A 54,543-nucleotide genomic window follows, 5' to 3' on the forward strand; every position below is an offset into this window, starting at 1 on the left:
AGGCCGCTTGCGCTGGGATGGCGAGACTTGGTATTGGGGGCGTTTTTCCCTACCCATCAAGGCTGTGCGCATTCAGTACGACTTTCAACGCACCCTGTGGGTGCTTCTGCAGCCGAAGCATGGTCCGCAATTGGGCTTGTGGTTAGAGGCCGATGCTCTGCCTCCCGAGCGCTGGCGCTCTGTCCGGCGTGCCTTGGTCTGGTGTGAAGAAACAGCGTGGGGCGCGGAGGTGGCAGTTGCACCCGCCGCGAGGATGTATCCATGACGGATGTGGTGGAACCCGCTCCCGATGCTGATTGGCTCTTGGTCGAACGCACGATCGCTGGTGATCAACGTGCGTATGGCCTGCTGGTTCTGAAATACCAGCGGCGTATCCAGCGGCTTGTTGGGCGCATGGTCCGGGATGTGGATTTGGTGGAAGACATCACACAGGAAACCTTTATCCGTGCCTACCGGGCGCTCCATCAATTCCGCGGCGATGCGCAGTTCTACACCTGGCTGTACAGAATTGCGGTCAACACGGCCAAAAAGTCGTTGTTGGAGCTGAAGAGAGATCGCACTATTTCGGAGTCTTTCTTTGCCCGTGATGAAGAAGATGAAACTTCTTTCCGTCAAAACGAACCAAGTAGCGAAGAAACACCCGAAACCGTGCTGGCTGCCAAGGAAATTGCCGGTGTGGTGAACGCTGCGATGGAGGCTTTGCCGGATGAGCTCCGGCAGGCTGTCGTACTCCGGGAAATCGAAGGTTTGAGTTATGAAGAAATTTCACTCTCTATGGCATGCCCGATCGGAACCGTCCGATCCCGGATCTTCCGGGCTCGTGAGGCGATTTCTGCAAAGTTGAAACCTCTTTTGGATAAACAAACCGGCAAGCGTTGGTAAGCAATATGGATCGCCTTTCCCAAAATCAAATGTCTGTTCAGGAGCAACTGTCTGCGCTAGCAGACGGTGAACTCGACTCCACGGAGTTGGGGGCTTTGCTGGATGCCTTGGAGCGGGATCCAGCCCACTATGCCGCATGGACAGGCCTGCACGCTGGCGCAGCAGCCACGCGCGGTGAACCGGTATCCGGCGCCTCTGGCGATCTGGCGTTCTGGCAAGTTATCCAAGCAAAACTCGCCTCCGAATCAATCTTGCAAGTCCAGCCGATGCCACCTGTTGGCGTGCAGAGCGCAGCGATGCGCAGCGCGCCACCTGCTAACGCCTCTTTTTGGAAGGCCCGTCGTTTTGTGTCGATCGCTTTGGTGTTGGCCGTGGGAGGTGTCGCCTCTCTGCTTTGGCCCAGTGCCGGTACAGGCCCCTCCGACATGAGTGCGGCGCCCGCAGGGCCGGCACTGGCCGCTGCGACTACCGACGCGGGTGTCATGTTGCGCGATCCCCAGCTTGACGCCTTGATGGAAGCCCACCAGCAGATGGGCGGACATTCTGCTTGGCAGGGGCCTTCGGGCTTTCTGCGCAATGCCACCTACGAAAGGCCTTCTCGGTGAACTGGGTGCGTAGCTGCCGGATGTTGTCACGTGGGCTCGTGCTGGCCTGTGTTTTGGGCCTGCAGGCTTTGGTGCCTGCGATAGCCCAAGAGGATTCTGTGAGTGCCTGGCTGACCCGTCTTCACGAGGCTTCCAAACATCGCACCTATACCGGCACTTTTGTGGTGTCTGCCGGTACGCAAATGGCGAGTGCCAAAATCTGGCATGTGTGTGAAGGCGAGCAGCAGTTAGAGCGTATTGAGCCATTGAGTGGTACGCCTCGCACCACTTTCCGGCGTAACTCCGAGGTGTTGACGCTCTTCCCGACGGCAAAAGTCGGTATTGCCGAGACGCGTGAGGCAACCAGCTTGTTCCCTGGGCTGTTGAAGTCCAAGGGGGCAGATCTTGATGAGTTCTACTCTCTCAAGACAATGGCATCGGAGCGCTTAGCTGGAGTGGATGCAGACGTGGTTCACATTCAGGCCAAAGATGGCCTCCGTTACGGATACCGGGTGTGGAGTGAGAAGAAAACCGGTCTGGTGATTCAGCTGCAAACACTGGACGTCGACGGAAAAACGCTGGAGCAGTCCGCATTCTCAGAGCTCAACATGGATGCCCAAGTGAGCTCTGCCAAGCTCAACCAAATGATGGGGCAAACCGAGGGTTATCGCATCGAGCGTCGCACCACGGAGAAAACGAGTGCCGCTGCCCAAGGATGGGCCATGAATGGGGGCGTGCCCGGATTCAAGCCCGGTGGTTGTTACATACGCCCGGTGGCCTTATTGGCAGGGGCGTCCGGCAAAACAGACACCTCTATGCAATGGATGTTTTCCGACGGTTTGGCGACGGTGTCTCTGTTTGTTGAGCGATTTGATCCCAGCCGCCACGTACAAGTCGGGGCGGCAGATTTGGGCGGCGCTACCCGGACGCAAACACGCAAGCTCGGCAATTGGTGGATCACCGCGGTAGGCGAGGTGCCCGCTGGGACCTTGGCCGTGTTCACTCAAGCGCTTGAACGCAAAAAATAAGACCCTATCTCTGTCTCATCGGTTTTTTCAGGAAATATTCCACATGACACATCACATTCTCTCAATCCGGCGTTGGAGCCTAGCGGTCATGTTGGGTGCATGTGCCGCATCATTTTTACCTTTGTCGGCAGCCCACGCGCAAGTCCGCGGATTGCCGGATTTCACCGACCTCGTGGATCAGGTGGGTCCTTCGGTCGTGAATATCCGTACCTTGGAAAAGGTCAGCGCTCGCGCACAACAGGGCGGACCGAATGAAGAGGAAATGTTGGAGTTCTTCCGCCGTTTCGGCTTGCCGATTCCCAACATGCCGAAACAGAACCCTCGCCAAAATCGTCCACAGCAGCAAGAAGAGGAGCAGCCGCGTGGGGTCGGTTCAGGTTTCATCTTGACCAGCGACGGCGTCATCATGACCAATGCGCACGTGGTCGACGGGGCGGACGAAGTCATTGTGACGCTCACCGACAAGCGGGAATTCAAAGCCAAGATTCTGGGGGCGGATAAGCGCTCCGATGTAGCGGTAGTCAAAATTGATGCGACCGGTCTACCCGCAGTGAAGGTGGGTGACGTGAATCGCCTTCGGGTGGGTGAATGGGTCATGGCAATCGGATCTCCTTTCGGATTGGAAAATACCGTCACCGCCGGTATCGTGAGCGCCAAACAGCGTGACACCGGAGATTTCTTGCCCTTTATACAAACCGATGTGGCCATCAACCCGGGAAACTCTGGTGGTCCTTTGATCAATATGCGCGGCGAGGTGGTCGGGATCAACAGCCAGATCTATTCACGCTCCGGTGGCTTTATGGGAATTTCTTTCTCCATTCCGATGGACGAAGCGGTCCGGGTGAGTGACCAATTGCGTGCGTCGGGTCGCGTGTCTCGCGGGCGCATCGGTGTGCAGATCGATCAGGTGAGCAAAGAGGTTGCTGAATCTATTGGCTTGGGTAAACCCACCGGTGCGTTGGTTCGCGGTGTGGAGTCCGGGTCGCCGGCTGAAAAAGCTGGCGTGGAGGCGGGCGACATCATCACCCGCTTTGACGGAAAGGTCATCGAAAAATCCAGCGACTTGCCGCGCATTGTGGGTGGCACCAAGCCCGGAACCAAAAGCACTCTGACCGTATTCCGCCGCGGTGGCAGCAAAGAACTACAAGTGGTGATCGCTGAAATTGAAGCGGATAAACCCGTAGCAAAAGCCCCCGCGAAAGAGGAACGTCCGGCGGCATCGATTGCCACACAGGTGTATGGCTTGGCAGTGACCGCACTCACAGACGCCCAGAAAAAAGAAGCGGGCGTCCGAGGAGGCGTGCGCCTAGAGGCTGCCACGGAAGCGGCGGCTCGCGCGGGTTTGCGTGAGGGGGATGTGATTTTGCAAGTAGCCAACGTCGAAGTGTTAACCGTGAAGGAATTCGAGGCAGTGCTGGGCAAACACGACAAAACCAAGGCTTTGAATGTGTTGTTCCGGCGCGGTGATTGGACGCAGTTCGCCGTGATCCGGGCTGGCCGATAAGCCAAGCAACCCTAAAGCACAGCAGGCTATGGGGTTGTTTGGAGCATAAAAAAGCCATGACTCATGGCTTTTGGCGCCTAGCTTTGATGGGGGCGGGGGTCTAAATCCATAGGCTTTTTTAAAGCGGTGGTTAGAATACGGGAGGTCGATGGATCGAAGCAGGTATATGGAACTTGCGATAATCCATCATGTGGGAATCGATAGATTGCCCCACAGGCCTTCCACAGCTCTCCCACAAGTTGTTCAGTGGCGTCAAACACAATCTGTGGATAACTTGTGAACATTTGTGCTGTTGCCGTGTAGCAACGACCCCCGATCCGGATTTTTGGGCTGTGCTTTTTGGACTTTTTGCCTACAATGAACGTCCAACTATCGCAGTTGCCAAAAGATTGTTGGTTCGGGGCGCGTCTCACCATGACGCGCCCTTTTTTCATGGCTGATCCTTTTAATTCAATTACTTGAAGCGCGTCGTTGATGAATCACATCCGAAATTTTTCCATCATTGCCCACATTGACCACGGCAAATCCACGCTGGCCGATCGCTTGATTCAGCGTTGCGGCGGACTGGAAGCGCGCAAGATGGAGGCACAGGTTCTGGACTCGATGGACATTGAGAAAGAGCGTGGGATAACCATCAAGGCGCAGACCGCAGCGCTGCAGTACAAGGCCAAAGACGGTCAGGTCTACAACCTCAATTTGATTGACACACCCGGTCACGTGGACTTCTCTTATGAAGTGTCGCGATCGCTGTCAGCGTGCGAAGGCGCATTGCTGGTGGTTGATGCCTCCCAAGGCGTTGAGGCTCAGACAGTGGCCAATTGCTACACCGCGCTGGACCTCAATGTGGAAGTGTTGCCGGTACTCAACAAGATTGACCTGCCCAATGCCGACCCTGACAACGCGCGCAGCGAAATCGAAGACGTGATTGGTATCGACGCGACCGACGCGATTGTCTGCTCAGCCAAGACGGGATTGGGCATCGACGACATTCTGGAATCCATCGTCGCCAAGATCCCCTCGCCACGCGGCAATCCCGATGGCCCATTGCGCGCCATGATCATCGATAGCTGGTTTGACCCCTACGTGGGTGTCGTCATGCTGGTGCGCGTGGTCGATGGTCGGCTGGCCAAGGGCGAGCGTATCAAGATGATGGCATCGGGTGCCACCTACAACGCGGATAACCTGGGTGTGTTCACTCCAGCGAATCAGCCGCGCCAGTCGCTCGAGGCAGGCGAGGTGGGCTACATCATTGCCGGTATCAAAGAATTGCAGGCCGCCAAAGTGGGCGACACCGTAACGCTGATCAAGCCCGGCACAGGTGGCGCGTCCGCCACCGCGACCGAGGCGCTGCCGGGCTTCAAGGAAATTCAGCCCCAAGTCTTTGCGGGCTTGTACCCGACCGAGGCCAGTGAGTACGATTCACTGCGCGACGCGCTCGAAAAGCTCAAGCTCAACGACGCATCCTTGCACTATGAACCAGAGGTTTCCCAGGCCCTGGGTTTCGGTTTCCGCTGCGGATTTTTGGGTCTGCTGCACATGGAAATTGTTCAGGAGCGCTTGGAGCGGGAGTTCGATCAGGACTTGATTACGACAGCCCCCAGTGTGATCTACCAGGTGGTCAAGAACGACGGCGAAGTGGTGATGGTGGAAAACCCGTCCAAGATGCCTGAGATTGGCAAGACCGCCGAAATTCGCGAGCCCATCGTCACCATGCATCTCTACATGCCGCAGGAATATGTGGGTGTGGTGATGACGCTGGCCAACCAAAAGCGCGGCGTGCAGATGAACATGGCTTACAAGGGTCGCCAAGTTGTGCTGACCTATGAGATGCCACTGGCCGAAATCGTGCTCGACTTCTTTGACAAGCTCAAGAGCGTGAGCCGGGGTTATGCGTCCATGGACTACGAGTTCAAGGAATACCGTGCGGCTGATGTCGTCAAGGTAGACATTTTGTTGAACTCTGAGAAGGTGGATGCGTTATCCATCATGCTGCACCGTGCCCAAAGCCAGTACAGGGGCCGCGCTGTGGTCGCCAAAATGCGCGAAATCATTTCCCGCCAAATGTACGACGTGGCGATCCAAGCGGCCATCGGCGCCAACATTATTGCGCGTGAGACAATCAAAGCGCTGCGCAAAAACGTGTTGGCCAAGTGCTATGGCGGCGACATTTCCCGTAAACGCAAGCTGCTGGAAAAGCAAAAAGCCGGTAAAAAGCGTATGAAACAAATCGGCTCTGTGGAGGTGCCGCAAGAAGCCTTCCTCGCCATTCTCCAAGTGGAAGATTAATGCAAGCATTCACAGCAGCGGTATTGGGCGCCTTTGTTGCCTACGGAGCCTCTTGGTATTTTGGTTTGGTCGATGGCAACTTTGCGCTGCTGCTGTTCCTGGCCAGCGTAGTAACCGGTGTGTATTGGTTGGCTGAGCGCTTTTACTTTCTGCCCCAGCGCCAGCGTGCAGTCGCTGCACTGGAAGCACAAGACGCCAAGCGCCGCGAGGGCTTAGCCCAGATGGGGATCACCCAGGTAGACGGCGATATTCAAGAGGCCAAAATCAAGTTGCTGATGCAACCTTGGTGGCTGGATTGGACCGCGGGTTTGTTTCCCGTCATCATCGTGGTGTTTTTATTGCGCTCATTTTTGTTTGAGCCTTTCAAAATACCTTCCGGTTCTATGATTCCGACGCTGTTGGTCGGTGATTTGATTTTGGTGAACAAATTCACCTACGGCGTCCGCTTGCCGGTCATCAACCTCAAGATCACGGAAGGCAACAAACCCCAGCGCGGTGACGTGATGGTGTTTCGCTACCCGCCCAAGCCGAGCCTTGATTACATCAAGCGTGTCGTGGGTGTGCCCGGGGATACCGTGGCCTACTTGAACAAGCGCCTCACGATCAATGGCAAGCCGGTGGAGACCAACGCATTGCCGGATTTCTTGGATGAAGATGTAAGCCAATACTTCAAGCAATTTGAAGAGACCTTGGGCGAGAAGCCGCATCGTTTGTTGAATGACGCTCGCCGCCCGGCCTTTATTGCCGGTATTGAGAAGTTTGATGGCATGGAGAATTGCAGCTACACCGTCGAAGGTGTCACCTGCAAGGTCCCCGAAGGTCAGTACTTCATGATGGGTGACAATCGCGATAACTCGCTGGACTCCCGTTACTGGGGTTTCGTGCCGGATAAAAATATCGTCGGCAAAGCGTTTTTTGTGTGGATGAACTTTACCAATCTGAAGCGGATTGGCGCATTCCACTGAGTGTTTCACCAACCAGCGTCCGGAAAATTCACTATGCCTAGCAAAGCTCAACAGCGCGGAATTTCTTTTATTGGCCTCTTGTTTGTGGGCGCCGTGCTCGCGATGACGGGCGTCGTCGCCGCGCAAGCTTTCCCAACCGTGATTGAGTATTTCGCGGTTGAAAAGGCGGTGCAGCGTGCATCCACAGGGCAGTCAGTCGTGGAAGTGCGTGCGCTGTTCGACAAGCAGGCCGAAGTGGACACCATCAAGTCGATCACCGGCAAGGACCTCGAAGTTACCAAGGTGGGCGACAAAGTGGTCGTTGGCTTCGCGTACGAGCGCGAAATCCACTTGGCCGGCCCGGCCTACCTCACCCTCAAATACGCAGGACGATCCAAATAAGTGACAGATGGTTTGACCGCGCTGCAGCAGCGACTGCAGCACCAGTTCTCGAATATTTCATTGCTGTCGAGGGCCCTTACCCATCGCAGCTTCTCTGCTGACCACTACGAGCGCTTGGAGTTTCTGGGCGACTCGGTACTGGGGTTAGCGATCTCCGATTTGCTCTACACCCGCTTGGGCAGTTTGCCTGAGGGCGATCTGTCGCGGGTACGTGCCAATCTTGTCCGCCAGGAAACTCTGCATGAGCTGGCCCTGAAACTCGGGCTCCCTGACGTGCTCAAGCTCGGTGAGGGCGAGATGCGCTCCGGCGGCCCCAAGCGGGCGTCTATCTTGGCGGATGCACTCGAAGCCATCATTGGCGCGGTGTATCTGGATGCTGGATTCAACACCGCGCAGGCACTGGTCCACCGCTTGTTTGAGGCAGTGGAAATCAATCCACACATGCAAGCTATCGGCAAAGATCCTAAGACCGAGTTGCAGGAGTGGCTCCAGGGTCGCAAAATGAAGGTGCCGATCTACACCGTGGTGGGCACCACCGGTGCCGCGCACAAACAAAGTTTTGACGTGGAGTGCGAAGTTCCTGAGCTGCGCCTGTCGGAACGCGGTATCGGCGGCTCCCGCCGTGCCGGAGAACAAGCAGCGGCCGCGGCCATGCTGCAAACCATTAAAGCAAAGGTTAAATCATGAATGCTCCTAAAAAAGTAGCTGCTCGCGCAGAATCCACGGGCGCTAAGGGGCAAAAAGACTCTCAAACTCCAGCAGACGCCGTCGAGGTGCAATCCGACTTGGACGCGATGCTCGAAGGCTTGCTCAAGAGCACGCCTAAATTGGCTACCCCCGGCACCGACGGCGCGGGCCAACGTTGTGGCTTGGTCGCGATCGTGGGCAAGCCCAATGTGGGTAAATCCACCTTGCTCAACGCCCTGGTGGGGCAAAAGATCAGCATCACCTCCCGCAAAGCGCAGACGACACGCCACCGCATTACCGGCATGCGCACCGAAGGGCAGACCCAGTTTGTGTTTGTGGACACCCCCGGCTTCCAGACCATTCACGGCAACGCACTGAACAAGTCTTTGAACAAAGCGGTGCAGGGCGCAGTGTCCGATGTGGACCTGGTGCTGTTTGTGGTGGAGGCTGGCAGCTTTACGTCGGCGGACGAAAAAGTGTTGAAGCTGCTGGGAACCGGCATTCCGGTCGTGTTGGTCGCCAACAAACTCGACAACGTGAAGGAGCGCGCTAGCCTGGCCCCCTGGTTGCAAGCGATGCAGGCCCGCGCCAAATTTACCGAAATGATTCCGCTGTCGGCCAAGAACGCCAAGGATATTGAGCGCTTGCTGGGTATTTGCGAGAAGTTCTTGCCCGAGCAAGCCTGGTGGTACTCAGAAGACGAGTTGACCGACCGCAGCGAGAAATTCCTGGCCAGTGAGCTGGTGCGCGAAAAGCTGTTCCGCCTGACCGGTGACGAGCTGCCCTACACCTCCACGGTGGTAATCGACAAGTTCGAAGAAGAGCCACCCCAGAAAAAGGGCCAAAAGCGCCTGTTGCGCATTGCCGCCACCATCGTGGTGGAACGCGATGGCCACAAGGCCATGGTGATCGGCGACAAGGGTGAGCGTATCAAGCGCATCGGCATGGAAACCCGTGTGGAACTCGAAAAGCTGGCGGATGCCAAGGTGTTTTTGGAGCTGTGGGTCAAAGTGCGCTCCGGCTGGGCCGATGACGAAGCGCGCGTGCGCAGCTTCGGGTATGAGTAAGTTCACCCCCAGGCTTCGCGCACTGCGTGTCGCTTCGCCACCCCCTTTGCAGGGGGCAACGCCTGCGGTCTGGCGAAGCCAGTCCCGTGGCGTTTGCTGGGCTTAAGGCCTCGCACTCCGACGAATCATGGCGACCAAGCGGATTGCGGATGAGCCGGCGTTTGTGCTGCATCGCTACGACTGGAGCGAGAGCAGCTTGATTCTGGAGGTGTTCACCCGCCACTACGGTCGGGTGGCACTGGTCGCCAAAGGGGCGAAAAAGCCCACTTCGAGTTTCCGCCCCATCCTGCTGCCGCTGCAGCCTTTGCACGTGGCCTTTGGAGGCGATGCCGAGATCCGCACTTTGCGCAGCGCAGAGTGGCAGGGCGGGCATGTGATGCCGACCGGGGATGCTCTTCTGTCTGGCTACTACCTCAACGAGTTACTGATTACCTTATTGGCGCGGGACGACCCGCATGCCGCGCTGTTTGACATCTATGCCCAAGTGGTCCGTGTCATTGCCAGCGAGCACGACGAGGTGCTGCAGGCGGCCCTGCGGACCTTCGAGTTGCTGTTGCTGCGTGAGGTGGGTTTTCTGCCTCAACTTGATGCACAAACCATGACGCTCGCGCCGTTGCACGCCGATGTGCGCTATGTGCTGGTGCCTGAGGGCGGACTGCGGCAGGCAGGGCCTGACGACCGTGCAGGCCTGCTCGGAGCCCAGTGGGTGGAACTGCAAGATGCCATCGCGGACGACGCCCCCTTCACCACCACGCTGCGGGCCTGCGCCGAGGTGATGTCAGAACTCAAACCCCAGCTGCGAGCACTGCTGCACTACCATTGCGGCGTTAAGACGCTGCGCACGCGGCAGATGATGATTGATATTCAAAACCTATGAAAACCCATCTCTCCGTCAACCTGAACAAAGTGGCGCTGGTGCGCAACACCCGCCACCTCGGCATTCCCAGTGTCACCCGCGCAGCGACTTTGTGCCTGGAGGCGGGCGCCGCCGGCATCACGGTGCACCCGCGCCCTGATGCCCGCCACATCCGCGCGCAGGACGTGCTGGACTTGGCGGAGCTGCTTAAAGCGTGGCCGGACCGCGAATTCAATGTAGAAGGCAACCCATTTCACAACCTCATGGACTGTGTGCGTGACCTGCGCGAGCGCGGTTTGCCGGTGCACCAGGTGACCTTTGTGCCCGACTCGGAAGGCCAGTTCACCAGCGACCACGGCTGGAGCCTTCCAGCCGATGCTGCGCGCCTGAAGCCTTTGATCGACGAGGCCCATGCCCTGAAGCTGCGGGTCAGCCTTTTCATGGACGCAGACCCGGAGGCTATGGCGGCTGCCAAAGCAGTGGGTGCCGACCGCATTGAGCTCTACACCGAGCCGTTTGCCGCCGCTTGGGGCACCGCGAATCAGCAAATGCAGCTGGACCGCTTTGCCGCAGCCGCCCAAGCGGCTCTGAACGCAGGCTTGGGCGTGAACGGTGGCCATGACTTGAACCGTGACAACCTTGCGGCGTTTGCACAGCAAGTGCCCGGCTTGCAAGAAGTGTCCATCGGCCACGCCCTGATTGCGGATGCACTGGAGCTCGGCTACACAGCCACCATCGAGTCCTATCTGGCTTGCCTCGGGCAATAAGGCTGCACCTTGATTTACGGCATCGGCACCGACATTTGCGATGTGCGCCGCATACGCGCCAGTGTGGAGCGCCATGGCGAGCGCTTTGCGGCCAAGGTGCTCTCTGAGGCGGAACTGAAGACGTGGAAGGCCCGCAGCGCCCGCTGGCCCGAGCGCGGCTTGCGCTACTTGGCCACTCGCTTCAGCGCCAAAGAATCTTTCAGCAAGGCAGTGGGGCTGGGCATGCGCATGCCCATGAGCTGGAAGCTGTGCGAGATTGCCAATGAGCGCAGCGGCAAGCCGGTCATCGTGCTGCATGGCGAGTTGAAAACCTGGTTTGAGGAGAAGGGGCTACAGGCCCACATCACCGTCACTGACGAAACCGACTACGCCGCCAGCTTCTGTGTAGTGGAAACCCACTGAAAATATGAATAAAAATGGCCGCTAGCGCCCGTAGAATGTACGCCAGCAGCTCCTGATTTGATAGCAAATAACACCATGACATTTCACGCCCCTCTGATCATCGATATCGCCGGTACCAGCCTCACCGCCGTGGACCGCAAGCGCCTGAAGCACCCGCTGGTGGGGGGCATGATTTTGTTTGCCCGCAACTGGCAAAACCGCGAGCAACTCACGGCGCTGTGCCGCGACATCAAAAAAGTGCGCGCTGATTTGCTGATCTGCGTGGACCATGAAGGCGGCCGTGTGCAGCGCTTCAAGACCGATGGTTTCACCCACCTGCCGCCCATGCGCGCCTTGGGTGAGATGTGGATGCGTGACATCGTGCCCACCACCTCCACCAAGAAGGCTGGCGCCTTGGACGCTACCAACGCGGCCACCGCCACGGGGTATGTGTTGGGCGCCGAGTTGCGCGCCTGTGGCGTGGACATGAGCTTCACGCCGGTGCTGGACCTCGACTACGGCGAAAGCAGTGTCATCGGCGACCGCGCTTTTGCCCGCGACCCGCGTGTGGTGAGCATGCTGGCCAAGAGCCTGATGCACGGCCTGCAAAAGAGCGGCATGGCCAATTGCGGCAAGCACTTCCCCGGCCATGGCTTTGTGAAAGCCGACTCCCACATCGACATTCCGGTGGACAAGCGCAGCCTCAAGGCCATCCTCGCCGATGACGCCGCGCCGTACCGCTGGCTCAACACCGTGACCAGCAGTGTCATGCCCGCCCACGTGATTTACCCCAAGGTTGACAGCCGCCCCGCCGGTTTCTCGAGCGTGTGGCTGAACGACATCTTGCGCGGCCAGCTGGGATTTACCGGCGCCATCTTCAGTGACGACCTGTCCATGGCCGGAGCCCGCCTGATCGACGGCAAAACGGTGAGCTACACCGAAGCGGCTGTGGTGGCTCTGAACGCAGGCTGCGACCTGGTGCTCCTGTGCAACCAGTCCATGGCCAATGCCGAGGGGGGTGGCAAAGCGGTGGACGAATTGATCGACGGCCTGACCGAAGCCCAGCTCAAGGGCCAGTGGCAGGCACTGGAAGCCAGCGAAGCCCGCCGCCGTGCATTGCTGCCCACCAGCCCTGCCATGGCGTGGGACGACCTCATGGTGCACCCGGACTATATGCAGGCGCTGGACTGGATCGCCTGAAGCCCTGAGCCGCGCAGGCCATGGACTTTGCCGCGCTGATTTATCACCGCCAGGCATTTCTGGATGGGTACTGGTGGTTGCCTCTTACGGCGCAGCTGGCGCACTTCAATCTTGGGCACGGCATGTCCAATGCGATGGTCGCGCTGGTCTTGGCCGCGTTATTCCGGCCGATGCTGGTTTGGGCACAGCAGGGCGCTTTGATTTTTGGAAGTGCATTCGCCGTTGCTGTAGCCGTGGTGTCTGATGCGAACTGTGGCTACTACGCGGGTGCCTCTGGCGCGCTCTACGGGTGGGCTGCAGGCGGTTGCCTGATCACGATCTTTTCCCGTAACGACAGTTCACAACCCCACCGGCGGATCGCATTTTTTGTGTTGTGCCTGTTGGTGGTCCGCCTGGCGGCGATGCAGTGGGCCGGGGTTGGCGCTACAGCGTGGGGCTTTCCGGTTTATCTACCTGCTCATTGGGCAGGGCTTGTTGGCGGACTTGCAATGGCTAGTTTATTCATGCGCAGAAAGACGACGCCTGCGCAGACCACGCATCGCCAGCAAAGCGACGAGCGCTAGCTCCCATCCTGACATCGTGCCACCCCCGCCACCCCCTCCGCTACTACTTGCGGTGGCAAGGGTCGCGGGGTTGATCGTGAGCGTGACCGTTTGCGGCATGCCCGAGCGGCTGGTATCGCTGGGGGTGACGGTGAAGCTATAGGTTCCGAGCACGGGGATACTCCAACGGAAGCGGCCTGTGCTGCTGAGTGTCGCCCCTGCGGGTAACCCGGAGCTGGAGAACGTGACCGTATCCGCGTCTGCATCAACGGCGGTAAAGTCAAATTGGAGGTCGATGCCTTCGGTACCCGATTGCGTGGGCGCCGACGTCATGGAAGGTGGAGTGTTTGACGCAGAGCCCTCACTCACCTGCAAGGCCTTCACCGCTGCAAAGGCATCCAACATGCCGGTGCCGCAGGTGGTCAATGATGCGCAAACTGTCCCCGACCGGAAGGGGCGGGTGTTGTTCTTCAACAGCGCCGCAATTTGTGCAGGTGTCAGGGTTGGCTTGATTTGTAGCAGGAGTGCGGCGGCCGCGGCTACATGCGGCGCAGCCATGCTGGTGCCGCTTTTGAGCAATATCGCGTCGGCTTGAGGCGTGGTCCTGCCCGTGTTGTCGGTGGAGAAAATGCTGGAGCCGGGTGCACTGAGAGCGACTTGTGTTCCAACGTTTGCGAAGCTCGATTTCTCTCCCGTGATGGTGTGGGCAGTAACCGCAATCACGCCGCTGCAATTCGCCGGCGAGGAGATCGGGCCCCCGTCGTCATTCCCCGCCGACACCACAACCGTGGTGCCTGCCGCCACAACTGCGTTGACGGCATCCCGATATGAGTCGGAGCAGCTTCCCGTGCTACCCAAGCTCATGTTGATGACTTTGGCGATATTCGGGTTAGTGACGCCATTCACTTGGCGAAGGCCTGCAGCCCAATACATGCCTTCTTGGATATCTGAGGAGTAACCACCGCACACCCCCAGCACCCGCACCGGCAGTATCTTGGCGCCAAAAGCACCACCGATAACGCCGCTGTTGTTGTTTGCAACTGCAGCAATGGTTCCTGCGACATGGGTACCGTGCCAACTGGAGTCCTCTACCGCGCAATCGCTGGTGACTACTGAATTCCAGTCACCTGGATCAAGGGCATCCGCATCGCGGCCGTCTCCATCATTCGCAGTTGTAAACGTAGTATTGATGGGCGGGTTATCGGCCGAAATGAAATCGTAGCCCTGCAACACGTTGGCCGCTAAGTCCGGATGGGGGCGATAGCCCGAGTCCAACACCGCCACGATCACCCCTGCACCCGTCACCGGGGTGCTGGATCCGATCATCCGATCCCATGCCAGTTGGAAATTGGCTCCGCCGACCGCACCTGCAGGTGATTTGAGGTTCCATAAGCTGCTGAAGAACGTGTCGTTCGGCGTCAGGTGCGCTTGCACGCGTTCATCAATCTCGACGTATTCCACCGTAGGGTCTTTGGCCAGCGCGGCTATCACTGCCCGCATTTCTTGCCGGGTCAAGGGGGCGCCAGTGCTCGCCACCTCGATGCCGTTGTAAATGGTTTTCAGGTGCCGCAGGTTCAATTCCTGCCCGGCAACAGTGCTTGCCGCCCGCTCTTTCAAACCTTGAACCCGTTCTTTGTCGCTTGTTTCTGCGAACAGGTGGGCGGTTTTTGACTCTTTGGGTGTCTTGAATTTGATGATCAACCGGCTGTACGTCGCCGCCTCAGACGAGGCGGCGGTGCGGGCGGCTTTGGGCGCGGTGCCCTCCGAGAAGGGCAGCGCAGCAAGCGCGGGTATCGCACCCAAGGCCAAGGTGCTAAAGGTGGCGTTTCTGAGCAAGCGTAAAGAGGGTGTCATTTCAAGTGGCCCTCATTCCGCGTGGCTTTGGCATCCAGCTCGGCATACCGCACGCCCGGGGCCTTTGCGAGTTTTGCTACAAGGTCTTGGGTCGTCTGTCCGGGTTGGGGAGTGATGACGACCAAACAACTGGTCGCTGACATCTTTGCCACAAATACGATGGATGCAGCACCAGTGGACGCAGAGAGGCTCCGCACCAGTGCTGCGGGATCCTCCGGGATGGGGTCGTGAGTGCCCACCAGTAGGCGCACCGCTTGGGTGGCGGCAGGTGCCGTTGCTGAAGCGGTGTTTTGGCTCATGGACTGACCCAATCCGCACCCAGAGAGGGCTGAGAAAAGCGCCAAGCCAATGCCAAAAGTGAACAGTTTCACAGGGCTCCCTCCCATGTGCCGAAACAGAGTGGAATACGTGAGTCTGCGGACAGACATCACCTTTTCGCATTGTAGGCACGACCTGAAAGGGCGGTGAAAGACTAGGGAAAGCGGCCCGGTAGTCCGCCGAGTATCAGGGCGAGCGGTGCAGCCGGGGAGCCGAAAGGGCCACGATCTGGTCGCGGGTCGCTTCGTCGATCAGTCGGTGCTTGAGCAGGCTGCCGTCTGCGGTCATGAGCGCTCGCAGTTGCTGCAAGTCTTTGACGGTCGGGGCGACCTTGATCTGTGCAAGCGCAGCCTGGCTGTTGTTGCCTTTGATGAGTGCTGCCACTTTGGTGGCCCAAACGCTGGGACGAGACATGTGTTGGAGTGGCTAACGTTGATAAAGGAAGCTATTTTCGCACACCACCGCCAGAAACGCTTCATGGATTGCTACGAAAACAATAGCGCCAGTGCGACCGTTGATCGCAATCCCTACCTTCCCCCTGCTGGAATAGACGGCACCGATCCGGTACCATCGCCGGCTATGAATCAAGCACATACCGGTTTTAGAGCGCTAGCGCGTAGCACCATGTTGGCCTGCACCCTTGGGCTGGCCCTTTCGAGTCCATCTGTGATGGCGCAAGAGGCCCGCAGTGGGACGTTTAAAACAGTGCAGGGCGGTGTCAAGGTGGTCCAAGGTGATGCTCAGCGCGCAGTCATTCCCGGTGCCAGTGTGCAAGAGGCTGAAAGAGTCCAAACTGATGCAAACGGTTCTGCCGTGCTGATGCTGCGCGACGGTACATCGATCGCCATTGGCCCGAACACCACCGTTGATATCAGTCGCTTTCAGTTTGACGGCACCACTCAGCAAGGTAGCCTCGCAGTCCGGGTGCTGCAGGGCACCATCCGTATGGTGACCGGCCTGTTAGGCAAGGTGCAACCCGATAACGTCAAAGTGACAACGCCCGCCACAACCGTCAGTGTGCGCGGCACGGATTTCATTGTGGAGGTGCTATGAGCGTGCGTTACTTCGTTGTTGTTGCATTGCTCGGCCTGCAGGCGTGTGCCCCCGTGAGCCGTGTCATTTTGTTGCCGGACAGTGCGGGCCGGTCTACCGCAGTGCAGGTAAGCAATGCCGGTGGTTTAGTGGATCTGACTCAGCCCTACCAAACGGCAGCGTTGCAGCAGGACGGCCGCTTGGAAGCGGGCGTACTCAGTGCGGATGAAGTTCAAGAAAAATACAAGGGCTTGCTGGCGTTGCCGATGCCCACGGCGTCTCAATTGACCTTGCGATTTGAACCCGGTACGTCGACCTTGACGGCGGAGTCTCAGGGCCAGCTCCCGGAGATCATTGCGTTGGCTTCAAAGCGGGCAGGCGGTGAAATTCTGGTGGTAGGTCATACCGACCGCACAGGGAGCCCGCAGGCTAACGACACCTTGTCATTGCAGCGAGCGCAAGCGGTGCGTGAGCTGCTGGTGCAGCGCGGCTTTGCGCCTGAACGGATTGAGGCGATTGGCCGTGGCGAGCGTGAGCCGGTGGTCCCGACCGAAGCCAACGTGAATGAACCCCGCAACCGCCGCGCAGAAATCATCATCCGCTGAGCGCGTTTGGGTCTTTGATGGTGAAAAAAACGCTCTCTGATCTTGGTGGTTTGGTGTATTCGACCGAGGTGGGGCGCACCTGCCCGGTGTGCCGCAAAGCTATTGCTGAATGCGTGTGCCATACGCCCAAGCGACCTGTTGGCGATGGGATCGTCCGTGTGTCTCGCGAAACCAAGGGTCGCGCAGGCAAAGGTGTGACGCTGGTGAAGGGTGTTCCGCTGGACGATGAGGCGTTGATGGCTTTGGGCAAAAAACTCAAGGCGGCCTGCGGCTCCGGCGGTACCGTCAAAGACGGCGTGATTGAAGTGCAGGGCGACCATGTCGAGAAAGTCATGGCAGCTCTCGTCGCGCTAGGGTTCACCGTCAAGCGTGCGGGTGGCTGATGCAGGCAGAAGACCTGCAAAAGCTGGTCGAGCGCGCCATGCCCTTCGGCAAATACCAAGGGCGCTTGATCGCAGATTTACCCGGTGATTACCTGAACTGGTTTGCGCGCACGGGTTTTCCCAAAGGGGAGATGGGTCGCTTGTTGCAGCTGATGCATGAGATTGACCACAACGGCTTGAGCGATCTGCTCACGCCACTGCGCCAGCGCTAACGGCTAAAGCCCCAGCAAAGCCGAGCGCAGCTCCGGTTTTCGCGCTTTGGGGTCCAGCCAGATTTTGAAAAATGCTTCGCTAAAGGTGGCGTCCGCGGTTTCACCCAGGAGCTTGCCGTTCAGGAAAAAGCGGGCGCCCGCACCGGGCACATGCACCCCCAGCAAGCGATCGCCGGATTTCACATCGACAAACAAGCCCGTCATGAAGTCGGACCAAGTTTTTACCTGCTCTGGAGTTGCCGCGCTGATGCGGGACATCTCAATCAGTGAGGTGTTGTTGATGTCGCTGGCTTTGACCGAGGTGTTGTACAAAATTTCCAGGGCAAAAGCCCGGCTGAAGCTGAAGTCTCCTCCACTTGCCCCGGGCAACCACAGCGTGGCGTCATAAGCTTTGAACCCGAAAAACTTCAAAGGGCCGCTGCCCTTGGGCAGCCAATTCGCACCATAGGCGTTCAGCGCGGCAGGGGCTCGGCTGGCAGGTAGCTGCTCTTGCGTCCATCCGGGAACGCTGAGCACCCCGATCAGGGAGGCCACCACCAGCGGTCGTCGTCGCACAGCAGTGCTGTGTCGGGTGGAAGTGGCCATGAGGTTCAGTGCGTCAATCATGGCCTGATTTTGGCCGAAACACGCAAGAAAGCAACCTGTGGGGATAAAAAAATACTAAGCGGTATCTTTATCCACTCGCTGGCTATCTAGCTGATGCCTATGCTTCTCGCCAAACTCCGGGTTGCAGGTTGTCCAAATGGTGGGGGCCAATGGCTGCACGTATCAGCCTTAGGGTGGGGTAGCCCACGGCGGCAGTCATACGCCGCACTTGGCGGTTGCGCCCCTCCCGGATCACCAATTCCACCCAACTGGTTGGGATGGATTGGCGAAAGCGCACCGGTGGGTTGCGCTCCCACAAGCCTTCGGGCGCCTGAATGCGCTGCGCGCGCGCCGGCAGGGTGATGCCGTCGTTGAGCATCACGCCTTGGCGTAGCGCAGCCAAGGCGGCCTCGTCAGGTTCACCCTCCACTTGCACCCAATAGGTCTTTTCCATCTTGAAGCGTGGGTCGCTGATGCGCGCCTGTAGCTTGCCGTCGTTGGTGAGTAGCAGAAGACCTTCGCTGTCGGCGTCCAACCGTCCTGCGACATAGACACCGGGCAAATCAATAAAGCCTTTGAGCCCGCGCCAGCGCCCCTCGGGCGTGAACTGGCTGAGCACGCCATACGGTTTGTTAAAGCAAATCAGGCTGGAGGGGGGCAGCATGGCTTACTCCGCCTCAGCCCAGAGCCGTTGGCCCGTGGCCTCCAAGTGGGTAAGGTAAATGCGCACCTCAAACTCCAACTGGTGGTAAGCAGGCTCCATGTGGGTACAGAGCTTGTAGAAGGCCTTGTCATGCTCGCGCTCGCGCAGGTGCGCCAGCTCGTGCACCACGATCATTTTGAGAAAAGGTTCGGGTGTGTCCTTGAACAGGCTGGCCACCCGGATCTCGCGTTTGCTTTTGAGCTTGCTGCCCTGTACGCGTGACACCGTGGTGTGCGTGCCCAGCGCGTTTTTGACGACATGCAGCTTGCTGTCGAACGCCACTTTGGAGAGCGGCTCGGTGCTGCGCATGTACTCGGCCTTGAGGTCTTGCACATAGTCATACAGCACCTTGTCGGTCCGCACGCCGTGCGCTTGCGGGTAGCGTTGGGTCAGCCAACTGCCCACCCGGCCCTCGTCGAGCATGCGCTGCACTTGGGCCAGCGTGTCTGCAGGGTAGCCATTCAGGTAGCGCAGCGCAGGCGTTGCTACTATTTTCATAGCTGCTTGCGCAGACTCTGCGTGCGCTAGATGCCGATTTGGCTTCAAACCCGTATCAGACCTCGCGGCGCAGCGCGGGGAACAGAATCACGTCGCGAATGCTGGCGCTGTCGGTCAGCAACATCATGAGGCGGTCGATACCGATACCGCAGCCACCGGTGGGGGGCATGCCGTATTCCAGGGCGCGCACAAAGTCGTGGTCGAAGTGCATGGCTTCGTCGTCACCACTGTCTTTGGCGGCGACCTGAGCCTGGAAGCGGGCGGCCTGGTCTTCGGCGTCGTTCAGCTCACTGAAGCCGTTGCCGAACTCGCGGCCGGTGATGTAAAGCTCAAAGCGCTCGGTTACCTCGGGGCGGTCGTCGTTGGCACGGGCCAGGGGCGAGATTTCGGTGGGGTGCTCCATGATGAAGGTGGGGTTCCATAGCTTCTCTTCCACGGTCTCTTCAAAGTACAGCACTTGCAGGCTGGCCAGGCTGCGGCCTTCCAAGCGGTTTTTGGCTTCGGTCAAGCCCAGCTTTTTGACAGCATTGGTCAGCCAGGTGGCGTCAAACACGTTGTCGCCCGCGTCGGTGTACTTCTGGATGGCTTCGACAATGGTCAGGCGCTCAAACGGTTGCTCCAGATCGACGGGTTTACCTGCATAGGTGAATTGCAAGCCGCCAGTGGCCCTCAGGGCCGCATCGCGGATCAGCTTTTCGGTGTAGTCCATCAGGTCCTGGTAGTTCCAGTAGGCCGCGTAGAACTCCATCATGGTGAACTCGGGGTTGTGGCGCACCGAGATACCTTCGTTGCGGTAGCTGCGGTTGATTTCGAACACACGGTCAAAGCCACCCACGATCAGGCGCTTGAGGTACAGCTCAGGCGCAATGCGCAGGAACATTTCCTGGTCCAGCGCATTGTGGTGGGTCTTGAAGGGTTTGGCGTTGGCACCACCGGGAATCGGGTGCAACATGGGGGTTTCCACTTCCAGGAAGTTGTGGCCCACCATGAACTCGCGCAGGGCGCTCACGGCCTTGCTGCGGGCCACGAAACGCTTGCGTGACTCCACATCCGTCATCAGGTCTACATAGCGCTGGCGGTATTTGGTTTCCTGGTCGGCCATGCCGTGGAACTTGTCCGGCATGGGGCGCAGGCTCTTGGTGAGCAGGCGGATACTAGTGGCGTGGATGGACAGCTCACCGGTCTTGGTTTTGAACAGCGTGCCCTCGGCGGCCACGATGTCACCCAAATCCCAGTGTTTGAAGGCGGCGTAGAGGTCTGCGCCCACGTCTTCACCGCGCACATACAGCTGAATGCGGCCACCGCTTGGGCCGAAAGACGAGTCTTGCAAGGTGCAGAAGCTGGCTTTGCCCATGACGCGCTTGAGCATCATGCGGCCGGCGACCTTGGCGGTCGCACCCAAGGCAACCAACTCTTCCGCGGTCTTGTCGTTGTGGGCCGCAAACAACGCTTCTGCTTTGTCTTCTGGCTGGAAGTCATTGGGGAAGGCAACGCCTTGACCAGCGGCCTGCTGCTCGCGCAGTGCCTTGAGCTTTTCACGGCGCTCTTGGATCAACTGGTTTTCGTCTTGCGGTGCGGGAGCGGCTTGGTTTTGGTCAGACATGGAGTGACTTGTGGGTTCGGTAGGAGAAATCGGCAAACCTCAAGGGGTTTTGGCCGCAACCCTCCATTGTAAGAGGGCAGGCTGCCGCTATGATGCGCTCGCACTTTACTCGGATCTCCCATGCTCTACAAAATCGTTGTTCTCTTGTTGGAAGTGGTGACCGGCTTGCTGACCACCATCTGCTTGCTGCGCTTGTACATGCAGCAACAGCGCATACCTTTGTCTGCCCGCTCTGGGAACCCGCTGGGGCGTTTTGTGTTTGCTTTGACGGATTGGATCGTGCTGCCTCTGCGCCGTGTTGTGCCTGCACTGGGCCCTTGGGACATGGCTAGCCTGGTTGCCGCATTTTTGATCCAGTTGGCGCATTTCGGGGCGCTCTGGGCCCTCAATGGGTTTGGCGTGACGCCGATGTCGATCGTGGTGTTGGCCTTGCTGGGCTTGGTGCGCCTGAGCTTGTCGGGCCTGACCGCATTGGTATTGGTCTACGCCGTGTTGAGTTGGGTGCAGGCGCAGTCGTTTTTCTCAGAGCTCATCGGTCGGCTGGTAACGCCGGTGCTGGCGCCCATCCGCAAAGTAGTGCCTCTGGTGGGTGGGGTGGATTTGTCGCCCTTGGTGCTGTTGGTCTTGCTACAAATTTTGACCATAGTGCTGGGTGATCTGCAATACACCCTGCTCTCAGCAGTGGCCGGATAAAAAAAGAGGCCCGATAGGCCTCTTTTTTTTGGGGCGGAGCCGGATTCTCAGATCACGGCATCTGCAGGCTGGCGCTGCAGCATCGCCAAAGTCTCCGCAATCGTTTTGCGCAGTTCGCGGCGGTCGGAGATGAAGTCAATCGCGCCCTTGGTCTGCAAGAATTCTGAGCGCTGAAAGCCCTCTGGCAGCGTCACTCGCACGGTAGATTCAATGACCCGGGGGCCCGCGAAGCCGATCAAGGCTTTGGGCTCTGCAATCACCACGTCGCCCAGGAAAGCAAAGCCCGCGCTCACTCCACCCATGGTAGGGTCGGTCAGCACGCTGATGTAGGGCAAGCCTTTTTTGGCCAGGCGGGTGAGCGCTGCATTGGTTTTGGCCATTTGCATCAGGCTCAGCAAGCCTTCTTGCATACGGGCTCCACCGGTCGCGGTAAAGCAAACAAACGGCACTTTTTGTTCGATGGCAGTTTCCACGCCACGCACAAAGCGCTCGCCCACCACAGAGCCCATGGAGCCGCCCATGAATTCAAATTCAAAGCAGGCTGCAACCAAGCTGACGCCGTGCACTGCGCCACCCATGACGATCAGTGCGTCGGTCTCGCCGGTGTTTTCAAGGGCTTCCTTCAGCCGCTCAGGGTACTTGCGGCTGTCTTTGAATTTCAAGGCATCCACCGGCAGCACTTCCTGACCAATTTCGAAGCGGCCTTCGTTGTCCAAAAAGGCATTCAGGCGTGCACGGGCACCAATACGGTGATGATGGCCACAGCTGGGGCACACATTCTGGTTTTGCTCCAGGTCGGTTTTGTAGAGCACCGATTCGCAGCTGGGGCACTTGATCCACAGGCCTTCTGGCACGCTGCGGCGCTCCGTAGGGTCGGTGTGTTGAATCTTGGGGGGTAGCAGTTTTTCCAACCAACTCATGGGATTTCTCCAGTGCAGTGCCCGAATGGGCGTCCAACAGACACGGGGCGATTATCCGTCAAACCGCCCCTGTCGATTTTCAGGATCAGCCGAGGTCCATCGCAGTGCGTATTTCCTGCAGGAAGGTCTGCGCCACCGGTCCCACTTGCTCGCGTGGCGCGTTTTCTAGCAATTGGATGATCTTGCTGCCAATCACTACCGCATCTGCCACTTTAGAGATGGTTTTTGCAGTCGCCGCGTCGCGGATTCCGAAGCCCACGCCCACCGGGGTGTTGATGTGCTGGCGGATGCGAGGCAACATCGCCTCCACCGCGTTGGTGTCTAGGGCGCCAGAGCCTGTCACACCCTTGAGCGACACGTAGTACACATAGCCGCTTGCGACACGGGCCACTTGCTGCATGCGCTCGTCAGTGCTGGTGGGTGCCAACAGGAAAATCAAGTCCATGTTGTGGGCCCGCAGGTCGGCGGCAAAGGCCTCACATTCCTCTGGTGGGTAGTCCACGATCAGCACGCCATCGACGCCGGCTTCCGAGGCGTCTTTCACAAACGCGCTAGCGACGCCCGGGCGGGCTTGTTTTTGGTCGTAGCGCTCGACCGGGTTGGCGTAGCCCATCAAAACCACCGGCGTGGTGGCGTTGGTTTTGCGGAACTCGCGCACCATGGCAATCACCTGCACCAAGCCGATACCGAAGGCCAAGGCTTTGTCGCCAGCTTTTTGGATCACGGGGCCGTCCGCGCTGGGGTCTGAGAAGGGCACGCCCAGCTCGATCACATCCGCGCCGCCCGCGACCATCGCGTGCATCAGATCGGGCGTAACGTCGGCATAAGGGTAGCCGGCCGTCACAAAAGGGATCAGCGCTTTGCGGCCTTGGGCCTTCAGCGCGGCAAAGGTGGTGTCAATACGGCTCATGCTGCACCTCCTGCTTTGACCAACTGCACGGGCTGTTCGCCCCCTTTGACCGATTGGCCGCGGCAGCTGGGGCGGCAGTAGAAGTCCGCTTGGCTCAGGTCGGCCACAGTGCCGATGTCTTTGTCACCACGGCCGGACAGGTTCACCAGAATGCTCTGGTCGGGGCGCATGGTCTTGGCCATCTTCATCGCGTAGGCCACGGCATGGCTGGATTCCAGCGCGGGGATGATGCCTTCGGTGCGGCACAGGTAGTGGAAGGCGTCCAGCGCTTCTTTGTCGGTAATGCCCACATATTCTGCGCGGCCGATGTCCGATAAAAATGCATGCTCAGGTCCCACGCCGGGGTAGTCCAAGCCCGCGCTCACGCTGTGGGTCTCGGTCACTTGGCCGTTGTCGTCTTGCAGCACGTAAGTGCGGTTGCCGTGCAGCACGCCGGGGCTGCCCTTCTGGATGGAGGCAGAGTGCTTGCCGCTATCCAAACCTTCGCCCGCCGCTTCCACACCGATCAGGCGGGTTTGGTCGTGCTGGATGTAAGGGTGGAAGATGCCCATGGCGTTGGACCCACCGCCCACGCAGGCAATGACTGCGTCAGGTTGCTCGGTTTTACAGCCGGCGGTTGCCAGCATCTCGGGCATTTGCACCAGACACTCGTTGCCGATGACGCTCTGAAAGTCGCGGACCATCATGGGGTAGGGGTGCGGGCCTGCCACGGTACCGATGATGTAGAAGGTGTTGTCCACATTGGCAACCCAGTCGCGCATGGCTTCGTTGAGCGCGTCCTTGAGTGTCTTGCTGCCGCTTTCTACAGGCACCACGGTGGCGCCCAAGAGCTTCATGCGGTAGACGTTGGGGCTTTGGCGTTTGACGTCTTCACTGCCCATGTAGACCACGCATTCCAGCCCATAGCGCGCGCAAATGGTGGCTGTGGCCACACCGTGTTGGCCGGCACCGGTTTCGGCAATCACGCGGGGCTTGCCCATGCGCTTGGCGAGCATGGCCTGGCCGATGGTGTTGTTGACCTTGTGGGCGCCGGTGTGGTTCAGGTCTTCGCGCTTCAAGAAGATTTGTGCACCTCCCATTTCACGGCTCATGCGGGCCGCGTGATACACGGGGGAAGGGCGGCCGACGAAGTGCGCGAGTTCTGATTGGAATTCGGCGAGGAACTCGGGGTCGTGCTGGTACTTGGCGTAGGCGTCTTTGAGCTCGTTGATGGCGTGGGTCAGCGTCTCGGAGACAAAGCTGCCGCCGTACTGGCCAAAGTGGCCTTTGGCATCGGGTTGTTGGTAATCGAACATGGTGTTTACATTCCTGCAAGATGCCGGTCCGCCGCGCGCACGGCGGCAACGAACTGGCGGATTTTTTCGGGATCTTTGATGCCCCTGAGGGGCTTGCCGTGAGCGTCTTCGGCTTCGACGCCGGAGCTCACGTCCACAGCCAGCGACTTACAGCGCGGCCGTACCGCCGTGATGCCATCGCCCACGTTTGCACTGGTGAGTCCACCACTCAAGACGAGGTGAGCGTTGACGCTTGGAGGAAGAAGTGACCAATTGAATGTTTTGCCACCACCACCGTAGCCGTCCACGTGGGCGTCTAACAGAATGGCTTGGGCGTTCGAATAATCGCGGGCAAATTGTACGAGGTCAAACGCTGGTGCGTCGTCGCCCAGCGGAATCCGTGCGGCGCGCAGGTAGGGGCGGGCAGCGTCTCCGGTGGCCGTCTGGCATTCGTGTGCCGTTTCATCTCCATGAAATTGCACGGTAGCGCCCGCCACCATTGCGCAAGCAGCTCCTATTTCTGTAGCATCTGCGTTCACAAACAACAAAACAGGGGTCACGAAAGGGGGGAGTCTTTTGGCCAGTTCGGCTGCCCGCTGAGGCGTGACTGCGCGGGGGCTTTTGGCGTACAGCACAAATCCAATCGCGTCTGCGCCAGCGGAGACGGCGGCGTCAACGTCTTGCTCGCGGGTCAGGCCGCAAATTTTGATTCGGGTACGGGGGTAGGTGTCGGTGTGCGTGGTGCGTGCGTTCATGGCAACGCATCATACGCAGGCGTGCGGTCCGGTATGCCCCACTGGGGGTCATAGCGGGGGCCCAAAAAATACAAACCGTCCGGCGAGAAGGTGGGCGCAGCCACCTTGCGGTTGCGGGCCGCCAGTATCTCGGCCATCCACTCCGGCGGTTTTTTGCCTTGTCCGATCTGCACCAGGCAACCCATGATGTTGCGGATCATGTGATGCAAAAACGCGTTGGCTTCAAATTCAATGCGCCAGTAGGCCCCGCGTTTGTGCAGTTCAATGCGCATCAGGTTTTTGACCGGGCTCAATGCCTGGCACTGGGCCGCCCGGAAGGAGCTGAAATCATGTTCGCCCACAAGAAAGTCGGCCGCCTGCCGCATAGCGGCCTCGTTGAGTGTGTTGAAAGTCCAACCCACGCGCCCGGATTCCACGCTGGGCCTTATTTGAGACTCCAGCAGCACATAGGCATAGCGACGGGACAAGGCAGACGCCCGGCAATGAAAATCTGTCGTGGTTTGCACCGCCCATTGCACTGCGATGTCTTTGGGGAGATTGGCGTTCGTGCCGCGAATCCAGGAGTAGGTATCACGTTCGAGGAGGGTGTCGAAGTGCACGACTTGCATCAAGCCGTGTACCCCAGCGTCGGTGCGCCCTGCGCAGAGGGTGGATACGCGTTGGGCCGTAAACGTGCCCAAGGCGTGTTCCAACTTGTCCTGAATCGTCAGACCGGAAGACTGGCTTTGCCAGCCTTGGTATCCCTGCCCGTTGTAACTAACGCCTAAAACTATCCGCACGATATCCCGAACCTCGATGTCTCATTGCACAAAGCGCAGCCGCTTAGCTCAGCTGCGCCAGTGCTTTCTGTGCTTTGGCGCGCATATCTCCGGTCGCTTCCGCCACCACTTCTTCTATCAAGGCGCGTGCACCGTCTTCATCTCCGATAGAGATGAACTCTTCCGCCAGCGCAAGCTTGGTGCCCAGAGGATCGTCGCTGAGGTTGTCGGGAGCCGCAGTGGGGGCTTCTGCAGGTGTTCCCAAATCCATGGACAGCGACTCGAGGTCAAACTCCATCAAGCCACCATGTGCGGTCGTTTCAGCAGCAGGCTCCTCCACAGGTGCGGGGCTGGTCGCCTCAAAGCGCATCGGCGTGGAGTTGCCCGTGTCCAACGGCACTTCCAGGTCGTCGAGCGAGAGCGAAATTTCCGGCATTTGGCTGACAGGCTCAAAACTCGGTGGCACGGTGGCCGGCATGTCGTCCGAGAGATCAAAATCCATGTCCAGTGAGTTACTGGCAGTCGACTTGGGTTCGGGCTGTCTCGCAATGGCTGTGCCGGTCACGTCGCTAATCGCGCTTGCTGCCGGCTCGTCGTCCAACGAAAAGTCGAGGTCCAGGTCGAGGTCCACACCCCCTGCTGCTAAGTCGAGTTCTGCGTGTGCTGACTGTGGCACTGTGTTGTCACCAAACGTGGACGCTACAGCAGCGGCCGCAACCGCGCCGGCTATCGGCATCGCGGGGATTCCACCGGGCTGGTAAAGCGGGTTGCTTGGGTCAATGCTGAGCCCCATTTCGCAAATACGTGCCCAGTCGTTGCTTTCCGAGCCGGTGAGTTTGAATGCTTGGGTCGCAGTGCTTTCAAAGCTGCGTGTGTCACGGCGTTTTGCAAAAATTTCCAAGAGCTTGGTGTGGATGGCCAATCGACCGGGGTTGGAGCGCACGGCTTCCTTCAAGATCTCTTCAGCTTGCAGATCGCGACCATAGGCCAGATAAACGTCTGCCTCGGCCACCGGATCCACGTCGTCGGCTGCATCCAGTTGGCTGGCGGAGTACACCATAGACGAGGCTGTGCCCGAACCGTTTTGGTTGGTATCCACACGTTGACCACCGCTCGCACCAAAAAAGGAATCCGGTTGCAGGCGGCTTTCCAAGAACGAGCTGTCAATTTGAGCTGCATTCTTTTTGCGCTGACGCAAACGGTACAAGCCAAAACCACCCAGCAACGCAAGCAGGCCTGCTGCTCCGACGGGCACGGCAGGGTCTTCCAGCAGGGTGTCCAGTAGCGTTGGCTCGTCGACTGTAGGTATTGGTGCAGGGGCCGACATTTTTGGCGGTGCGGCAACAGTTGCTTCAGACGCTACAGGTGCCGGGACAGAGGCGGCCGCCACTGGAGCCGATGCCGCTGGGGTAGGAGCTGCACTTGCCGCCGATTCTGGCGGGGTGACCGCGGCCACTGGCACGGCTGGTGCAATGGTAGGAGTCGGTGTGCTGGCCGCAACAGCTGGCGATGCAGCGGGAGGCGGTGTTGCTTTGTCTTTCAGCTGGTTGAGCTGGCTGATGGTTTTGTTCAGTTCGGCTGCGCGTGCTGCGGCATCTTTTGCCTCGCGCTCCAAGGCAATCTTGGCTTCATCCGGCTTGGAGGCTACGCTGCCTTTAGACAGTGTCAGCTTGTCTGGTGTGGGTGCGGCGGCTTTCTTTTCATCTACCGTGGTGTCGATGCTGCCGCTGGCTTTGCGGTCAGCAGCGCTGACATTGGCTTGTGGAACGTTACCCGCCAAATTGCGTCGGAATTCGTTGAAATCCTTGCTCTGAGCCAAGACCGTTTTGCTGGCCTCTGCCGTCGAGATGCTGGTGGCCTCTTGCGCTCCGGGTAGGGCCATGACCGCACCAGCCCGCACACGGTTCAGGTTCCCCTTCACAAAGGCATCTGGGTTCGAACGCAGCAGGGCTACCAGCATCTGGTCCAGCGAAACGCCTGAGGGCTTGTTGGCAATGGCAATCTTGCTGGCCGTGTCGCCAGACTTCACCGTGATGCGACCATTCTCAGCACCAGGAGCTTTGTCTGCAGGTGGCGTTGCAGCCACTGGCGGCTGTGCCCGGGGAGCAGGCGCTGGGCGCACTGGCGCCTCATTGCTTGGTCTGGGGGCTGGCTGTGGGGTCGTTGCAGGCACCGAGGGGGTTGGTGCTATTTGCGCAAGTGTTGGTGCAGGAGCCGTCTTCTTGAGGCTCGGTGGATCCAAGAGCAAGGTGTAGTCGCGCACAATGCGACCGGAGGACCAAGTGGCCTCCAGAATCAGGTCGACAAAGGGGTCATTGACTGCACGGTCGCTGGTAAGTCGCAAGTAGGCTTTACCGTCTGCCCGGCGCGCCAATCTGGCTTGCAAGCTGGTCAGGGCAGGGCTGTACTCCAGCCCTGCAGCGGTGAACGCCTCCGGCTGGGCCACTGCCGCGCTCAAAGAGGAGGCCTCTTCGGCGGTGATTTCAGGGATTTCCACCTCGGCGCGCAGGGGCTCACCGAGCGCGGACTGCACCGTCAAGCGCCCGAGTGAAAGCGCATACGCACCGGATCCCGACAAGCTGAGCAGCGCGAAAGATGCAGCTGCGACAGCCGTCCTCTGCCAACGATGTGACTTAACGATCAATTTAAAGGCCTCCGGTGCTCAGGGGGAGCTGCGATGTACTTCTCATTTCCCAGGCCAACGCCTGAGCTAGAAAACAAAAAAGTACCTTAACATCAATATCTTAGGCAGACAAGCTAAGGAAGCGCTTAACTTCCAAAGCCCGTCTAGAGGCCCTATTGTCGCTGTGACGCTTGTTGCCTCGCGACAACGAAGCGTAACTCTCTGTTACGCGTCCAGCAAGATGCGCAGCATCCGACGCAGGGGTTCAGCCGCTCCCCACAGCAGCTGATCGCCGATGGTGAAGGCACCCACGTATTCAGGCCCCATCGCCAGCTTGCGGATACGACCCACGGGAATAGTCATGGTACCGGTCACGGCCACGGGTGTCAGATCCTGAATGGTGGCTTCACGGGTGTTGGGCACCACTTTTACCCACTGGTTGTCTGCCGCGATCATGGCTTCGATGTCTGCCACGGGCACGTCTTTCTTCAGCTTGAAGGTCAAGGCTTGGCTGTGGCAGCGCATGGCGCCCACGCGTACGCAAAAACCATCTACCGGAATAGCGGAACTGCCGAAGCCTTCGCCCATACCCAGAATCTTGTTGGTTTCGGCCATGCCTTTCCACTCTTCTTTAGACATGCCGTTGCCCAGATCTTTGTCGATCCAAGGAATCAGGGAGCCGCCCAGTGGAACGCCGAAGTTGGCGGTCTCCGCGCCGGTCAGTGCGCGCTGCTTCGCGATGACCTTGCGGTCGATTTCCAGAATCGCGCTCTTGGGGTCGTCGAGCAAAGCTTTGACTTCTGCGTTCAGGGTGCCGTATTGGGTCAGCAGCTCGCGCATGTGTTGTGCGCCGCCGCCAGACGCAGCTTGGTAAGTCTGGGTGCTCATCCATTCGACCAAGCCAGCCTTGTACAGTGCACCCACACCCATCAGCATGCAACTTACGGTGCAATTGCCGCCCACCCAGTTCTTGCCGCCTTTGGCGAGAGCGTCCTTGATGACGGGCATGTTGACTGGGTCGAGAATGATGACCGCATCTTTTTCCATGCGCAGTGTGGAGGCTGCGTCAATCCAGTGGCCGTTCCAGCCCGCAGCGCGCAGCTTGGGAAACACTTCCGTGGTGTAGTCGCCGCCTTGTGCGGAAATGATGATTTCGCAACGCTTCAGGGCGTCGATGTTGAAAGCGTCTTGCAGCGTGGTTTCGTTTTTGGCCCAAGCCGGTGCTTTGCCACCCGAGTTTGAAGTGGAGAAGAACAGCGGTTCGATCAAGTCGAAATCCTTTTCCTGTTCCATGCGATCCATCAACACTGAGCCGACCATGCCGCGCCAGCCGACCAAACCTACCAACTTGCTCATATCAACGCCCTTTCAATGTAAACAAACGATGCCCGACCTGGGCTGTTTGCTCCGGCTCGTCTGGCCGGGGGGCGCACGACGATACCGGAGCTGGATCAGCCCTTAATGGTCGTGGTTTTGGAAATGATTGCGCGCGCGGCCACGTCTGCCATGGAGGCAGTCAACAAGCTCAAAGAGAAGGGGCGGGCGGCAAACATGGATTTATTGTAGCGCAAAACAAGAATTTTTTGCTCCGCGCGGACTGAAATGATTTTGAAGTGCGAGGCGATATTGCGTGATATCGCCTCGCATTCCGCTCTTATGCCAGAGCCTTCAGTACCGCATCGCCCATTTCTTTGGTGCTGACGCGTTGTGTGCCTTCACTGTAGATGTCTGCCGTGCGATAACCCTGCGCCAGTACCTTTTGCACTGCCGCCTCAATGCGCTGTGCAGCAGCTTCCTGGTTCAAGCTGAAGCGCAGCATCATGGCCGCACTCAGAATGGTGGCCAGCGGATTGGCAATGCCTTTGCCGGCGATGTCCGGTGCGCTGCCGTGGCTGGGCTCGTACAGGCCTTGGTTGCTGCTGTTCAGGCTGGCAGAGGGCAGCATGCCGATGGAACCTGTCAGCATGGAGGCTTCGTCGGACAAGATGTCGCCGAACATATTGCCGGTCACGATCACATCAAAAGCTTTAGGTGCTTTGACGAGTTGCATGGCCGCGTTATCCACATACATGTGTTGCAGCTCCACATCGGGGTACTGCGCGCTAACCTCGGTGACCACGTCTTTCCAGAACTGGAAGGTTTCCAGCACATTGGCTTTGTCGACGCTGGTGACCTTTTTATTGCGCTTCTGGGCGGCCTGGAACACGACGTGCGCAATGCGCTCGATCTCGGGGCGGCTGTAGCGCATGGTGTCAAACGCTTCTTCAGCACCGGGGAAGTGACCATCGGTAGCGATGCGGCGGCCGCGGGGCTGGCCGAAGTAAATGTCGCCGGTCAGTTCACGGATGATGAGAATATCTAGGCCCGCAATCAGCTCGGGCTTGAGGCTGGAGGCGCCTACCAGCTGCTCGTAGCAAATGGCAGGGCGGAAGTTGGCAAACAGGCCGAGGTTCTTGCGCAAGCCCAGGATGGCCTGCTCGGGGCGGAACTGGCGCTCCAGTTTGTCGTACTTCCAGTCGCCTACGGCGCCGAACAACACGGCATCGGCTTCCTTGGCCAGCTTGAGGGTGGCTTCGGGCAGGGGGTGGCCGTGGGCATCGTAGGCGACGCCGCCCACCAAGGCCGTTTCCATTTCCAAGGGGAGTTCTAGAGCGTTCAATACCTTGACGGCTTCTGCCACGATTTCGGTGCCAATGCCGTCACCCGGCAACACTGCAATTTTCATGATGTCCTTTAAATACTATGAGTTTGATAGCTGCTCACGCAAACATCGTGTGGGCTAACCACGGTTTTGTTGCCAAGCGCTGGGCTTCAAATGCCTTGATCTTGTCGGCATGGCGCAGGGTCAAGCCAATGTCGTCAAAGCCGTTGAGCAGGCAGTACTTGCGGAAGGCTTGCACCTCAAACGGGATTTCCTCGCCCTGTGGCTTCACGATGACCTGGCGTTCCAGATCAATCGTGAGCTGATAGCCGGGGAAAGCCAGTGCTTCGTTGAACAACTGGTCTACTTGGGCTTCGCTCAGCTGGATAGGTAGCAGACCGTTTTTGAAGCAGTTGTTGAAGAAGATGTCTGCGTAACTGGGCGCGATGATGGCGCGGAAACCATATTGGTCAATCGCCCAGGGCGCGTGCTCGCGGCTGGAGCCGCAGCCGAAGTTTTTGCGCGCCAGCAGGACCGAGGCGCCGGCATAGCGGGGCTGGTTCAGCACAAAGTCCGGGTTGGGTTTGCGGCTGGCGGGCTCCTGGCCGGGGTAGCCCGCATCCAGGTAGCGCCATTCATCAAACAGGTTCTGGCCGAAGCCGGTTTTGCGGATGGATTTGAGGAATTGCTTGGGGATAATCGCGTCGGTGTCGACGTTTTCGCGGTCCATGGGCGCAACCAACCCTTGATGAACGGTAAAGTTTTTCATTTCTTGGCAGCGCCTTCAATTTTTTCGCCTGCTTTTTGCAGGTCCTGACCCATGCCTTTGACCGTGTTGCAGGCAGACAGCAACAGCAGGGTCGCGGCACATGCGGCGATAAGTGCGGTTTTCATATTCAGTCCTTTCAATGGGTCAGGCGAACTTGCGGATGTCGACAAAGTGGCCGTGGATAGCTGCTGCAGCGGCCATGGCGGGGCTCACCAAATGGGTGCGGCCACCGGCGCCTTGACGACCTTCAAAGTTGCGGTTGCTGGTGGAGGCGCAGCGCTCGCCGGGCTCGAGGCGGTCGGCGTTCATGGCCAGGCACATGGAGCAGCCGGGCTCGCGCCACTCAAAGCCGGCGGCCTTGAAGATTTCGTGCAGGCCTTCACGCTCGGCCTGTTCTTTCACCAAACCTGAACCGGGCACCACCATGGCCAGCTTGATGTTCTTGGCGACTTTCTGGCCCAGCTTTTTCACTACGGTTGCAGCTTCTCGCATGTCTTCGATGCGGCTATTGGTGCAGGAGCCGATGAACACTTTGTCCACGAACAAGTCATTCAAGGCTTTGCCAGGCTCCAAGCCCATGTAGGTGAGTGCCCGCTCAATCGCGCCACGTTTGTTGGCGTCTTTTTCCTTGTCGGGGTCCGGCACGATGGAGTCCACGCCCAGCACCATTTCGGGCGAGGTGCCCCAGGTGACTTGCGGCACGATGTGGGTAGCGTCCAGCTCGACTACGGTGTCGAAATACGCGCCAGCGTCGGAGTGCAGGGTCTTCCAGAAAGCAACTGCTTGATCCCATTCCACCGCCGCGGCTTCTGGGGAAGCTGCGTTGGCGCCGGGCGCCAAGGGTCGGCCCTTGACGTAGTCGATAGTCTTCTCATCGACCGCCACCAGTCCTGCCCGGGCGCCGGCTTCAATGGCCATGTTGCACACGGTCATGCGGCCTTCCATGCTGAGCGCACGGATGGCAGAGCCGCCAAATTCGATGGTGTAGCCGGTACCGCCGGCGGTGCCGATTTTGCCGATGATGGCCAGCACGATGTCTTTGCCGGTGATGCCAGGGGCCACATGGCCTTCGACCTTGACCAGCATGTTTTTGGCCTTTTTGGCCAGCAGGGTTTGCGTGGCCATGACGTGCTCGACCTCACTGGTACCGATGCCGTGCGCCAGCGCACCGAAGGCGCCGTGCGTAGATGTGTGGGAATCGCCGCACACCACCGTCATACCCGGCAGGGTGGCACCGTTCTCGGGGCCCATGACATGCACGATGCCTTGGCGCTTGGACAGGAAAGGGAAGAACGCGGCAGCACCGAATTCCTTGATGTTGCTGTCCAAGGTGGTGACCTGCTCTTTGCTGGTCGGGTCGGTGATGCCGTCGTAGCCCAGTTCCCAGCCGGTGGTCGGGGTGTTGTGGTCGGCAGTGGCCACGATAGAGCTGACGCGCCAGACTTTGCGGCCCGCTTCACGCAGTCCTTCGAATGCCTGAGGGCTGGTCACTTCGTGGACCAGATGGCGGTCGATGTAGAGGATGGAGGTGCCATCGTCTTCGGTGTGGACGACGTGGTCGTCCCAGAGTTTGTCGTAGAGCGTGCGTGCCATGAGGTTGCTTCCTTTAGAGATTTGATTTTAGGTGGTCGACCAGCAAGCGCGCACTGCGCGGAAGGGTCGAGAAGTCGCGGGCTACCAGCTCAATGCGCCGGTGCGCCCATGGGTCGGTAAGGGGGACTGCGGTCAACGTGCCGGTGCTGTGCATCAGCGCAAAAGCCCGTTGGGGCATGACGCCCACGCCCAGGCCGTTGTGGATCATGCGGCACATGGCGTCCAGGCCGGTGACCTGAATGCGTAGCTTGATGTTTTGACCCAGCGCCGCCGCTGCCTGCCGCATCGCCGTGTAAATGGAGCTGTTGGAGTGCAGGCCTACGTGGTCCAGCGCCAGTGTGTCGGCGAATGCCACTGACGACTCACGCGCTAGCGCGTGGGTGCTGGGCACGATCAGGACCAATTGGTCCTCGCGGTAGGGCAGCGTCTGCAACTCACCCGCGCCATCTGCGGTGTTGCACACACCGAAATCGGCGGCGCCCTCCTGCACGACGCGGATGACTTCGCTGCTCAGGTGTTCTTCAAGGTCAATGCGGATGCCTTGGTGTGCGCGGATAAATGCGCCCAGGTCTTCTGGAAGGAACTGCACGGTAGCCGAGATGCTGGCATGCACCCGCACTTGGCCGCGTGCGCCGTCGGCGTATTCATGCAGCTCCGTGTGCATGCGATCCAAGGTGAATAGCACGCTGCGGGCATGGTGCAGCAAGCTTTGGCCGGCGGGAGTCGGGTGCACGCCCCGGGAATGGCGTTGCAGTAGCGGGCTACCCAGGGTTGCTTCCAGATCGCTCAAGCGCTTGCTCAGGGCCGAGGCTGCAATGAACTCACGCTCCGCCGCTTTGCCAATACTTCCGCACTCGCACACGGCCACGAACATCTGCAACGATGCGAGGTCTATGCGGCGTGAAAAGTTACGGTCCTGAACGGGCATGATGTTGAGGCATCGCGTTAATCGATGGCCATTGACATTTTCCCACTGCTTTGACTGTTTGTCATCGCAATTGGCGATGGCACGGGTCTTGGAAGGGCACGTGGACAGGCTGCTGAGCATCACCAGGTTCGTGGGGATGGATGGCTGCTATTGTTTTTATAGCGTCATGCGCACGCTCTGTGTGGGCTAGCACCCTAAATTCATAAAAAAACCCCGCGACCCTTTCGGGTGGCGGGGTTGGTGCTTAGCCTAGGGCTTAGCGCTGGTCGAGGGGCTTGACGTCGCGCTTGACGGAACCGGTGAACAGCTGGCGTGGGCGGCCGATCTTGTATTCAGGGTCGCCGATCATTTCGTTTAACTGGGCAATCCAGCCAACGGTACGGGCCAACGCGAAGATACCGGTGAACAAGTTCACAGGGATGCCGATGGCGCGCTGCACGATGCCGGAGTAGAAGTCCACGTTGGGGTACAGCTTGCGCTGGACGAAGTAATCGTCTTCCAGTGCAATCTTTTCCAGCTGCTTGGCGAGCTTGAACAGGGGGTCGTTTTCCAGTCCCAGGGCTTCCAGCACTTCATTGCAAGTCTCTTGCATGAGCTTGGCGCGGGGGTCGTAGTTCTTGTACACGCGGTGACCGAAGCCCATGAGCTTGACGCCGGAGTTCTTGTCTTTGACCTGTTCCATGAACTGGCCGACCTTGGAGACACCGCCTTGGCGCTGGATGTCTTCCAGCATGTTCAGGCAGGCTTCGTTCGCACCGCCGTGGGCAGGGCCCCACAAGCAAGCCACACCGGCTGCAATGGCAGCAAACGGGTTGGTGCCGGAGGAACCGCACAGACGAACGGTAGAGGTGGATGCGTTCTGCTCGTGGTCTGCGTGCAGAATAAAGATGCGGTCCATCGCACGTTCGATCACAGGGTTGACCTTGTACTCTTCGCAAGGAGTGCCGAACATCATGCGCAGGAAGTTGCCGGAGTAGCTCAGGTCGTTCTGCGGGTACATGAAAGGCTGGCCCACGCCGTACTTGTAGGCCATGGCCACGAGCGTAGGCATCTTGGCGATCAGACGGATCGCGGCAATTTCGCGGTGCTCAGGGTTATTGATGTCAGTGCTGTCGTGGTAGAACGCAGACAGGGCGCCCACCAAGCCGGTCAACACCGCCATAGGGTGTGCGTCACGGCGGAAGCCACGCAAGAAGAACTGCATCTGCTCATTGACCATGGTGTGGTTGGTCACGAGTTTGTGGAAGTCCACGCGCTCTGTGGCGTTGGGCAGTTCACCCTTCAGCAACAGGTGGCAGGTGTCCAAGTAGTCAACGTTGGTGGCCAACTGCTCGATGGGGTAGCCGCGGTACAGCAATTCACCCTTGTCGCCGTCGATGTAGGTGATGCCAGACTGGCAGGAAGCTGTTGAGAGAAAACCGGGGTCATAGGTGAACATGCCGGTCTGGGCGTAAAGCTTGCGGATGTCGATCACATCCGGTCCGATGTTGCCCTGGTACACGGGCATTTCCACGCTGGGGCTGCCGTTACTGAACGACAGGGTGGCTTTGTTATCAGCTAGTTTCATCTTTCGCCTTTCAGAGAGGTTCTCTCAACATTTTCAAAACTTCATGGACGTCTGCGCGATCGAGGGCAGCGTCCACCTGCAATAGCGTTTTTCGTGCCAAGTGCACGTCGAGCAGGTCGTTGTCGCTCAGGTCCATGAGCGCAGACAGGGCGTCGGCATGGCGAACCGTCAAGGTGTCGCTGTACCGGCGGAAAAAACGCTCGATGAACAAGTCGTTTTCCAGCAGACCGCGACGGCAGCGCCATTGCAGTTTGCTCAAGCCTCGTTCATCGATTTTTTCGTCTGTCATGCGCTTGCACCATAGCTTGCGTTAAACCGCACGCAAAACCATCATTTCCTTGATCTTGCCGATCGCCTTGGTGGGGTTCAATCCCTTGGGGCAGACGTCGACGCAGTTCATGATGGTGTGGCAACGGAACAAACGGTACGGATCTTCCAGGTTGTCGAGACGCTCACCGGTAGCCTGATCGCGGCTGTCCGCAATAAAGCGGTAGGCCTGCAGCAAGCCGGCAGGGCCCACAAACTTGTCGGGGTTCCACCAGAAGCTGGGGCAGCTGGTGGAGCAGCTGGCGCACAAGATGCACTCGTACAGGCCGTTGAGCTCTTCGCGCTCTTCGGGCGACTGCAGGCGTTCTTTTTCAGGCGGTACGGTGTCGTTGATCAAGTAGGGCTTGATCGAGTTGTACTGCTTGAAGAACTGGGTCATGTCCACGATCAAGTCGCGGATCACTGGCAGGCCGGGCAGGGGTTTCAACACAATCTTGCCATGCAAGGTCAGCATGTTGGTCAGGCAGGCCAGACCGTTTTTGCCGTTGATGTTCATGGCGTCCGATCCGCAAACGCCTTCGCGGCAAGAGCGGCGGAAGGAGATGGAAGGATCGATGGCCTTGAGCTTCATCAAGGCGTCCAGCAACATGCGTTCGGAGCCATCGAGTTCGACCTCGATGTCCTGCATGTAGGGCTTGGCGTCCTTGTCCGGATCGTAGCGATAAATGGAAAAAATGCGTTTGGTCATGATCTTGATCTCGCTTTAGAACGTACGAACCTTGAGTGGCACCGAGTCCACGGTCAAAGGCTTCATTTGAACCGGCTTGTAAGACAGGCGATTGCCTTCGCTGTACCACAGCGTGTGCTTGTGCCACTCTTTGTCGTTACGGCCGTTGGGGTGTTCGGCTGTATCGCCGTAGTCGTCCACAGTGTGGGCGCCGCGGCTTTCGTGACGTGCAGCGGCAGACACGATGGTGGCTTCTGCTGCCTCGATCAGGTTTTCCACTTCGAGGGCTTCGATACGTGCGGTATTGAAGACCTTGGATTTGTCCTTGAGGTTGAGCGCCTTGACCCGCTCGCGCAGCTCGGCGATTTTGACCACGCCTTCGTCCATGCTCTTCTGGGTGCGGAAAACGCCAGCATGTTGCTGCATCGAGGCGCGCAGGTCGTTGGCCACGTCTTGCGCGTATTCGCCACTCTTGGCGTTATCCAAGCGGGACACACGCTCGAGGGTACGGTCTGCAGCGTCTTTGGGCAGGGGCTTGTGCTCTTTGCTGCCCTTGATGTAGTTGACGATGTGGTTGCCGGCGGCACGGCCGAAGACCAACAAGTCCAGCAAAGAGTTGGTACCCAGGCGGTTGGCGCCGTGCACCGAAACGCACGAGCATTCGCCCACCGCGTACAAGCCGTTGACGACCTGGTTGTGAACGTCGCCGTTTTGCACCACGACCTGACCATTGACGTTGGTAGGGATACCACCCATCTGGTAGTGGATAGTAGGCACTACAGGGATAGGCTCTTTGGTGATGTCCACGTTGGCGAAGTTCACGCCGATTTCGTACACCGATGGCAGGCGTTTGTGGATGGTTTCGGCACCCAAGTGGTCCAGCTTCAAGAGCACGTAGTCCTTGTTCGGGCCGCAGCCACGGCCTTCCTTGATTTCTTGGTCCATGGAGCGGGACACGAAGTCACGCGGAGCCAAGTCTTTCAGGGTGGGCGCATAGCGCTCCATGAAGCGTTCGCCGTTGCTGTTCAGCAAAATAGCGCCTTCGCCACGGCAACCTTCGGTCAGCAACACGCCGGCACCGGCGACGCCGGTGGGGTGGAATTGCCAGAATTCCATGTCTTCCAAAGGAATGCCGGCGCGTGCTGCCATACCCAAGCCGTCACCGGTGTTGATGAAGGCGTTGGTGGATGCAGCAAAAATGCGGCCCGCCCCACCGGTGGCCAACAAAGTGGTCTTGGCTTCCAGAATGTGGATATCGCCAGTTTCCATTTCCAGGGCGGTGACACCGACCACGTCGCCTTCAGCGTTACGGATCAGGTCGAGGGCCATCCATTCCACGAAGAAGCTGGTTTTGGCTGCCACGTTTTGCTGGTACAGCGTGTGCAACATGGCGTGGCCGGTACGGTCAGCCGCTGCGCAAGCGCGTTCTACAGCCTTTTCGCCGTAATTGGCGGTGTGGCCGCCGAAGGGGCGCTGGTAAATGGTGCCGTCAGGGTTTCGGTCGAAAGGCATACCCATGTGTTCCAAGTCGTACACGACCTTGGGGGCTTCGCGGCACATGAATTCGATGGCGTCTTGGTCGCCGAGCCAGTCGGAACCCTTGACGGTATCGTAGAAGTGGTAGTGCCAGTTGTCGTCGTTCATGTTGCCCAGGGAGGCACCGATGCCGCCTTGCGCTGCCACAGTGTGGGAGCGGGTGGGGAACACTTTGGACAGCACTGCCACGTTCAAGCCGGCGCGAGCCAGTTGCAGGGATGCGCGCATGCCGGAGCCGCCGGCTCCTACGATGACGACGTCGAATTTGCGTTTAGAAACGGAGTAAGACATGAATTAGTGCCTGTTGGAAGGGATCAGAGACGCCACAGAACTTGGATCGCCCAGCCGGCGCAGCCAACTAGCCAAACGATAGAAAACACCTGCAAGGACAAGCGGATAGAGACCGGTTTGATGTAATCCATCCAGATGTCACGCACGCCTACCCACACGTGGTAGAGCATGGCGATGATGACCGCGAAGGTCAAAAACTTCATCCACTGCGTGGAAAAGATACCAGCCCATTTGTCGTAGCCGATAGGGCCTTTGGACAAGAGTACTTGCGCCAGCAAGACCACGGTAAAAAGTGCCATCAGCACCGCGGTCACGCGCTGAGCCAACCAGTCGCGCAGGCCGTAGTGAGCGCCAACAACGACGCGTTTGGATCCGTAATTAACTGCCATGAAGTGATTCCTTTTTAGTTGTTGCTTAGTAAACGCCGAAGAGCTTGAGTCCCAGGGCCAGCGTCAACAAGCTGCCCAGGCTCAGGGTCACGATGGCGGAGCTGCGACCGAACTCTTTGCTCACTGCGTGGTTGATATCCATCCACAGGTGGCGCACGCCAGCGATGAAGTGGTGCAAATAAGCCCAGATGAGGGCCAGAGCGACCAGTTTCATGAACCATCCGGGGATAAAGCCCACACCGAGGCTAAACACACTGGTGAACTTTGCAAATGAGATTTCCGAGGATACGGATGTATCAAACATCCAGATAATGAGTGGCATCAGGATAAACATGATGGCGCCGCTGATCCGGTGGAGGATCGATACCCAACCTGCCGGAGGCAGGCGATACGTTGGGAGGTCGCTGAGCGCATTGATGTTGCGGAATTCGGGCCGCGCGCGCTTGGAGGAGGAGTTGAGCTCAGTCATGGATGGGCTTTCTTGGATGTAACGTGTTTGTAATTCTGGAAATCGCAGGCCAAAATTCTATTGCACCGCACCAATCTGACATTGGTCTTTCATGGTGCAATGCATCAATTTAGCGCATTTCGATAGTAGTGTGTGTCGGTCAGGTACAAGCCCCGACGGAGTTCCATGGGTAAATCGTTGTAGGTGAACGCAGTTCGCTCCACGCTCAATAATGGCGTTTGCGCACCGGTTTGGAGCAGTCCACGCTGTTCTGCATCTGGGAGAACTGCTTTGATTTTTTCTTCCGCCCGCACCATGCGGACGCCGAATTCTGTTTCAAAAAGCGCATACATCGCGCCGTTGTAGCTGTTCAGGCGCTCTGCCGTCAGCCCTTTGAAAGGACCGCCGGGGAGCCATAAATCTTCCAGAATGGTGGGTGTGCCGGCAAATGACAACACCCGCCGCACCTGAAGTACCGCGTCTCCCGCCCGGAGCGACAGTGCACGGGCGACATCTGCGGTTGCACGGGTGCGTTTGCAGTCAATGATGCGGCGCTCGGCAGGACCTTCATTGGCTTGCTCGCCGCCCTCGGGTACCAGTCGCAGAAACCGGTACTGGGTGTGGCGTTCGGCATGGGTGGCCACAAACGTGCCTTTTCCTTGGCGGCGCACCACCAGGTTCTCTGCGGCCAGTTCGTCGATGGCTTTGCGCACTGTGCCTTGGCTCACTCGGTAGCGACCGGCCAGTTCTTGCTCGCTGGGGATGGCGGTGCTGGGCTTCCATTCGCCGCTTTGCAGACTTTGGAGAATGAGCGCTTTGATCTGCTGGTACAGCGGGCTGAATGCCGGTGTGATAGCCGGGCCCGGCGCCATGCCCTGATCGGCAGTCGCGCCACTGGCGCTGTCGTTCGATGGAAGGGTGTTTGCGGGCATGTGGAGGGCGTGAATGTCAGCTGCGAGTCAGACTCAAAATAATCCCTAATCATATCTTATATAAGACATAAGACAAATTGACTGGGCGTCAAATTCGAGGGTAAACTCGGGGGCAATCTGCAGCGCAGCATGGCCTGTTGCAGGCGCTGCCTAGTCGCCGTTTTCTCAACACTTCCTGGAGTTTTACCATGAGCAAGAAACCCGTCCGCGTTGCCGTTACAGGCGCAGCAGGTCAAATCGGTTACGCCCTTCTGTTTCGCATCGCCTCCGGCGAAATGCTGGGCAAAGACCAGCCCGTCATCTTGCAATTGCTGGAAATTCCGGACGAAAAAGCCCAAAACGCGCTGAAGGGCGTGATCATGGAGGTGGAAGATTGCGCATTCCCCCTGTTGGTGGGCATTGAGGCGCACTCTGACCCAATGACAGCATTCAAAGACACCGACTACGCCTTGTTGGTCGGCTCCCGCCCACGCGGCCCCGGCATGGAGCGCGCAGAACTCTTGGCTATCAACGGCGCCATCTTCACCACCCAAGGCAAGGCACTGAATGCCGTGGCTTCCCGCGACGTGCGCGTGCTGGTGGTCGGTAACCCCGCCAACACCAACGCCTACATCGCCATGAAGGCAGCCCCTGATCTGCCAGCCAAGAACTTCACCGCCATGCTGCGCTTGGACCACAACCGCGCTGCCAGCCAGTTGGCTGCCAAGACCGGTAAGGCCGTGGCGGACATCGAAAACTTGGCAGTGTGGGGTAACCACTCTCCCACCATGTACGCCGACTACCGTTTCGCCACGATCGCCGGTCAGTCTGTGAAAGACATGATCAACGACGAAACTTGGAACCGCGAAACTTTCTTGCCCACCGTGGGCAAGCGTGGCGCTGCCATCATCGCTGCACGTGGCTTGTCGTCCGCAGCGTCCGCTGCCAACGCAGCTATCGACCACATGCGTGACTGGGCTCTGGGTACCAACGGCAAGTGGGTCACCATGGGCATTCCTTCGAACGGCGAATACGGCATCCCCAAGGAAGTCATGTTCGGTTACCCCGTGACTTGTGCCAAAGGCGAATACAAGATTGTTGAAGGCTTGGAAATCGATGCGTTCTCCCAAGAGTGCATCAACAAGACCTTGGCTGAACTCCAGGGCGAACAAGACGGCGTGAAGCACTTGCTGTAATCCTTGGCCCACGCACCGGCGCCCACCGTGAAGCACCCTCGCGACATCCTTTTAGGTGCGCAGGGCGCTGCGGGTGTACTGCCGGTGTGTGACCATTACAGCGGTGTAGAAGCCCGCATGGTCAAGAGCCTGCAGCTGCAGGCGGACATGACCCAGGAGTTCGGCGCTTGCGTCTTTGACGTGACGCTGGACTGCGAAGACGGTGCGCCCGTCGGCGGCGAGCTGGACCATGCCAATATGGTTGCAGCGCTCGCCAAGTCTGCGCAAGACACTCCTGATTTGATAGCAAATGGCTTGCGTCGCCGTGTAGGCGCGCGCCTGCATGCTGTCGACCACCCTGCGTTTTTGCAGGATGTGGAATGTGTGGTCGGTGGTGCTGCCCACGCTCTAAGTTACATCATGCTTCCAAAGATGGAGTCCGCAGCGGATGTTGATGTCGCGGTGCGCGCTATGAATGCCCTCGGCGCTAATGCCGCAGCGATCCCCTTGCATGTATTGATTGAGTCGCCGGCAGCCGTGCATCGCGCTTTTGAGATTGCCGCTCACCCGCGCGTCCAGTCGATCAGTTTCGGTTTGATGGATTTTGTGTCCAGCCATGGTGGCGCCATTCCCGCCTGCGCGATGGGTGTGCGCGGTGCATCCGACGCGGCCACCTTGGACCAGTTTCACCACCCCTTGGTGGTGCGCGCCAAAACAGAGATCGCCAGTGCCTGCCATGCATTCGGCAAAGTGCCGTCGCATTGTGTAGTAACGGAATTCAAAGACGTTCCCGCCCTGGCCCGCTCTGCGCGCTTTGCTTCTCAAGCCCTGGGCTACACCCGGATGTGGAGCATTCACCCCGATCAAATCCGCCCCATCGTGCGGGCTTTTTCGCCTGACCGTCGGGTAGTAGACGAGGCGGCCCGTATTCTGGAAGCGGCAGCCGTTGCGCAGTGGGGCCCCGTTTCGGTGGGCGGTGTGCTGCATGACCGGGCGAGTTACCGGTTTTTCTGGCAGTTGTTGGAGCGTGCGCACGCCACAGGCGTCGCGCTGCCGGACACGGTTGCCGCCTACTTTGTGTCTTCTTCTGTTCCGGAGGTGATGTGATGTTCCTGCGTTGTGCGTTTCTTGTTTTTTGGGGTCTAGGGCTGGTTACCGCAACGGGCATGGCTTGGGCCAACCCGGTGGTCCGGAATGTGGCCGCCAAGCATCCAGTGGGCATGTCGCCTGGGAAAATGCAATCCAAAGCAGTGCCCCTCACAGACGAGCAGATGGCGCTGGTTGGCAGTGTTGCCACCGGGCAGTTGCCTTGCGAGTTGGCCCAGCGGGTTTCGGTCCGTCCCCATCCGGCTTGGCCGGGGCATTTTGATGTGCAAGCTGGCGCCCATAAATTTGTCATGGTGCCCGTGGCTACCACCACCGGTGCCATTCGTTTGGAAGATGCAGCCCGCGGTGCGGTGTGGCTGCAACTGGCCAACAAGTCCATGTTGATGGATCAGCGCAAAGGCCGCAGGCTTGCAGATGCCTGCATGAGTCCGGCGCAAGAAGCTGTTGCACTGGCGATGCAGCAGAACCCAGCGCCCCACTTGTTGGACCCTGCGCTCGCGCCAGGCAGTCCAGAGTTGAGTGCTACTAAATAAATAGCAGCCTGCGCATATTTGGCGAGGGCTATAGTCGGTTTTTATTGTTTTTGTGAAGGAGAGTGAAGATGTTACAAGCTTACCGTGACCATGTGGCTGAACGCGCTGCGTTGGGCATTCCCCCCCTGCCTTTGTCTGCCAAGCAGACCGGCGAATTGATCGAGTTGCTCAAGGCGCCCCCCGCTGGCGAAGAGGCCACTCTCGTCGAATTGATCACCCACCGCGTACCTGCGGGTGTGGACGATGCCGCCAAAGTCAAAGCCAGCTACCTGGCTGCTGTGGCCCACGGCACTGAAAAATGCTCCCTGATCACCCGCGCCCGTGCGACCGAATTGTTGGGCACCATGCTGGGCGGCTACAACATCAGCCCCATGGTCGATTTGTTGGACGACGCGGCAGTGGCTGCAGAAGCCGCTGAAGGCCTGAAAAAAACTTTGCTGATGTTCGACCAGTTCCATGATGTCAAGGAAAAGGCCGACAAGGGCAATACCTTTGCCAAGGCTGTGCTGCAAAGCTGGGCCGACGCCGAGTGGTTCACCAGCCGCCCTGAAGTGCCCAAGTCCATCACGGTCAGCATTTTCAAGGTCGCTGGTGAGATCAACACCGACGACCTGTCTCCTGCGCCAGACGCCTGGAGCCGCCCTGACATTCCTTTGCATGCGCTGGCGATGCACAAGAATGCCCGCCCCGGCATTACCCCTGAAGAAGATGGCAAGCGTGGCCCGGTCAAGTTCCTCGAAGACCTGCGCGCGAAGGGCAATCTCGTCGCCTACGTGGGCGATGTGGTGGGCACTGGTTCGTCGCGCAAGTCTGCGACCAACTCCGTGTTGTGGTTTACCGGCGAGGACATTCCGTTTGTCCCCAACAAGCGTTTCGGTGGAGTCTGCTTGGGCGGGAAAATTGCCCCGATTTTCTACAACACCATGGAAGACTCTGGCGCTTTGCCAATTGAGTTGGATGTGAGCCAGATGGCCATGGGTGATGTGGTGGAACTGCGCCCCTATGACGGTAAAGCTTTCAAGGACGGCAAAGAAATCGCATCTTTCGAAGTCAAGAGCGAAGTGCTGTTTGACGAAGTGCGCGCTGGTGGCCGTATCCCCTTGATCATCGGCCGTGGCTTGACTGCCAAAGCCCGTGAAGCGTTGGGTCTGAAGCCTTCCACATTGTTCCGCCTGCCCCAGAACCCGGTGGATACCAAGAAGGGTTTCAGCTTGGCCCAGAAGATGGTCGGTCGTGCCTGCGGTTTGCCCGAAGGCCAAGGCGTGCGCCCTGGCACTTATTGCGAGCCCAAGATGACCTCCGTCGGCTCCCAAGACACCACCGGCCCGATGACCCGCGACGAGCTGAAAGACTTGGCTTGCCTGGGCTTCTCTGCCGACTTGGTGATGCAGTCCTTCTGCCACACCGCGGCCTACCCCAAGCCCGTGGATGTGAAGATGCACCACGAGCTGCCTGACTTCATCAGCACCCGCGGCGGCATCAGCTTGCGCCCCGGTGACGGTGTGATTCACTCCTGGCTCAACCGCCTGTTGTTGCCTGATACCGTGGGCACCGGTGGCGATAGCCACACCCGTTTCCCTATCGGTATTAGCTTCCCCGCGGGTTCCGGTTTGGTGGCGTTTGCTGCTGCGACAGGCGTGATGCCTTTGGATATGCCTGAGTCGGTGTTGGTTCGCTTCAAGGGCAAGATGCAGCCCGGCGTGACCTTGCGCGATTTGGTGAACGCGATTCCCTTGTACGCCATCAAGGCCGGCCTGCTGACTGTCGAGAAGAAGGGCAAGAAGAACATCTTCTCCGGCCGCATCCTCGAAATCGAAGGTTTGCCAGATCTGAAGGTCGAGCAGGCGTTTGAGTTGTCTGACGCGTCTGCCGAACGCTCTGCCGCAGGTTGCACCGTGCATCTGAACAAAGAGCCGATCCAAGAGTACGTCAATAGCAACATCACCATGATGAAGTGGATGATTGCCAATGGTTACTCTGATGCCCGTACCCTGGCCCGCCGTATCGCAGCCCAGGAAGCCTGGCTCAAGAACCCCGAGTTGCTCAAGGGCGACGCGGATGCAGAGTACGCCGCTGTCATCGAGATCGACCTGGCCGACATCCATGAGCCTATCGTGGCATGCCCCAACGATCCGGACGATGTGAAGACATTGGCTGAAGTTGCTGGTGCCAAGATCGATGAAGTGTTCATCGGTTCCTGCATGACCAACATCGGCCACTTCCGTGCAGCGTCCAAGCTGATGGAAGGCAAGCGCGACATTCCGGTCAAGCTGTGGATTGCACCGCCTACCAAGATGGACGCCAAGCAGTTGAGCGACGAAGGCCACTACGGCGTGTTGGGTGGCGCAGGTGCCCGCATGGAAATGCCAGGCTGCAGCCTGTGCATGGGCAACCAGGCGCAAGTGAAAGAGGGCGCGACCGTCTTCTCTACGTCTACCCGCAACTTCCCCAACCGCTTGGGCAAAAACAGCAATGTGTACTTGGGTTCTGCCGAGCTGGCTGCCATTGCTTCCAAGTTGGGTCGCATTCCTACCAAGGAAGAATATCTGGCTGACATGGGTGTGCTGACTGCCGCTAGCGACAAGGTGTACCAGTACCTGAACTTTGACAAGATCAGCGACTACACCGAGTCTGCTGCAACTGTGAAGTAAGCAGATGCTACGGCGCTGCGGCGCCATACAGGGCAAAAGCCCCGCGACTCCGGTTGCGGGGCTTTTGTTTTTTAAGGTGCTGCCTGTGACACTTCGGGCGTCCGTAACTCCCTGAAACCTGTAGGGCTGTAGCCGGTTAAACTCGCGGGCATTCTTCAATTAGTCACAAGACTGTCATATTTAATCGTTAGGAGTCCCCCGCATGTTCTTTGGAAGGCTATTGCCTCGCGAAGGCAATTTTTTTGAGATGTTCAATCAGCATGCTGATCGCATCGTGGAGGCGGCCCAAGCGTTTTCCAAGTTGGTGGCCAATTACAGCGATGCGGATCTGCGTGCCAAATACAACCAGGAAGTCGATGACGCGGAGCGTGCCGCAGACCGTGTGACCCATGAAGTGAATAAGGCCATTCACATCACCTTCATCACGCCCATCGATCGCGAGCAGATTCACTCCCTCATCAACACTATGGATGACGTGGCAGACCTGATTCAGGACTCTGCGGAGACGATGGCGCTGTATGACGTTCGCGTCATGACGGAAGAAATTGTTCGACTCACCGATTTGAGCGTCAAATGCTGCGAGCGCTTGCGGGATGCGGTGCGATTGCTGTCGGATATTGCGGACCATGCCACCGCAGAAGCGGCGCTGAAGACCTGCGAAGAAATCGATCGCCTGGAGTCGGATGCCGATCGTGTGATGCGCACCGCCATGAGCAAGTTGTTCCGGGAGCAAGAGGATGTGCGTGAACTCATCAAGCTCAAGGCCATTTACGAGCTGCTGGAAACCATCACCGACAAGTGTGAAGACGTGGCCAATGTGATCGAGGGCATCATCCTCGAGAACTCCTGATCGACAGCGCGGGTTTATCACGATGGAACAAGTCCAGACAGCCTTATGGGTGGTAGCTCTGTTGGTGGCGCTCGCATTGGCGTTCGACTTCATGAATGGCTTTCATGATGCAGCGAACTCGATTGCAACAGTGGTGTCCACCGGCGTGCTCAAGCCGGGCCAAGCGGTCATCTTTGCCGCATTTTTCAACTTTATTGCGATCTTTATCTTCCACCTCAGTGTTGCCGCGACCGTGGGCAAGGGAATCGTGCAGCCGGGCGTGGTGGACACCCATGTGGTGTTTGGTGCCTTGGTCGGTGCGATCACATGGAACGTCATTACCTGGTACTACGGCATTCCCAGCAGCTCTTCGCACGCCTTGATCGGCGGCATCGTGGGCGCGGTCATTGCCAAGGCCGGTGCCAGTGCATTGATTTCAGCGGGCATTATGAAAACCGTGACGTTCATTTTTGTCTCGCCGCTGCTGGGCTTTACGCTGGGCTCCGTCATGATGGTGGTGGTCGCTTGGACCTTCAGGCGTATGCGTCCTTCAAGGATCGACAAGTGGTTCCGTCGCTTGCAGCTGGTGAGCGCGGGCGCATACAGCTTGGGTCATGGCGGTAACGACGCCCAAAAAACGATTGGCATTATTTGGATGATGTTGATCGCCACAGGCTATGTGCTGCCGACGGAGAGTGCGCCGCCGACTTGGACCATCGTGTCCTGCTATGTTGCCATTGGTGCTGGCACCATGTTTGGTGGCTGGCGCATAGTGCGAACCATGGGGCAGAAAATCACTAAGCTCAAGCCGGTAGGGGGCTTTTGTGCGGAGACTGGCGGCGCTTTGACACTGTTTCTCGCAACCGCATTGGGTGTGCCGGTTTCCACCACGCACACCATTACAGGGGCGATTGTGGGTGTGGGTTCAACGCAGCGCGCGAGCGCGGTGCGTTGGGGAGTGGCAGGAAACATCGTGTGGGCGTGGGTGCTGACGATTCCTGCCGCTGCATTCGTTGCAGCCATTGCCTACTGGGTCAGTCTGCAGATTTTTTGACCTCAGCGGTGGGTGGCGGGCTCTGGCTAGGCTGCATCTGGTACTCAAAAGAGCGCTGAATGCCGAATGCCAGAGTCGCCATCAACACCGTGGTTCCTAGGCCCAGCGCCGCTACCAGGCCTACCACCGTCATCCAATGGGTCTCACCCTGGGGTGCGTCAGGTGCCTGTGGGTTGAATTGTTGATTCCACTTTTCAGCACTCATCAGCCCGTACACAATGGCATTGAGCGCGCAGGCCGCGAGGGTGAGGCCTAGCAGTGGCATCAACAACCAACTCCCTTGGTCGTCTACCCCGAAGCTGCGTGCCCGCCACACTCCGTAACTACCCAGCAAGGTGGGCAGGGGCAGTAGCTTGGCCCAAACGTCATATCGGCCGAGGTAGAGCCGGTGCAGGCCCAACGCGCCGACGGTCAGGGTCAGCCAAACAGCCCAGGTTTTGCTTTTCATACGCGGACGTCTACCGGTGCAGTGGAGTTCCCGGCGCCGATGCTTTTTTCCATGAGCACAATGTCCAGCCAACGTTCGAACTTCCATCCGCAAGCCTCGATCACACCCGCATGCCGGTAGCCGCAACTGGCGTGCACGCCAATCGATCCGCGGTTCTCAGAGTCGCCGATAACGGCGATCAACTTGCGAACGCCACAGCGCTCCGCCTGAGCCATAAGTTCGGTGAGCAATAACTTGCCCAGCCCTTTGCCGTGGGCCTCAGGCGCGAGGTAAATCGAGTCCTCCGCGGAGAAGCGATAGGCGGGCCGTGGTTTGAACCAGTTGCAATAGGCAAACCCGATGACGTTGCCATCGACTTCTGCCACCAGGTAGGGGAGTGCTTTGGACAGCACATCCGCGCGACGCCCCTTCATGTCTTCCTCGGTGGGAGGGGTGGTTTCGAAAGTCCCTGTTCCCGTCAGTACATGGTGCGCATAAATGGAGGTAATCGCGGAGATGTCGGCTTCAGTGCTGGGGCGGATTTTGGTCATGAGTTGGAAAACGTTATAATGGAAGGCTATTCAGAGTGTCACTGGCCGGGTGGTCAGTTGCGTGTCTCAAGCTCTGAGTTCAAGGCTGAATTCTCTCAGCTACCCAAAGGATAAATCATGGTCGTCATTCGACTCGCTCGTGGTGGTGCAAAAGCTCGCCCGTTTTTCAATATTGTGATTGCTGACAAGCGTAGCCGCCGCGACGGCCGCTTCATCGAGCGCATCGGGTTCTACAACCCCATCGCCAAGGCAAACGAAGAAAGCATTCGTATTGCGCAAGACCGCTTGACCTACTGGCAAGGCGTTGGCGCACAAGCCTCTCCTACCGTGGAACGTTTGATCAGCCAAGCTGCTAAAAAAGCCGCTTAATGATCACATCGGTGCGCCGCTGTGAAGCGGAGCACCGGTAGATACCTCTCATGACTATGCTCCCTGGACTCGAAGCCGCTAGCCTGCCGGCAGACGCTATTGAAGTCGGGCGGATTGCAGATGCGTGGGGTATCAAAGGCTGGTTCAAGGTCTTGCCTTACAGCGCAAACCCTGAGGCGTTGTTCGCCGCCCGCCAATGGTTTTTATTGCCGACTGAAAAAGGCCCACAGCCTTTTACCGGTGCTGCAAGCATCGCAGTCAAAGAATCCAAAGTGCACTCTGATTCCGTGGTCGCTTGCGTCCGGGGCATTGGCGACCGCACCGATGCCGAAGCCTTGAAAGGTTCGCGCATCTTTATTTCCCGTGCCGCATTTCCTGCCGCCGCTATCGATGAGTTTTACTGGGTCGATTTGATGGGACTGGAAGTCATCAACCGCGAGCAAGAGAGCTTGGGCACGGTCAAAGAGTTGCTGTCCACGGGGCCACAAACGGTGCTGGTCATTGAGTCGGTTCAAGACGGTAAACCCGTTGAACGCATGATCCCCTTTGTGTCAGCCTACGTCGACGATGTGAGTCTGCCGACCAAGACCATTCGCGTGGACTGGCAACTGGACTATTGAGGCGCCCGACGTGCGCTTCGATGTCATCACTCTATTTCCCGAGCTGTTCGCCCCGCTGTTGACGGCGGGTATTACCCGCCGGGCTTATGAAAGCGGCCTCGTCGAGGTGTGCTTGCACAACCCCCGGGATTTCGCGCAAGGCAATTACCGCCGCGCAGACGACAGGCCATTTGGTGGCGGTCCGGGCATGGTCATGATGGCCGAACCCTTGGAGGCCACACTCCTGCATATCCGGGCCCAGCGCTCGGATCAGGCGCCTGTGGTGCTGTTTTCTCCGATTGGCTCCCCGCTGAAGCACGAGGGTGTGGAGGCGTGGTCGCAGAGTTCGGGCGCTATTCTTCTCTGCGGGCGCTACGAAGGCATAGACCAGCGCTTTATTGACCGCTATGTCGACCAGCAAATCAGTTTGGGAGACTTCATATTGTCCGGTGGCGAGATTGCTGCCATGGCTTTGCTGGATGCAGTGGCACGTTTGCAGCCCGGTGTGCTCACGGATGCCCAAAGTCATCACCAAGACAGTTTTAACTCTGCTTTGGACGGCCTGCTGGATTGTCCGCATTACACACGCCCGGAAGTATGGTCAGGTGCCCCGGTGCCGGACGTGTTGCTATCAGGGCATCATGCCCGTATTGAAGCGTGGCGCCGTCAGCAGCGGCTGGAGCTTACGGCGAATCACAGGCCCGACATACTGGAACAAGCCCGCAACAAGGGTTTGATTACCAAGGCCGATGAGCGGCTTTTGCAGGCCAAAAACTGAACTTGCTATAATAGAGGGCTAACCGATCCTCTGCCCGGCCAGATAGCTAGCCCTCAGGCTTTGATATTGGCACCAATTCCGGTGCCGGCGCGAGCAAGATCACGAAGGAAACCATGAGCAACATCATTCAAGCGCTCGAGCAGGAAGAAATCGCCCGTCTCGGAAAAACAATCCCCGAATTCGCCCCCGGTGACACCGTCATCGTGAGCGTGAACGTGGTTGAAGGTACACGCAAGCGCGTGCAGGCTTACGAAGGCGTGGTTATCGCCAAGCGTAACCGTGGCCTGAACAGCGGCTTCATCGTGCGCAAGATCTCCAGCGGCGAAGGCGTGGAACGTACGTTCCAAACCTACTCCCCTCTGATCGCCAGCATCGAAGTCAAGCGCCGCGGCGACGTGCGCCGCGCCAAGCTGTACTACCTCCGTGACCGTAGCGGCAAGTCTGCACGTATCAAGGAAAAACTGCCAGCGAAGAAGACAGCAGCGTAATCTGCCGTCCGTCTTCATGAGAGCCGCCCCGGTGACAAGCTGTGGCGGCTTTTTTCTTGCCTGCGTTGTATGAGTTTAAAAGCCAAAACATTGCCATCATTTGATCCGCAGATGGTGCCTGTGGTGGGTGTCGACAGTCACCTGAAAGCTGTAGACGCAGAGGCGCTGACACCGCAAGCGCTGCGCCAGCATTTTCTACGTCAGCCCGAGTGGTCGCCGGAGCTGCGCGCTGAACATCAATTTTCAGAGCGGGTTCCGTCGCATGCATCGGTACTGATTCCGGTGATGATGAGGGCAGAGCCCACTGTGTTGTTGACGCAGCGTACGGCACATTTGTCGAGCCATTCCGGGCAAATTGCATTTCCCGGCGGAAAGGCGGATGCCTCCGACGCGGATGCGATCGCTACCGCTTTGCGCGAGGCGCACGAAGAGGTGGGCTTGGAGCCGCAGTTTGCCGACGTGTTGGGCATACTGCCGCACTACACCACAGGTAGTGCCTTTATCGTGACCCCTGTGATCGCCCTGATTTCACCGGAGGTTCGACTTTGCGCGAACCCGGACGAGGTGGCGCATATCTTCGAGGTGCCCTTGGCATTCCTAATGGATCCGGCCAACCACCGTCGTCATCAGGTGGAGTGGGATGGGGCCACCCGCGAATGGTTTTCGATGCCATTCCGAGATTCACAAGCCGAGTGGTTTATCTGGGGGGCAACGGCGGGCATGTTGCGCAACCTCTACCGCTTCCTTCGTGCTTGAAACCGCTTCGTGCTGGGTATGATTGCTCCATGAGTTTTATCTCCATATTGTTGGCACTCTTGCTGGAGCAAGCGAAGCCCTTACCTCAAGTCAACCCGGTGCACAACGCAGTGCGCAATTGGGTGCGCTGGGTGATCAAGAACTTCGATGCCGGTGCCTCCAAACATGCGTGGCTGGCGTGGAGTTTGGCAGCCGCGGGGCCTACGCTGATCGTCTTGGCGGTTCACTGGGCCTTGGTGTGGCAGTGGGGTTGGGCGGCCGCTGCGGTTTGGAATGTGCTGGTGTTGTATGCGACCCTCGGTTTCCGGCAATTCAGTCATCATTTCACCCAAATCCGCGATGCACTGTTGGCCGGCGACGAAGAGGCAGCGCGCGCTGCGTTGGCCCAATGGAAGCGCATTGACGCCAGCGAGTTGCCTCGTAGTGAAATCGTGCGACACGTCATTGAGCACTCGGTGTTGAGCGCGCACCGCCACGTCTTCGGTGTGTTCGTCTGGTACTCGATATTGGCGGCTCTGGGGCTAGGGCCGGCAGGTGCGGTGTTTTACCGGGTGAGCGAGTATCTGGCTTTGTTCGCCAAAAGAGCGCCCCGGCCGGAGCTGCCGCCGGTCAGCGACGCTGTCCGCGCCCAAGCCTTGCGTTGCTGGGAATTGGTGGATTGGCTGCCCGCACGCGTGACCGCACTGAGTTTTGCTTTTGTCGGCAGCTTTGAAGATGCGGTCGACAGTTGGCGCCGCCACGCTGGTGCACATCCGTTGGACAACGACGGGGTTGTCCTTGCCGCAACGGCCGGCGCTGTCAATGTGCGCTTGGGGGAGGAGGGCATCACCGAAGGCCTCACGCCGGAGCCTGCCCACCTGCGCGCGGTGGTCGGCTTGGTATGGCGCACCGTCGTGATGTGGATGGTTTTCCTGGCCCTGTTGTCGCTGGCGCGGTTGATCGGCTAGGCCGCTGTTGCCTGGCCGGCCATGCTGGCCGCCAGATTCAATAGCGGGTTTGCGACAGTTCTTCAAACAAATCGCTATAAATTTTGTAGCGATTTGCGGTGATTCCGCCTGGGCTGAAGGCCTCTTTGGTTTGTGAAAGCACGCCACAGCCCGGTTCGTGGAGATGGCTGCAGTTGTAGAACTTGCAGTTGCCTGCGTGGGCCTTGATGTCGGGCATCAGACCTGCTAAGTGCATCGGGTCAATGTGGTTCAGGCCGAACTCTTGAAATCCTGGCGAATCAATCACGGCAGTGGTTTTTGCAGCATCCACCCAATACAAGCTGGTACTGGTGGTGGTGTGCTTGCCCGAGTTCAAGGCGGTGGAAATCTCGTTGGTAAGCACGTCCGCGTCCGGCAGCAAGCGATTGATGAGCGTGCTTTTTCCGGAGCCTGAGGGGCCCAGCACCAGTGTCGTTTTTCCCTCCATGAGCTCCAGCAATACGCTGAGCTCCGTGGCGTCCAATCCCTCTGCTTTGGGCTTGAGCGCCAAGGGAACCAGGGTGTAGCCCATATCACGGTAAGTGGTGAGTCGATCCCACGCCCGCCCGAAAGGGCCCGCCAGATCACTTTTGTTCAGGGCAATGATGGGCTTGATGCGCTCCGCTTCCGCTGCAATTAGGGCCCGTGAGAGCTGGCTCTCGGAGAACTCGGGTTCGGCCGCTATCAGGATCAGCACCTGGTCCAGATTTGCTGCAAAAGACTTGGTGCGAATTTCGTCCTGACGGTAAAAAAGGTTGCGTCGTGGCAGCACCTTTTCAATCGTGCCCTCATCTTGGGTGGCTTGCCAGAGTACCTGGTCTCCCACCACTGTCACACTTTTTTTGCCACGCGGGTGGCAGATCAGTCGGCGTCCATCCGGTGTTTCTACCCAGACATGACGACCATGTCCGGCTACTACCAAGCCGGGTTCCAATCCGGGGCGGCTCAAGGGGTAACTTTCATGCGGAAGGGCCTGCAGGCGCATAAAGCGCATCCACGAGAGCCGCGCATTCAAAGTCAGAGCGAGAGACGCCCTGCACATCATGGGTGTTGAAGCGAACGCTGCAAGTGCTGTAGGTCAGCAAGAGCTCAGGGTGATGATCTTGCTGCTCCGCGAGGTAGGCGATGGCGTTAGCAAAGGCCATGGTTTTGAGGAAGTTCTCAAACTTGTAGGTCTTTTCAATGGCGAGATCTGCTCCATCACCATGCAACTTCCAGCCTTCGGTCTTGGCAAGACTTGCTATTATTTGTGTAGCGCTTAGCGCAGTTCTGACGGTGGCTGATTGCATTTTTATAGGTCTAAGCAGTGGTGGCTATTGGGTGAGCCTGTGGCATTCG

Annotated in this window: 63 protein-coding genes (2 of these 63 cut by a window edge); 32 read left to right on the top strand and 31 right to left on the bottom strand. The window is 58.6% G+C overall.

What is annotated here, in order from left to right; genetic code table 11:
- From U5L73_RS07605 to U5L73_RS07675, 15 genes are all read left to right on the top strand, one after another.
- A protein-coding gene (locus tag U5L73_RS07605; RefSeq protein WP_322561776.1) for a hypothetical protein crosses the window boundary here: on the top strand, positions 1 to 265 show its 3' portion. The gene continues 203 nt to the left of window position 1, outside the view; 265 of the gene's 468 nt are visible here — the last part of the coding sequence; its start codon lies beyond the left edge, outside the window; its stop codon occupies positions 263 to 265.
- On the top strand, positions 262 to 882 hold the full coding sequence (gene rpoE / locus U5L73_RS07610) for an RNA polymerase sigma factor RpoE (RefSeq protein WP_322561777.1): 621 nt from the start codon (positions 262 to 264) through the stop codon (positions 880 to 882). Before U5L73_RS07605 ends, rpoE begins: the two co-directional genes overlap by 4 nt.
- Positions 883 to 887: 5 nt before the next feature.
- On the top strand, positions 888 to 1,487 hold the full coding sequence (locus U5L73_RS07615) for a sigma-E factor negative regulatory protein (protein WP_322561778.1): 600 nt from the start codon (positions 888 to 890) through the stop codon (positions 1,485 to 1,487).
- Positions 1,488 to 1,507: 20 nt separating this feature from the next.
- On the top strand, positions 1,508 to 2,494 hold the full coding sequence (locus U5L73_RS07620; protein WP_322561779.1) for a MucB/RseB C-terminal domain-containing protein: 987 nt from the start codon (positions 1,508 to 1,510) through the stop codon (positions 2,492 to 2,494).
- Positions 2,495 to 2,582: 88 nt separating this feature from the next.
- A complete protein-coding gene (locus tag U5L73_RS07625) occupies positions 2,583 to 3,998 on the top strand; it encodes a Do family serine endopeptidase (RefSeq protein WP_322561946.1) in 1,416 nt (471 codons plus the stop codon).
- Between the two features lie 474 nt (positions 3,999 to 4,472).
- Entirely contained in the window at positions 4,473 to 6,284 is a 1,812-nt protein-coding gene (gene lepA, locus U5L73_RS07630; RefSeq protein WP_322561780.1) for a translation elongation factor 4, read from the top strand.
- Complete coding sequence (lepB, locus tag U5L73_RS07635; protein ID WP_322561781.1) at positions 6,284 to 7,249, top strand: signal peptidase I; 966 nt, start codon at positions 6,284 to 6,286, stop codon at positions 7,247 to 7,249. The genes lepA and lepB overlap by 1 nt, the downstream gene beginning before the upstream one ends.
- Before the next feature lie 33 nt (positions 7,250 to 7,282).
- The gene (locus U5L73_RS07640) at positions 7,283 to 7,630 is read left to right on the top strand and encodes a DUF4845 domain-containing protein (protein WP_313875589.1); all 348 of its coding nucleotides are present in this window, start codon (positions 7,283 to 7,285) and stop codon (positions 7,628 to 7,630) included.
- Entirely contained in the window at positions 7,631 to 8,317 is a 687-nt protein-coding gene (rnc, locus tag U5L73_RS07645; protein ID WP_322561782.1) for a ribonuclease III, read from the top strand.
- 107 nt (positions 8,318 to 8,424) lie between these two features.
- Complete coding sequence (era, locus tag U5L73_RS07650) at positions 8,425 to 9,384, top strand: GTPase Era (RefSeq protein WP_416221282.1); 960 nt, start codon at positions 8,425 to 8,427, stop codon at positions 9,382 to 9,384.
- A 124-nt stretch (positions 9,385 to 9,508) separates the two neighbouring features.
- Complete coding sequence (gene recO, locus U5L73_RS07655; RefSeq protein WP_322561947.1) at positions 9,509 to 10,261, top strand: DNA repair protein RecO; 753 nt, start codon at positions 9,509 to 9,511, stop codon at positions 10,259 to 10,261.
- Positions 10,258 to 11,007 carry a pyridoxine 5'-phosphate synthase gene (locus tag U5L73_RS07660; RefSeq protein ID WP_322561784.1) on the top strand — a complete coding sequence of 250 codons (750 nt, stop codon included), beginning with the start codon at positions 10,258 to 10,260 and terminating at the stop codon, positions 11,005 to 11,007. The genes recO and U5L73_RS07660 overlap by 4 nt, the downstream gene beginning before the upstream one ends.
- 9 nt (positions 11,008 to 11,016) lie before the next feature.
- Positions 11,017 to 11,409, top strand: coding sequence for a holo-ACP synthase (gene acpS / locus U5L73_RS07665; RefSeq protein ID WP_322561785.1), 393 nt, complete (start codon positions 11,017 to 11,019; stop codon positions 11,407 to 11,409).
- Positions 11,410 to 11,484: 75 nt separating this feature from the next.
- Positions 11,485 to 12,588: a beta-N-acetylhexosaminidase gene (gene nagZ / locus U5L73_RS07670; RefSeq protein ID WP_322561786.1), complete on the top strand. Its 1,104-nt coding sequence runs from the start codon at positions 11,485 to 11,487 to the stop codon at positions 12,586 to 12,588.
- A 20-nt stretch (positions 12,589 to 12,608) separates the two neighbouring features.
- Positions 12,609 to 13,151 carry a rhomboid family intramembrane serine protease gene (locus tag U5L73_RS07675; RefSeq protein ID WP_322561787.1) on the top strand — a complete coding sequence of 181 codons (543 nt, stop codon included), beginning with the start codon at positions 12,609 to 12,611 and terminating at the stop codon, positions 13,149 to 13,151.
- Here U5L73_RS07675 and U5L73_RS07680 read toward each other — a convergent pair.
- The 3 genes from U5L73_RS07680 to U5L73_RS07690 form a co-directional block, all read right to left on the bottom strand.
- Entirely contained in the window at positions 13,086 to 14,984 is a 1,899-nt protein-coding gene (locus tag U5L73_RS07680; RefSeq protein ID WP_322561788.1) for a S8 family serine peptidase, read from the bottom strand. The two genes, U5L73_RS07675 and U5L73_RS07680, sit on opposite strands and share 66 nt — an antisense overlap.
- Positions 14,981 to 15,355: a hypothetical protein gene (locus U5L73_RS07685; protein ID WP_322561789.1), complete on the bottom strand. Its 375-nt coding sequence runs from the start codon at positions 15,353 to 15,355 to the stop codon at positions 14,981 to 14,983. The genes U5L73_RS07680 and U5L73_RS07685 overlap by 4 nt, the downstream gene beginning before the upstream one ends.
- A gap of 133 nt (positions 15,356 to 15,488) precedes the next feature.
- Positions 15,489 to 15,716 (bottom strand): hypothetical protein, encoded by a 228-nt coding sequence (locus U5L73_RS07690; protein ID WP_296508917.1) that lies wholly within the window; start codon positions 15,714 to 15,716, stop codon positions 15,489 to 15,491.
- A 165-nt stretch (positions 15,717 to 15,881) separates the two neighbouring features.
- Here U5L73_RS07690 and U5L73_RS07695 point away from each other — a divergent pair, with 165 nt between their 5' ends.
- Genes U5L73_RS07695 through U5L73_RS07710 form a run of 4 tightly spaced genes read left to right on the top strand, consistent with a single transcriptional unit; the run spans position 15,882 to position 17,534 of the window.
- The gene (locus tag U5L73_RS07695) at positions 15,882 to 16,355 is read left to right on the top strand and encodes a FecR family protein (protein ID WP_322561790.1); all 474 of its coding nucleotides are present in this window, start codon (positions 15,882 to 15,884) and stop codon (positions 16,353 to 16,355) included.
- Positions 16,352 to 16,939, top strand: a complete 588-nt coding sequence (locus tag U5L73_RS07700) for an OmpA family protein (protein WP_322561791.1) — start codon at positions 16,352 to 16,354, stop codon at positions 16,937 to 16,939. The genes U5L73_RS07695 and U5L73_RS07700 overlap by 4 nt, the downstream gene beginning before the upstream one ends.
- 20 nt (positions 16,940 to 16,959) lie before the next feature.
- Entirely contained in the window at positions 16,960 to 17,322 is a 363-nt protein-coding gene (locus tag U5L73_RS07705; protein WP_416221269.1) for a translation initiation factor Sui1, read from the top strand.
- Positions 17,322 to 17,534, top strand: a complete 213-nt coding sequence (locus U5L73_RS07710; protein WP_322561793.1) for a DUF3820 family protein — start codon at positions 17,322 to 17,324, stop codon at positions 17,532 to 17,534. Before U5L73_RS07705 ends, U5L73_RS07710 begins: the two co-directional genes overlap by 1 nt.
- A 3-nt stretch (positions 17,535 to 17,537) precedes the next feature.
- Here U5L73_RS07710 and U5L73_RS07715 read toward each other — a convergent pair whose 3' ends face one another.
- The 4 genes from U5L73_RS07715 to lysS form a co-directional block, all read right to left on the bottom strand.
- A complete protein-coding gene (locus U5L73_RS07715) occupies positions 17,538 to 18,140 on the bottom strand; it encodes a chalcone isomerase family protein (protein ID WP_322561794.1) in 603 nt (200 codons plus the stop codon).
- 97 nt (positions 18,141 to 18,237) lie between these two features.
- Complete coding sequence (locus tag U5L73_RS07720; RefSeq protein WP_322561795.1) at positions 18,238 to 18,783, bottom strand: rRNA large subunit pseudouridine synthase E; 546 nt, start codon at positions 18,781 to 18,783, stop codon at positions 18,238 to 18,240.
- 3 nt (positions 18,784 to 18,786) lie between these two features.
- Complete coding sequence (locus U5L73_RS07725; RefSeq protein WP_322561796.1) at positions 18,787 to 19,320, bottom strand: YgjP-like metallopeptidase domain-containing protein; 534 nt, start codon at positions 19,318 to 19,320, stop codon at positions 18,787 to 18,789.
- 55 nt (positions 19,321 to 19,375) lie between these two features.
- Entirely contained in the window at positions 19,376 to 20,923 is a 1,548-nt protein-coding gene (gene lysS, locus U5L73_RS07730; protein WP_322561797.1) for a lysine--tRNA ligase, read from the bottom strand.
- Positions 20,924 to 21,043: 120 nt separating this feature from the next.
- Between lysS and U5L73_RS07735 the strand changes: the two genes are divergently transcribed.
- Positions 21,044 to 21,616: a YggT family protein gene (locus U5L73_RS07735; RefSeq protein ID WP_322561798.1), complete on the top strand. Its 573-nt coding sequence runs from the start codon at positions 21,044 to 21,046 to the stop codon at positions 21,614 to 21,616.
- A gap of 47 nt (positions 21,617 to 21,663) precedes the next feature.
- Here the strand turns inward: U5L73_RS07735 and accD are convergent, their stop codons facing one another.
- The 19 genes from accD to U5L73_RS07830 all read right to left on the bottom strand — a co-directional run bounded on the left by accD (position 21,664) and on the right by U5L73_RS07830 (position 40,884).
- The gene (gene accD, locus U5L73_RS07740; RefSeq protein WP_313875608.1) at positions 21,664 to 22,536 is read right to left on the bottom strand and encodes an acetyl-CoA carboxylase, carboxyltransferase subunit beta; all 873 of its coding nucleotides are present in this window, start codon (positions 22,534 to 22,536) and stop codon (positions 21,664 to 21,666) included.
- An 85-nt stretch (positions 22,537 to 22,621) separates the two neighbouring features.
- Positions 22,622 to 23,446 carry a tryptophan synthase subunit alpha gene (gene trpA, locus U5L73_RS07745; RefSeq protein WP_322561799.1) on the bottom strand — a complete coding sequence of 275 codons (825 nt, stop codon included), beginning with the start codon at positions 23,444 to 23,446 and terminating at the stop codon, positions 22,622 to 22,624.
- On the bottom strand, positions 23,443 to 24,741 hold the full coding sequence (trpB, locus tag U5L73_RS07750) for a tryptophan synthase subunit beta (RefSeq protein ID WP_322561800.1): 1,299 nt from the start codon (positions 24,739 to 24,741) through the stop codon (positions 23,443 to 23,445). The genes trpA and trpB overlap by 4 nt, the downstream gene beginning before the upstream one ends.
- A gap of 5 nt (positions 24,742 to 24,746) precedes the next feature.
- The gene (locus tag U5L73_RS07755; RefSeq protein ID WP_322561801.1) at positions 24,747 to 25,475 is read right to left on the bottom strand and encodes a phosphoribosylanthranilate isomerase; all 729 of its coding nucleotides are present in this window, start codon (positions 25,473 to 25,475) and stop codon (positions 24,747 to 24,749) included.
- Positions 25,472 to 26,254 (bottom strand): tRNA pseudouridine(38-40) synthase TruA, encoded by a 783-nt coding sequence (gene truA / locus U5L73_RS07760; RefSeq protein ID WP_322561802.1) that lies wholly within the window; start codon positions 26,252 to 26,254, stop codon positions 25,472 to 25,474. The genes U5L73_RS07755 and truA overlap by 4 nt, the downstream gene beginning before the upstream one ends.
- A 43-nt stretch (positions 26,255 to 26,297) precedes the next feature.
- On the bottom strand, positions 26,298 to 28,766 hold the full coding sequence (locus U5L73_RS07765; RefSeq protein ID WP_322561803.1) for a FimV/HubP family polar landmark protein: 2,469 nt from the start codon (positions 28,764 to 28,766) through the stop codon (positions 26,298 to 26,300).
- A 315-nt stretch (positions 28,767 to 29,081) separates the two neighbouring features.
- Positions 29,082 to 30,212, bottom strand: a complete 1,131-nt coding sequence (gene asd, locus U5L73_RS07770) for an aspartate-semialdehyde dehydrogenase (protein ID WP_313875614.1) — start codon at positions 30,210 to 30,212, stop codon at positions 29,082 to 29,084.
- Positions 30,213 to 30,510: 298 nt separating this feature from the next.
- Positions 30,511 to 31,581 (bottom strand): 3-isopropylmalate dehydrogenase, encoded by a 1,071-nt coding sequence (gene leuB / locus U5L73_RS07775; protein ID WP_322561804.1) that lies wholly within the window; start codon positions 31,579 to 31,581, stop codon positions 30,511 to 30,513.
- A 34-nt stretch (positions 31,582 to 31,615) separates the two neighbouring features.
- The gene (leuD, locus tag U5L73_RS07780; RefSeq protein ID WP_322561805.1) at positions 31,616 to 32,266 is read right to left on the bottom strand and encodes a 3-isopropylmalate dehydratase small subunit; all 651 of its coding nucleotides are present in this window, start codon (positions 32,264 to 32,266) and stop codon (positions 31,616 to 31,618) included.
- The gene (locus tag U5L73_RS07785) at positions 32,263 to 32,391 is read right to left on the bottom strand and encodes an entericidin A/B family lipoprotein (RefSeq protein ID WP_296508898.1); all 129 of its coding nucleotides are present in this window, start codon (positions 32,389 to 32,391) and stop codon (positions 32,263 to 32,265) included. Before U5L73_RS07785 ends, leuD begins: the two co-directional genes overlap by 4 nt.
- Positions 32,392 to 32,410: 19 nt before the next feature.
- Positions 32,411 to 33,859 (bottom strand): 3-isopropylmalate dehydratase large subunit, encoded by a 1,449-nt coding sequence (leuC, locus tag U5L73_RS07790; protein ID WP_322561806.1) that lies wholly within the window; start codon positions 33,857 to 33,859, stop codon positions 32,411 to 32,413.
- A 13-nt stretch (positions 33,860 to 33,872) separates the two neighbouring features.
- Positions 33,873 to 34,787 (bottom strand): LysR family transcriptional regulator, encoded by a 915-nt coding sequence (locus U5L73_RS07795; RefSeq protein ID WP_322561807.1) that lies wholly within the window; start codon positions 34,785 to 34,787, stop codon positions 33,873 to 33,875.
- A 256-nt stretch (positions 34,788 to 35,043) separates the two neighbouring features.
- Positions 35,044 to 36,354, bottom strand: a complete 1,311-nt coding sequence (locus U5L73_RS07800) for a citrate synthase (protein WP_313881160.1) — start codon at positions 36,352 to 36,354, stop codon at positions 35,044 to 35,046.
- Between the two features lie 10 nt (positions 36,355 to 36,364).
- Complete coding sequence (locus U5L73_RS07805; RefSeq protein WP_313875621.1) at positions 36,365 to 36,643, bottom strand: succinate dehydrogenase assembly factor 2; 279 nt, start codon at positions 36,641 to 36,643, stop codon at positions 36,365 to 36,367.
- A gap of 21 nt (positions 36,644 to 36,664) precedes the next feature.
- Positions 36,665 to 37,369, bottom strand: a complete 705-nt coding sequence (locus U5L73_RS07810) for a succinate dehydrogenase iron-sulfur subunit (protein ID WP_322561808.1) — start codon at positions 37,367 to 37,369, stop codon at positions 36,665 to 36,667.
- 15 nt (positions 37,370 to 37,384) lie between these two features.
- The gene (sdhA, locus tag U5L73_RS07815; protein WP_322561809.1) at positions 37,385 to 39,175 is read right to left on the bottom strand and encodes a succinate dehydrogenase flavoprotein subunit; all 1,791 of its coding nucleotides are present in this window, start codon (positions 39,173 to 39,175) and stop codon (positions 37,385 to 37,387) included.
- A gap of 23 nt (positions 39,176 to 39,198) precedes the next feature.
- Positions 39,199 to 39,564 carry a succinate dehydrogenase, hydrophobic membrane anchor protein gene (sdhD, locus tag U5L73_RS07820; RefSeq protein ID WP_322561810.1) on the bottom strand — a complete coding sequence of 122 codons (366 nt, stop codon included), beginning with the start codon at positions 39,562 to 39,564 and terminating at the stop codon, positions 39,199 to 39,201.
- Positions 39,565 to 39,589: 25 nt separating this feature from the next.
- The gene (gene sdhC, locus U5L73_RS07825) at positions 39,590 to 40,033 is read right to left on the bottom strand and encodes a succinate dehydrogenase, cytochrome b556 subunit (protein ID WP_313875624.1); all 444 of its coding nucleotides are present in this window, start codon (positions 40,031 to 40,033) and stop codon (positions 39,590 to 39,592) included.
- Positions 40,034 to 40,137: 104 nt separating this feature from the next.
- Positions 40,138 to 40,884, bottom strand: coding sequence for a GntR family transcriptional regulator (locus tag U5L73_RS07830; protein WP_322561948.1), 747 nt, complete (start codon positions 40,882 to 40,884; stop codon positions 40,138 to 40,140).
- Positions 40,885 to 41,132: 248 nt separating this feature from the next.
- Here U5L73_RS07830 and U5L73_RS07835 point away from each other — a divergent pair, with 248 nt between their 5' ends.
- From U5L73_RS07835 to U5L73_RS07860, 6 genes are all read left to right on the top strand, one after another.
- Complete coding sequence (locus U5L73_RS07835; RefSeq protein WP_322561811.1) at positions 41,133 to 42,119, top strand: malate dehydrogenase; 987 nt, start codon at positions 41,133 to 41,135, stop codon at positions 42,117 to 42,119.
- Between the two features lie 27 nt (positions 42,120 to 42,146).
- Positions 42,147 to 43,205, top strand: coding sequence for an HpcH/HpaI aldolase/citrate lyase family protein (locus U5L73_RS07840; RefSeq protein WP_322561812.1), 1,059 nt, complete (start codon positions 42,147 to 42,149; stop codon positions 43,203 to 43,205).
- Positions 43,205 to 43,738, top strand: coding sequence for a hypothetical protein (locus U5L73_RS07845; RefSeq protein ID WP_322561813.1), 534 nt, complete (start codon positions 43,205 to 43,207; stop codon positions 43,736 to 43,738). Before U5L73_RS07840 ends, U5L73_RS07845 begins: the two co-directional genes overlap by 1 nt.
- 68 nt (positions 43,739 to 43,806) lie before the next feature.
- A complete protein-coding gene (acnB, locus tag U5L73_RS07850) occupies positions 43,807 to 46,389 on the top strand; it encodes a bifunctional aconitate hydratase 2/2-methylisocitrate dehydratase (RefSeq protein WP_322561814.1) in 2,583 nt (860 codons plus the stop codon).
- A gap of 202 nt (positions 46,390 to 46,591) precedes the next feature.
- Positions 46,592 to 47,239 carry a DUF47 domain-containing protein gene (locus U5L73_RS07855; protein WP_322561815.1) on the top strand — a complete coding sequence of 216 codons (648 nt, stop codon included), beginning with the start codon at positions 46,592 to 46,594 and terminating at the stop codon, positions 47,237 to 47,239.
- 22 nt (positions 47,240 to 47,261) lie between these two features.
- Positions 47,262 to 48,272, top strand: coding sequence for an inorganic phosphate transporter (locus U5L73_RS07860; protein WP_322561816.1), 1,011 nt, complete (start codon positions 47,262 to 47,264; stop codon positions 48,270 to 48,272).
- On the opposite strand, the gene U5L73_RS07865 is transcribed toward U5L73_RS07860, so the two are convergent.
- Positions 48,253 to 48,720 carry a hypothetical protein gene (locus U5L73_RS07865; protein ID WP_322561817.1) on the bottom strand — a complete coding sequence of 156 codons (468 nt, stop codon included), beginning with the start codon at positions 48,718 to 48,720 and terminating at the stop codon, positions 48,253 to 48,255. The two genes, U5L73_RS07860 and U5L73_RS07865, sit on opposite strands and share 20 nt — an antisense overlap.
- Complete coding sequence (locus tag U5L73_RS07870) at positions 48,717 to 49,250, bottom strand: N-acetyltransferase family protein (RefSeq protein WP_322561818.1); 534 nt, start codon at positions 49,248 to 49,250, stop codon at positions 48,717 to 48,719. The genes U5L73_RS07865 and U5L73_RS07870 overlap by 4 nt, the downstream gene beginning before the upstream one ends.
- A 117-nt stretch (positions 49,251 to 49,367) precedes the next feature.
- Here U5L73_RS07870 and rpsP point away from each other — a divergent pair, with 117 nt between their 5' ends.
- The 6 genes from rpsP to U5L73_RS07900 all read left to right on the top strand — a co-directional run bounded on the left by rpsP (position 49,368) and on the right by U5L73_RS07900 (position 53,187).
- Positions 49,368 to 49,619 (top strand): 30S ribosomal protein S16, encoded by a 252-nt coding sequence (rpsP, locus tag U5L73_RS07875; protein ID WP_313875632.1) that lies wholly within the window; start codon positions 49,368 to 49,370, stop codon positions 49,617 to 49,619.
- Positions 49,620 to 49,669: 50 nt separating this feature from the next.
- On the top strand, positions 49,670 to 50,239 hold the full coding sequence (rimM, locus tag U5L73_RS07880; RefSeq protein ID WP_322561819.1) for a ribosome maturation factor RimM: 570 nt from the start codon (positions 49,670 to 49,672) through the stop codon (positions 50,237 to 50,239).
- 10 nt (positions 50,240 to 50,249) lie between these two features.
- The gene (gene trmD / locus U5L73_RS07885) at positions 50,250 to 50,996 is read left to right on the top strand and encodes a tRNA (guanosine(37)-N1)-methyltransferase TrmD (RefSeq protein WP_322561820.1); all 747 of its coding nucleotides are present in this window, start codon (positions 50,250 to 50,252) and stop codon (positions 50,994 to 50,996) included.
- Between the two features lie 113 nt (positions 50,997 to 51,109).
- Positions 51,110 to 51,484 (top strand): 50S ribosomal protein L19, encoded by a 375-nt coding sequence (rplS, locus tag U5L73_RS07890; RefSeq protein WP_296508876.1) that lies wholly within the window; start codon positions 51,110 to 51,112, stop codon positions 51,482 to 51,484.
- 69 nt (positions 51,485 to 51,553) lie between these two features.
- On the top strand, positions 51,554 to 52,240 hold the full coding sequence (locus U5L73_RS07895; protein ID WP_322561821.1) for a CoA pyrophosphatase: 687 nt from the start codon (positions 51,554 to 51,556) through the stop codon (positions 52,238 to 52,240).
- Positions 52,241 to 52,269: 29 nt separating this feature from the next.
- Positions 52,270 to 53,187, top strand: a complete 918-nt coding sequence (locus U5L73_RS07900) for a cobalamin biosynthesis protein (RefSeq protein WP_322561822.1) — start codon at positions 52,270 to 52,272, stop codon at positions 53,185 to 53,187.
- Between the two features lie 37 nt (positions 53,188 to 53,224).
- Here U5L73_RS07900 and rsgA read toward each other — a convergent pair whose 3' ends face one another.
- The 3 genes in view from rsgA to U5L73_RS07915 are tightly spaced (at most 10 nt apart) and all read right to left on the bottom strand, a layout consistent with a single transcriptional unit that may run on beyond the window.
- Positions 53,225 to 54,190: a ribosome small subunit-dependent GTPase A gene (gene rsgA, locus U5L73_RS07905; RefSeq protein ID WP_416221270.1), complete on the bottom strand. Its 966-nt coding sequence runs from the start codon at positions 54,188 to 54,190 to the stop codon at positions 53,225 to 53,227.
- Positions 54,165 to 54,494: a 4a-hydroxytetrahydrobiopterin dehydratase gene (locus U5L73_RS07910; protein ID WP_322561824.1), complete on the bottom strand. Its 330-nt coding sequence runs from the start codon at positions 54,492 to 54,494 to the stop codon at positions 54,165 to 54,167. Before U5L73_RS07910 ends, rsgA begins: the two co-directional genes overlap by 26 nt.
- Before the next feature lie 10 nt (positions 54,495 to 54,504).
- Positions 54,505 to 54,543, bottom strand: partial view of a M48 family metallopeptidase gene (locus tag U5L73_RS07915; protein WP_322561825.1) — the end only. It continues 1,275 nt past the right edge of the window; 39 of the gene's 1,314 nt are visible here — the last part of the coding sequence; its start codon lies off the right edge, out of view; the stop codon is at positions 54,505 to 54,507.

Source organism: Rhodoferax sp. (assembly GCF_034520025.1).
Taxonomy (GTDB): Bacteria; Pseudomonadota; Gammaproteobacteria; order Burkholderiales; family Burkholderiaceae_C; genus Allorhodoferax.

Coding starts and splice junctions, on each gene's coding strand:
- rpoE (WP_322561777.1), top strand. CDS start 262: ATGACGGATGTGGTGGAACCCGCTCCCGATGCTGATTGGCTCTTGGTC.
- U5L73_RS07615 (WP_322561778.1), top strand. CDS start 888: ATGGATCGCCTTTCCCAAAATCAAATGTCTGTTCAGGAGCAACTGTCT.
- U5L73_RS07620 (WP_322561779.1), top strand. CDS start 1,508: ATGTTGTCACGTGGGCTCGTGCTGGCCTGTGTTTTGGGCCTGCAGGCT.
- U5L73_RS07625 (WP_322561946.1), top strand. CDS start 2,583: ATGTTGGGTGCATGTGCCGCATCATTTTTACCTTTGTCGGCAGCCCAC.
- lepA (WP_322561780.1), top strand. CDS start 4,473: ATGAATCACATCCGAAATTTTTCCATCATTGCCCACATTGACCACGGC.
- lepB (WP_322561781.1), top strand. CDS start 6,284: ATGCAAGCATTCACAGCAGCGGTATTGGGCGCCTTTGTTGCCTACGGA.
- U5L73_RS07640 (WP_313875589.1), top strand. CDS start 7,283: ATGCCTAGCAAAGCTCAACAGCGCGGAATTTCTTTTATTGGCCTCTTG.
- era (WP_416221282.1), top strand. CDS start 8,425: ATGCTCGAAGGCTTGCTCAAGAGCACGCCTAAATTGGCTACCCCCGGC.
- U5L73_RS07660 (WP_322561784.1), top strand. CDS start 10,258: ATGAAAACCCATCTCTCCGTCAACCTGAACAAAGTGGCGCTGGTGCGC.
- nagZ (WP_322561786.1), top strand. CDS start 11,485: ATGACATTTCACGCCCCTCTGATCATCGATATCGCCGGTACCAGCCTC.
- U5L73_RS07675 (WP_322561787.1), top strand. CDS start 12,609: ATGGACTTTGCCGCGCTGATTTATCACCGCCAGGCATTTCTGGATGGG.
- U5L73_RS07680 (WP_322561788.1), bottom strand. CDS start 14,984: ATGACACCCTCTTTACGCTTGCTCAGAAACGCCACCTTTAGCACCTTG.
- U5L73_RS07690 (WP_296508917.1), bottom strand. CDS start 15,716: ATGTCTCGTCCCAGCGTTTGGGCCACCAAAGTGGCAGCACTCATCAAA.
- U5L73_RS07695 (WP_322561790.1), top strand. CDS start 15,882: ATGAATCAAGCACATACCGGTTTTAGAGCGCTAGCGCGTAGCACCATG.
- U5L73_RS07700 (WP_322561791.1), top strand. CDS start 16,352: ATGAGCGTGCGTTACTTCGTTGTTGTTGCATTGCTCGGCCTGCAGGCG.
- U5L73_RS07710 (WP_322561793.1), top strand. CDS start 17,322: ATGCAGGCAGAAGACCTGCAAAAGCTGGTCGAGCGCGCCATGCCCTTC.
- U5L73_RS07715 (WP_322561794.1), bottom strand. CDS start 18,140: ATGATTGACGCACTGAACCTCATGGCCACTTCCACCCGACACAGCACT.
- U5L73_RS07720 (WP_322561795.1), bottom strand. CDS start 18,783: ATGCTGCCCCCCTCCAGCCTGATTTGCTTTAACAAACCGTATGGCGTG.
- U5L73_RS07725 (WP_322561796.1), bottom strand. CDS start 19,320: ATGAAAATAGTAGCAACGCCTGCGCTGCGCTACCTGAATGGCTACCCT.
- lysS (WP_322561797.1), bottom strand. CDS start 20,923: ATGTCTGACCAAAACCAAGCCGCTCCCGCACCGCAAGACGAAAACCAG.
- U5L73_RS07735 (WP_322561798.1), top strand. CDS start 21,044: ATGCTCTACAAAATCGTTGTTCTCTTGTTGGAAGTGGTGACCGGCTTG.
- accD (WP_313875608.1), bottom strand. CDS start 22,536: ATGAGTTGGTTGGAAAAACTGCTACCCCCCAAGATTCAACACACCGAC.
- trpA (WP_322561799.1), bottom strand. CDS start 23,446: ATGAGCCGTATTGACACCACCTTTGCCGCGCTGAAGGCCCAAGGCCGC.
- trpB (WP_322561800.1), bottom strand. CDS start 24,741: ATGTTCGATTACCAACAACCCGATGCCAAAGGCCACTTTGGCCAGTAC.
- U5L73_RS07755 (WP_322561801.1), bottom strand. CDS start 25,475: ATGAACGCACGCACCACGCACACCGACACCTACCCCCGTACCCGAATC.
- asd (WP_313875614.1), bottom strand. CDS start 30,212: ATGAGCAAGTTGGTAGGTTTGGTCGGCTGGCGCGGCATGGTCGGCTCA.
- leuB (WP_322561804.1), bottom strand. CDS start 31,581: ATGAAAATTGCAGTGTTGCCGGGTGACGGCATTGGCACCGAAATCGTG.
- leuD (WP_322561805.1), bottom strand. CDS start 32,266: ATGAAAAACTTTACCGTTCATCAAGGGTTGGTTGCGCCCATGGACCGC.
- U5L73_RS07785 (WP_296508898.1), bottom strand. CDS start 32,391: ATGAAAACCGCACTTATCGCCGCATGTGCCGCGACCCTGCTGTTGCTG.
- leuC (WP_322561806.1), bottom strand. CDS start 33,859: ATGGCACGCACGCTCTACGACAAACTCTGGGACGACCACGTCGTCCAC.
- U5L73_RS07795 (WP_322561807.1), bottom strand. CDS start 34,787: ATGCCCGTTCAGGACCGTAACTTTTCACGCCGCATAGACCTCGCATCG.
- U5L73_RS07800 (WP_313881160.1), bottom strand. CDS start 36,354: ATGAAACTAGCTGATAACAAAGCCACCCTGTCGTTCAGTAACGGCAGC.
- U5L73_RS07805 (WP_313875621.1), bottom strand. CDS start 36,643: ATGACAGACGAAAAAATCGATGAACGAGGCTTGAGCAAACTGCAATGG.
- U5L73_RS07810 (WP_322561808.1), bottom strand. CDS start 37,369: ATGACCAAACGCATTTTTTCCATTTATCGCTACGATCCGGACAAGGAC.
- sdhA (WP_322561809.1), bottom strand. CDS start 39,175: ATGTCTTACTCCGTTTCTAAACGCAAATTCGACGTCGTCATCGTAGGA.
- sdhD (WP_322561810.1), bottom strand. CDS start 39,564: ATGGCAGTTAATTACGGATCCAAACGCGTCGTTGTTGGCGCTCACTAC.
- sdhC (WP_313875624.1), bottom strand. CDS start 40,033: ATGACTGAGCTCAACTCCTCCTCCAAGCGCGCGCGGCCCGAATTCCGC.
- U5L73_RS07830 (WP_322561948.1), bottom strand. CDS start 40,884: ATGGCGCCGGGCCCGGCTATCACACCGGCATTCAGCCCGCTGTACCAG.
- U5L73_RS07835 (WP_322561811.1), top strand. CDS start 41,133: ATGAGCAAGAAACCCGTCCGCGTTGCCGTTACAGGCGCAGCAGGTCAA.
- U5L73_RS07845 (WP_322561813.1), top strand. CDS start 43,205: ATGTTCCTGCGTTGTGCGTTTCTTGTTTTTTGGGGTCTAGGGCTGGTT.
- acnB (WP_322561814.1), top strand. CDS start 43,807: ATGTTACAAGCTTACCGTGACCATGTGGCTGAACGCGCTGCGTTGGGC.
- U5L73_RS07855 (WP_322561815.1), top strand. CDS start 46,592: ATGTTCTTTGGAAGGCTATTGCCTCGCGAAGGCAATTTTTTTGAGATG.
- U5L73_RS07860 (WP_322561816.1), top strand. CDS start 47,262: ATGGAACAAGTCCAGACAGCCTTATGGGTGGTAGCTCTGTTGGTGGCG.
- U5L73_RS07865 (WP_322561817.1), bottom strand. CDS start 48,720: ATGAAAAGCAAAACCTGGGCTGTTTGGCTGACCCTGACCGTCGGCGCG.
- U5L73_RS07870 (WP_322561818.1), bottom strand. CDS start 49,250: ATGACCAAAATCCGCCCCAGCACTGAAGCCGACATCTCCGCGATTACC.
- rpsP (WP_313875632.1), top strand. CDS start 49,368: ATGGTCGTCATTCGACTCGCTCGTGGTGGTGCAAAAGCTCGCCCGTTT.
- rimM (WP_322561819.1), top strand. CDS start 49,670: ATGACTATGCTCCCTGGACTCGAAGCCGCTAGCCTGCCGGCAGACGCT.
- rplS (WP_296508876.1), top strand. CDS start 51,110: ATGAGCAACATCATTCAAGCGCTCGAGCAGGAAGAAATCGCCCGTCTC.
- U5L73_RS07895 (WP_322561821.1), top strand. CDS start 51,554: ATGAGTTTAAAAGCCAAAACATTGCCATCATTTGATCCGCAGATGGTG.
- U5L73_RS07900 (WP_322561822.1), top strand. CDS start 52,270: ATGAGTTTTATCTCCATATTGTTGGCACTCTTGCTGGAGCAAGCGAAG.
- rsgA (WP_416221270.1), bottom strand. CDS start 54,190: ATGCGCCTGCAGGCCCTTCCGCATGAAAGTTACCCCTTGAGCCGCCCC.
- U5L73_RS07910 (WP_322561824.1), bottom strand. CDS start 54,494: ATGCAATCAGCCACCGTCAGAACTGCGCTAAGCGCTACACAAATAATA.